This is a genomic window from Paenibacillus durus (assembly GCF_000756615.1).
Taxonomy (GTDB): Bacteria; Bacillota; Bacilli; order Paenibacillales; family Paenibacillaceae; genus Paenibacillus_AQ; species Paenibacillus_AQ durus.
This window is the reverse complement of record NZ_CP009288.1, coordinates 5,704,538-5,762,208: the sequence shown is the minus strand read 5'-3', so window position 1 is coordinate 5,762,208 and position 57,671 is coordinate 5,704,538. Positions and strand designations below refer to the sequence as shown.

54 protein-coding genes and 3 pseudogenes (2 of these 57 running past the window's edge) are annotated in these 57,671 nt (G+C 51.1%); 44 read left to right on the top strand and 13 right to left on the bottom strand.

All coding sequences use genetic code 11. The annotated features are described in order from the left end of the window. The 10 genes from PDUR_RS25440 to PDUR_RS25395 all read left to right on the top strand — a co-directional run. A protein-coding gene (locus PDUR_RS25440) for a hypothetical protein (RefSeq protein ID WP_042208702.1) crosses the window boundary here: on the top strand, positions 1-497 show its 3' portion. The gene continues 169 nt to the left of window position 1, outside the view; 497 of the gene's 666 nt are visible here — the last part of the coding sequence; its start codon lies beyond the left edge, outside the window; its stop codon occupies positions 495-497. 232 nt (positions 498-729) lie between these two features. Further along, positions 730-1,230 (top strand): GNAT family N-acetyltransferase, encoded by a 501-nt coding sequence (locus PDUR_RS25435; protein WP_042208701.1) that lies wholly within the window; start codon positions 730-732, stop codon positions 1,228-1,230. A gap of 168 nt (positions 1,231-1,398) precedes the next feature. Further along, positions 1,399-1,995, top strand: a complete 597-nt coding sequence (locus tag PDUR_RS25430) for an AAA family ATPase (protein WP_233277435.1) — start codon at positions 1,399-1,401, stop codon at positions 1,993-1,995. A gap of 315 nt (positions 1,996-2,310) precedes the next feature. After that, positions 2,311-3,243: a hypothetical protein gene (locus PDUR_RS25425; protein WP_042208700.1), complete on the top strand. Its 933-nt coding sequence runs from the start codon at positions 2,311-2,313 to the stop codon at positions 3,241-3,243. 218 nt (positions 3,244-3,461) lie between these two features. Next, positions 3,462-4,241 (top strand): hypothetical protein, encoded by a 780-nt coding sequence (locus tag PDUR_RS25420; protein WP_042208699.1) that lies wholly within the window; start codon positions 3,462-3,464, stop codon positions 4,239-4,241. Positions 4,242-4,609: 368 nt separating this feature from the next. Beyond that, a complete protein-coding gene (locus tag PDUR_RS25415) occupies positions 4,610-5,455 on the top strand; it encodes a class I SAM-dependent methyltransferase (RefSeq protein WP_052410400.1) in 846 nt (281 codons plus the stop codon). 66 nt (positions 5,456-5,521) lie between these two features. Further along, positions 5,522-6,019 (top strand): YcxB family protein, encoded by a 498-nt coding sequence (locus tag PDUR_RS30385; protein ID WP_042208698.1) that lies wholly within the window; start codon positions 5,522-5,524, stop codon positions 6,017-6,019. Positions 6,020-6,110: 91 nt separating this feature from the next. Next, a complete protein-coding gene (locus PDUR_RS25405; RefSeq protein WP_042208697.1) occupies positions 6,111-6,533 on the top strand; it encodes a macro domain-containing protein in 423 nt (140 codons plus the stop codon). Positions 6,534-6,700: 167 nt separating this feature from the next. Then, positions 6,701-7,423: a hypothetical protein gene (locus PDUR_RS25400; RefSeq protein WP_042208696.1), complete on the top strand. Its 723-nt coding sequence runs from the start codon at positions 6,701-6,703 to the stop codon at positions 7,421-7,423. Positions 7,424-7,564: 141 nt separating this feature from the next. Beyond that, the gene (locus tag PDUR_RS25395) at positions 7,565-8,110 is read left to right on the top strand and encodes a GrpB family protein (RefSeq protein WP_042208695.1); all 546 of its coding nucleotides are present in this window, start codon (positions 7,565-7,567) and stop codon (positions 8,108-8,110) included. A gap of 773 nt (positions 8,111-8,883) precedes the next feature. On the opposite strand, the gene PDUR_RS25385 is transcribed toward PDUR_RS25395, so the two are convergent. The 3 genes from PDUR_RS25385 to PDUR_RS25375 form a co-directional block, all read right to left on the bottom strand. Beyond that, positions 8,884-9,171 carry a hypothetical protein gene (locus PDUR_RS25385; protein ID WP_042208693.1) on the bottom strand — a complete coding sequence of 96 codons (288 nt, stop codon included), beginning with the start codon at positions 9,169-9,171 and terminating at the stop codon, positions 8,884-8,886. Between the two features lie 281 nt (positions 9,172-9,452). Next, positions 9,453-10,304 (bottom strand): 1,4-dihydroxy-6-naphtoate synthase, encoded by an 852-nt coding sequence (locus PDUR_RS25380; protein ID WP_042208692.1) that lies wholly within the window; start codon positions 10,302-10,304, stop codon positions 9,453-9,455. Further along, positions 10,301-11,008, bottom strand: a complete 708-nt coding sequence (locus PDUR_RS25375; RefSeq protein WP_081949676.1) for a futalosine hydrolase — start codon at positions 11,006-11,008, stop codon at positions 10,301-10,303. The genes PDUR_RS25380 and PDUR_RS25375 overlap by 4 nt, the downstream gene beginning before the upstream one ends. A 285-nt stretch (positions 11,009-11,293) precedes the next feature. Between PDUR_RS25375 and PDUR_RS25370 the strand changes: the two genes are divergently transcribed. The 7 genes from PDUR_RS25370 to PDUR_RS25340 all read left to right on the top strand — a co-directional run bounded on the left by PDUR_RS25370 (position 11,294) and on the right by PDUR_RS25340 (position 16,768). Further along, the gene (locus PDUR_RS25370; protein WP_042208691.1) at positions 11,294-11,770 is read left to right on the top strand and encodes a MarR family winged helix-turn-helix transcriptional regulator; all 477 of its coding nucleotides are present in this window, start codon (positions 11,294-11,296) and stop codon (positions 11,768-11,770) included. Positions 11,771-11,855: 85 nt separating this feature from the next. Next, positions 11,856-12,251, top strand: coding sequence for a DoxX family protein (locus PDUR_RS25365; protein WP_025700743.1), 396 nt, complete (start codon positions 11,856-11,858; stop codon positions 12,249-12,251). A gap of 46 nt (positions 12,252-12,297) precedes the next feature. Next, complete coding sequence (locus PDUR_RS25360; RefSeq protein WP_042208690.1) at positions 12,298-13,248, top strand: ring-cleaving dioxygenase; 951 nt, start codon at positions 12,298-12,300, stop codon at positions 13,246-13,248. Continuing rightward, a complete protein-coding gene (locus tag PDUR_RS25355; protein WP_042208689.1) occupies positions 13,245-13,856 on the top strand; it encodes an alpha/beta hydrolase in 612 nt (203 codons plus the stop codon). The genes PDUR_RS25360 and PDUR_RS25355 overlap by 4 nt, the downstream gene beginning before the upstream one ends. Positions 13,857-14,150: 294 nt before the next feature. Then, positions 14,151-14,738, top strand: coding sequence for a TetR/AcrR family transcriptional regulator (locus PDUR_RS25350; protein WP_042208688.1), 588 nt, complete (start codon positions 14,151-14,153; stop codon positions 14,736-14,738). 322 nt (positions 14,739-15,060) lie between these two features. After that, positions 15,061-15,963, top strand: coding sequence for an SDR family oxidoreductase (locus PDUR_RS25345; RefSeq protein WP_042208687.1), 903 nt, complete (start codon positions 15,061-15,063; stop codon positions 15,961-15,963). A gap of 61 nt (positions 15,964-16,024) precedes the next feature. After that, on the top strand, positions 16,025-16,768 hold the full coding sequence (locus PDUR_RS25340; protein ID WP_042208686.1) for an SDR family oxidoreductase: 744 nt from the start codon (positions 16,025-16,027) through the stop codon (positions 16,766-16,768). Between the two features lie 87 nt (positions 16,769-16,855). Here PDUR_RS25340 and PDUR_RS25335 read toward each other — a convergent pair whose 3' ends face one another. Further along, positions 16,856-18,655, bottom strand: a complete 1,800-nt coding sequence (locus PDUR_RS25335; protein WP_042208685.1) for a hypothetical protein — start codon at positions 18,653-18,655, stop codon at positions 16,856-16,858. A gap of 230 nt (positions 18,656-18,885) precedes the next feature. On the opposite strand from PDUR_RS25335, the gene PDUR_RS25330 reads away from it, so the two are divergent. The 3 genes from PDUR_RS25330 to PDUR_RS25320 all read left to right on the top strand — a co-directional run bounded on the left by PDUR_RS25330 (position 18,886) and on the right by PDUR_RS25320 (position 21,465). Continuing rightward, on the top strand, positions 18,886-20,118 hold the full coding sequence (locus tag PDUR_RS25330; RefSeq protein ID WP_042208684.1) for a multidrug effflux MFS transporter: 1,233 nt from the start codon (positions 18,886-18,888) through the stop codon (positions 20,116-20,118). After that, positions 20,108-20,359 (top strand): EamA family transporter, encoded by a 252-nt coding sequence (locus PDUR_RS25325; protein ID WP_042208683.1) that lies wholly within the window; start codon positions 20,108-20,110, stop codon positions 20,357-20,359. The genes PDUR_RS25330 and PDUR_RS25325 overlap by 11 nt, the downstream gene beginning before the upstream one ends. 353 nt (positions 20,360-20,712) lie before the next feature. Next, positions 20,713-21,465, top strand: coding sequence for a hypothetical protein (locus PDUR_RS25320; RefSeq protein ID WP_042208682.1), 753 nt, complete (start codon positions 20,713-20,715; stop codon positions 21,463-21,465). A gap of 322 nt (positions 21,466-21,787) precedes the next feature. Here the strand turns inward: PDUR_RS25320 and PDUR_RS28385 are convergent. Beyond that, positions 21,788-21,946 (bottom strand): annotated as a pseudogene (locus PDUR_RS28385) (transposase); the annotation flags it as partial. A gap of 161 nt (positions 21,947-22,107) precedes the next feature. Here PDUR_RS28385 and PDUR_RS25315 point away from each other — a divergent pair. Continuing rightward, on the top strand, positions 22,108-22,740 hold the full coding sequence (locus PDUR_RS25315; protein ID WP_042208681.1) for a copper amine oxidase N-terminal domain-containing protein: 633 nt from the start codon (positions 22,108-22,110) through the stop codon (positions 22,738-22,740). Between the two features lie 89 nt (positions 22,741-22,829). On the opposite strand, the pseudogene PDUR_RS30380 reads toward PDUR_RS25315, so the two are convergent. Further along, positions 22,830-22,943: pseudogene (locus tag PDUR_RS30380) on the bottom strand (IS630 family transposase); the annotation flags it as partial. 584 nt (positions 22,944-23,527) lie between these two features. On the opposite strand from PDUR_RS30380, the gene PDUR_RS25310 reads away from it, so the two are divergent. From PDUR_RS25310 to PDUR_RS25300, 4 genes are all read left to right on the top strand, one after another. Continuing rightward, positions 23,528-23,809 (top strand): type 1 glutamine amidotransferase family protein, encoded by a 282-nt coding sequence (locus PDUR_RS25310; RefSeq protein ID WP_052410399.1) that lies wholly within the window; start codon positions 23,528-23,530, stop codon positions 23,807-23,809. A 211-nt stretch (positions 23,810-24,020) separates the two neighbouring features. After that, complete coding sequence (locus PDUR_RS30230; protein ID WP_330217230.1) at positions 24,021-24,689, top strand: hypothetical protein; 669 nt, start codon at positions 24,021-24,023, stop codon at positions 24,687-24,689. Next, positions 24,596-26,689: a bifunctional lysylphosphatidylglycerol flippase/synthetase MprF gene (gene mprF, locus PDUR_RS25305; RefSeq protein WP_330217229.1), complete on the top strand. Its 2,094-nt coding sequence runs from the start codon at positions 24,596-24,598 to the stop codon at positions 26,687-26,689. Before PDUR_RS30230 ends, mprF begins: the two co-directional genes overlap by 94 nt. Positions 26,690-26,935: 246 nt before the next feature. Continuing rightward, positions 26,936-27,835, top strand: coding sequence for an FMN-binding protein (locus PDUR_RS25300; RefSeq protein WP_042208680.1), 900 nt, complete (start codon positions 26,936-26,938; stop codon positions 27,833-27,835). A gap of 173 nt (positions 27,836-28,008) precedes the next feature. Here PDUR_RS25300 and PDUR_RS27570 read toward each other — a convergent pair whose 3' ends face one another. Further along, a complete protein-coding gene (locus PDUR_RS27570; RefSeq protein WP_052410398.1) occupies positions 28,009-29,829 on the bottom strand; it encodes an ATP-binding cassette domain-containing protein in 1,821 nt (606 codons plus the stop codon). Beyond that, positions 29,814-30,638 (bottom strand): ATP-binding cassette domain-containing protein, encoded by an 825-nt coding sequence (locus tag PDUR_RS25290; protein WP_042208679.1) that lies wholly within the window; start codon positions 30,636-30,638, stop codon positions 29,814-29,816. The genes PDUR_RS27570 and PDUR_RS25290 overlap by 16 nt, the downstream gene beginning before the upstream one ends. Before the next feature lie 133 nt (positions 30,639-30,771). Here PDUR_RS25290 and PDUR_RS25285 point away from each other — a divergent pair, with 133 nt between their 5' ends. Both PDUR_RS25285 and PDUR_RS25280 read left to right on the top strand, forming a co-directional pair. Beyond that, entirely contained in the window at positions 30,772-31,374 is a 603-nt protein-coding gene (locus PDUR_RS25285) for a biotin transporter BioY (protein ID WP_042208678.1), read from the top strand. A 355-nt stretch (positions 31,375-31,729) separates the two neighbouring features. Beyond that, positions 31,730-32,587: a DUF6544 family protein gene (locus PDUR_RS25280; protein WP_042208677.1), complete on the top strand. Its 858-nt coding sequence runs from the start codon at positions 31,730-31,732 to the stop codon at positions 32,585-32,587. Between the two features lie 149 nt (positions 32,588-32,736). Here PDUR_RS25280 and PDUR_RS25275 read toward each other — a convergent pair whose 3' ends face one another. Then, positions 32,737-34,272 carry an alpha-amylase gene (locus PDUR_RS25275; protein ID WP_042209710.1) on the bottom strand — a complete coding sequence of 512 codons (1,536 nt, stop codon included), beginning with the start codon at positions 34,270-34,272 and terminating at the stop codon, positions 32,737-32,739. A 55-nt stretch (positions 34,273-34,327) separates the two neighbouring features. Beyond that, the gene (locus PDUR_RS25270; protein WP_042208676.1) at positions 34,328-35,185 is read right to left on the bottom strand and encodes a DUF72 domain-containing protein; all 858 of its coding nucleotides are present in this window, start codon (positions 35,183-35,185) and stop codon (positions 34,328-34,330) included. Positions 35,186-35,528: 343 nt separating this feature from the next. On the opposite strand from PDUR_RS25270, the gene PDUR_RS25265 reads away from it, so the two are divergent. From PDUR_RS25265 to PDUR_RS25240, 6 genes are all read left to right on the top strand, one after another. Further along, positions 35,529-36,311 carry an ABC transporter ATP-binding protein gene (locus PDUR_RS25265; RefSeq protein ID WP_025694102.1) on the top strand — a complete coding sequence of 261 codons (783 nt, stop codon included), beginning with the start codon at positions 35,529-35,531 and terminating at the stop codon, positions 36,309-36,311. 3 nt (positions 36,312-36,314) lie between these two features. After that, positions 36,315-37,127: an ABC transporter permease gene (locus PDUR_RS25260; RefSeq protein WP_042208675.1), complete on the top strand. Its 813-nt coding sequence runs from the start codon at positions 36,315-36,317 to the stop codon at positions 37,125-37,127. Further along, positions 37,127-38,044 carry an ABC transporter permease gene (locus PDUR_RS25255; protein WP_052410397.1) on the top strand — a complete coding sequence of 306 codons (918 nt, stop codon included), beginning with the start codon at positions 37,127-37,129 and terminating at the stop codon, positions 38,042-38,044. Before PDUR_RS25260 ends, PDUR_RS25255 begins: the two co-directional genes overlap by 1 nt. Before the next feature lie 153 nt (positions 38,045-38,197). Continuing rightward, positions 38,198-39,292 carry an ABC transporter substrate-binding protein gene (locus PDUR_RS25250; RefSeq protein WP_042208674.1) on the top strand — a complete coding sequence of 365 codons (1,095 nt, stop codon included), beginning with the start codon at positions 38,198-38,200 and terminating at the stop codon, positions 39,290-39,292. 189 nt (positions 39,293-39,481) lie between these two features. Beyond that, positions 39,482-40,945, top strand: coding sequence for a CoA-acylating methylmalonate-semialdehyde dehydrogenase (locus PDUR_RS25245; protein WP_042208673.1), 1,464 nt, complete (start codon positions 39,482-39,484; stop codon positions 40,943-40,945). A gap of 33 nt (positions 40,946-40,978) precedes the next feature. After that, a complete protein-coding gene (locus tag PDUR_RS25240; RefSeq protein WP_042208672.1) occupies positions 40,979-42,346 on the top strand; it encodes an aspartate aminotransferase family protein in 1,368 nt (455 codons plus the stop codon). Here PDUR_RS25240 and PDUR_RS25235 read toward each other — a convergent pair. Continuing rightward, complete coding sequence (locus tag PDUR_RS25235) at positions 42,312-44,003, bottom strand: PucR family transcriptional regulator (RefSeq protein ID WP_042208671.1); 1,692 nt, start codon at positions 44,001-44,003, stop codon at positions 42,312-42,314. The genes PDUR_RS25240 and PDUR_RS25235 overlap by 35 nt on opposite strands. 305 nt (positions 44,004-44,308) lie before the next feature. On the opposite strand from PDUR_RS25235, the gene PDUR_RS25230 reads away from it, so the two are divergent. From PDUR_RS25230 to PDUR_RS25200, 7 genes are all read left to right on the top strand, one after another. Then, on the top strand, positions 44,309-45,700 hold the full coding sequence (locus PDUR_RS25230; protein ID WP_042208670.1) for an NAD(P)-dependent oxidoreductase: 1,392 nt from the start codon (positions 44,309-44,311) through the stop codon (positions 45,698-45,700). Positions 45,701-45,727: 27 nt separating this feature from the next. Next, positions 45,728-47,017 carry an NAD-dependent dihydropyrimidine dehydrogenase subunit PreA gene (preA, locus tag PDUR_RS25225; protein WP_042208669.1) on the top strand — a complete coding sequence of 430 codons (1,290 nt, stop codon included), beginning with the start codon at positions 45,728-45,730 and terminating at the stop codon, positions 47,015-47,017. 2 nt (positions 47,018-47,019) lie between these two features. Beyond that, positions 47,020-48,447: a dihydropyrimidinase gene (gene hydA, locus PDUR_RS25220; RefSeq protein WP_042208668.1), complete on the top strand. Its 1,428-nt coding sequence runs from the start codon at positions 47,020-47,022 to the stop codon at positions 48,445-48,447. Continuing rightward, on the top strand, positions 48,447-48,668 hold the full coding sequence (locus PDUR_RS25215) for a hypothetical protein (RefSeq protein ID WP_042208667.1): 222 nt from the start codon (positions 48,447-48,449) through the stop codon (positions 48,666-48,668). Before hydA ends, PDUR_RS25215 begins: the two co-directional genes overlap by 1 nt. Before the next feature lie 220 nt (positions 48,669-48,888). Further along, positions 48,889-49,698 (top strand): methionine ABC transporter ATP-binding protein, encoded by an 810-nt coding sequence (locus tag PDUR_RS25210; RefSeq protein ID WP_042208666.1) that lies wholly within the window; start codon positions 48,889-48,891, stop codon positions 49,696-49,698. Then, the gene (locus tag PDUR_RS25205; RefSeq protein WP_042208665.1) at positions 49,695-50,363 is read left to right on the top strand and encodes a methionine ABC transporter permease; all 669 of its coding nucleotides are present in this window, start codon (positions 49,695-49,697) and stop codon (positions 50,361-50,363) included. The genes PDUR_RS25210 and PDUR_RS25205 overlap by 4 nt, the downstream gene beginning before the upstream one ends. Before the next feature lie 118 nt (positions 50,364-50,481). Then, on the top strand, positions 50,482-51,336 hold the full coding sequence (locus tag PDUR_RS25200; RefSeq protein ID WP_042208664.1) for a MetQ/NlpA family ABC transporter substrate-binding protein: 855 nt from the start codon (positions 50,482-50,484) through the stop codon (positions 51,334-51,336). Positions 51,337-51,403: 67 nt separating this feature from the next. Here PDUR_RS25200 and PDUR_RS30410 read toward each other — a convergent pair. Next, positions 51,404-52,956 (bottom strand): annotated as a pseudogene (locus PDUR_RS30410) (IS1182 family transposase). A gap of 241 nt (positions 52,957-53,197) precedes the next feature. Between PDUR_RS30410 and PDUR_RS25175 the strand changes: the two are divergent. From PDUR_RS25175 to PDUR_RS25160, 4 genes are read left to right on the top strand one after another with little or no spacing between them, the layout of a single operon-like run. After that, the gene (locus tag PDUR_RS25175) at positions 53,198-53,413 is read left to right on the top strand and encodes a helix-turn-helix transcriptional regulator (protein ID WP_052410396.1); all 216 of its coding nucleotides are present in this window, start codon (positions 53,198-53,200) and stop codon (positions 53,411-53,413) included. Positions 53,414-53,421: 8 nt separating this feature from the next. Further along, the gene (locus PDUR_RS25170; protein WP_036592996.1) at positions 53,422-53,715 is read left to right on the top strand and encodes a hypothetical protein; all 294 of its coding nucleotides are present in this window, start codon (positions 53,422-53,424) and stop codon (positions 53,713-53,715) included. Between the two features lie 27 nt (positions 53,716-53,742). Continuing rightward, complete coding sequence (locus tag PDUR_RS25165; protein WP_233277433.1) at positions 53,743-54,675, top strand: ABC transporter ATP-binding protein; 933 nt, start codon at positions 53,743-53,745, stop codon at positions 54,673-54,675. Next, the gene (locus tag PDUR_RS25160; protein WP_036592997.1) at positions 54,675-55,619 is read left to right on the top strand and encodes an ABC transporter permease; all 945 of its coding nucleotides are present in this window, start codon (positions 54,675-54,677) and stop codon (positions 55,617-55,619) included. Before PDUR_RS25165 ends, PDUR_RS25160 begins: the two co-directional genes overlap by 1 nt. 88 nt (positions 55,620-55,707) lie before the next feature. Here PDUR_RS25160 and PDUR_RS25155 read toward each other — a convergent pair whose 3' ends face one another. Beyond that, positions 55,708-57,671 carry the 3' portion of a type 2 lanthipeptide synthetase LanM family protein gene (locus PDUR_RS25155; protein WP_042208659.1) on the bottom strand. It continues 1,180 nt past the right edge of the window, so 1,964 of the gene's 3,144 nt are visible here — the last part of the coding sequence; its start codon lies beyond the right edge, outside the window; it ends in the stop codon at positions 55,708-55,710.

The window sequence follows — 57,671 nt, the reverse complement described above, 5'->3', positions numbered from 1 at the left end:
TAATCACTGGTTATTTAGACAACAGCAAGAAAGATAGAGCATTAATTATTAACCAGTATGGTGAGATTATTTTAGAACGAGCAAAGTCACCAATGAATGATATTTTATACAGCCCTTCAACTGTTGAGGTTGATGGGTATAAGATCGGATATTTGTTATGTGTAGAATTATTACAAGGATTACTTGGATTAGAACAGCAAGAACATGTGAGAAATTTGTCCTATGTTGCACATCCGATAGGTGTAGGAATGTTTAGTGAAGAACAATATGATGAATGGATTTCTGAAGCTAAGAAAATAGCGATTAAATATAATACGATGATAGTAGGAACAAGTCATGCAGATGGCTCGTTTAGGAACTGCGGTATTTCAATACCAATAGCTTATTGTATTGATAGTACAGGGAACCATATATTCATTTCTAAGAACGATTTAAGAACAAGAATAATTAACCTTGAAACAAAGAAATATGAAGTTATTGAAAGGACTCTTGTTTAGTATCTCGAAGAAGGCGGGGACATCTTATAACACCGTATTCACGCTTCGGGCTAACGCCTTTGGTCTACTCAAGGCATTTCGGAGAAGTGAATCAGCAGACAACCCTGCGCCACCTAACCGCATCGCGGCCGGCCTAACGGCCTTAAGGTGGTGAGGGTTCGTGAATACAACAACGGTATACGTAATTACCGCTTTGGAAATTCAAAAATAGAACAGTGAGGGCGAACTTCGAATGGTGGAATTCCCAAAGATTGAAACGAAAAGATTGTTACTGAGGGAACTGACTTTATTGGATGCTAAATTGGTTCTCCGGCACTTCTCCGATTCAGAAGTAACACGATATATGGATATAGAGGTATGTCAAGATATCAGAGAAGCAGAGGAGATAATACAATTTCATATAGATGATGCAGGGTGCAGATACGGGATTTTTGATAGGACTAATAATGAATTGGTTGGAACGTGTGGGTTCCATTGTTGGGAAAAAGGACAAAATTCAAGAGCAGAAATTGGATTTGATTTATCGTCTAGATATTGGGGACAAGGCTTAATGCAAGAAGCATTAGAAGAAGTTATTAGAATGGGTTTTGATATTATGGATTTAACCTATATTGAAGCAACCGTCGAAAATGAAAATATACGCTCACGAAGATTACTTAACAAAATGAATTTTATAAAACAAGTAGAATTGAAGGATAATCTAGATTATTACATATTAATGAAGCAAGCGTGATTTTTAAGCAACTCAAAGAAGGCGGTAACTACGTATAACACAGCATTCACGCTGCGGGCTAACGCTCTAGGTCTGCGAAAGAGAAATTAGGGAAGCGATTGGCAGGCAGACAACCCTGCGAGGTTAAGTCTGGCGACCCGGCGCTGGCGCCTTAAGCCTCTCGGGTTCGTGAATGCGGAAACGTTAGGTGAAATCATTGCACAATATTATATTGTAAGCTTTTTCAAGGGAGGGATTGACATAAAAATCCGAATCATTGGGGCTTGTGGAAGTGGTAAAACATCTATTGCGAAAGAATTGTCAAAGAGGTATGGAATAAATTACTATGAAACTGACAATCTAGTTTGGGAACGAAATGCCGATAACCGTAAAAACTCGATTGATGTAAGGGATTCAATGCTGAATGAAATACTGGAAGAAGAATCATGGATTATTGAAGGTGTTCATTACAAGTGGGGACAAGACAGCTTTAAGAAAGCAGATCTAATTTTTTTATTAAGACCTAATAAATACCTGAGGGATTTTAGAGTCATAAGGCGATTTGTAAGAACACGACTGGGTTTTGAGCAATGGAACTATAAGCAAACAGTAAAGAACCTATATACAATGATTTTTGAATGGAATCGAAGTTACGATAAGAAAGGCATAAAAGACATTTTAGAATTGACTGACGAATGTTCAAAGAAGCGAGTTATTATAAGGGATGGTAAGGACATATTTAAATACATAGAAGGACATTTTATGGGTGTTTCAGGAAGGCAATGAGTTCCCCTAACACCGTATCCCCGCTGCGGACCCTGAATGGTCCTTGGTCGCCAGAGGATTTTCAAAGAAGTAGATTCAGGCGACACACCCTCACCACCTAACCGCGTCGCGGCTGGTCGGGATCCAGTTTTGCTTTTGGCTCTATACTTCCTTAAGGTTCTCGGGTTCGGGAATACAACAACGTTATCGGAAATCATATGCAACTAACATAAGGAAAAACTTGTAACATTGAAAATATAGAGTATAATTAATGCATATTATTTACAAATCAAAAAATGAATGAAACGTATATTTCATTAAGAACGGAGCGATTTAATGAGTACATCGTTTAACAATTCTTTCTTTAATAAAGTTAGACTAGAGTTTCAAGAGTTTTTAATAATTAAAGAGAAGGGTATTAATGAGCAGACGAAAGAAAGATACTTAAATGATTTTGATTATTACCTAAGCAACTATATTTTAGAAAAGGTAATGATTGATGATTTCTATAACATATTTAATAATTTGAAACTGAGGGATTATTTTAGTAAGCGTAAAGGTTCAACTGCTAGAGCAACAATAACAAACTTAGTCGATTTTTTTTATAATAATTTAAAATTAACTCCAGAACAATATTTAAGTATCAAGAAAGAATTAAGAAAGTATAGCAAAGAAAGTAACGAGAAGATCGATTTTTTAACTAAAACTGATATTAATTTCATTTTTAGTAGTTCCGTCGACTATAGATTTATTGATAGAGACAAAGAAGCTAAAGTGATAGCTCCCGTCATTTGGTCACTGGCTTATCACCAAGTCTTCGAACAAACTCATATTCTTAAATTAAAGATTACAGATCTGAGATTGAATGAGGGCCTAATTAGAAATTTAAGATCTGATGAGGATGGAATAATTTTAAAGTGGATGAATCTAGATGAAAGATGTAAAGAAATACTACAGGAATATCTTAACTATAGAAATAGCCTAAAGATAAAAAGTGATAAGTTACTGATTATAGAAGGCAAAGAAGCTACCAATGGCACAATAAATAAGATGCTTAATATACTTAATGGGAGAGTCGAGAATTGTAATAGAATTTCAACGAATGTGCATGTACAAAAGTTTAACAGATCTAGGATATATCACGCCTTAATTGATACTAACGGACACAGTGCAATTGATTATATTCACTTATTAGGTCTTAAGAAGAATACGCAATTTGATAATGCTCTTAAACAATATTTAACTGATATTAATACAAATAATTTGTAGGTAGGACAAAGATGGCATATGACTTCTGATAGCACATCATTCAATGCTGTCGACAAATGCCTTGGTCTGCCGGCAGTATTTTCGGTGAAGCGATTGACAGACAACCCTTGCGAGACTATGTCCTTGACCAAGACGCTTTAGGGCCTTAAGCCTCTCGGGTTCGTGAATGCAAGAATGTTAGCTGAAATCGCGAAGCTAAATTTAGGGAGGATAAAAAGATGATACAAGATAAAATCCAACGGATTCTTGCCACTTTAAATAAGTTGAAAAGTAACGATGCCGTTATTAAGAATGCAGACATATTAACCTTTATTATTAGTCTTCTTCCTATACCAGGAGTTCAACAAGTCGGTCAAATCGCTAATAAAATAGTTACTAATGAAGATCTTAAAAACAAATTTAATTCAATAAAGATAGATATACTAAACACAAATGAAAGAATAAATATATTAGATAATCAACTAGAAAGAATTGGAATGATTGCAGAAACAGTATCAAACGTGAGTAGGCTTGAATCATTGGTGTCTGAATTTTTAAATAATCTTGAGTCAGATCTGGAGAAAGATTCTGAGTTTATTGTTGATACTTCTAATTGGAGCATACAGGTGCTTATTAAACAAATAGTTGAGGCAAACTTTGTTTCAATATCTGCAAGGGATTTCAGTCAAAACCATTTGAGAGACACACAGATAAAGAGTAGAATGACACATTTATCGGCACACAACCATTCAAGTAATATTATTGATGGTACGGATTTCAAGGGAGATAGTGGTTCGGTTACCATGAATGGTATTAGTCAGTTCGGAAACATTTCAGCTACTGACTCATCTGTTGGCTTTCATGGAAATAGCGGATTAATATTTAGATCACCTGATATTTTAAAGGGAAATTGCCCTAGTTGTAATACCTTAATACAAATAGAGAAACAAAAACTTTTAGGGTATTCCCAAATTCAATGTCCTAATTGCAAGAATATTTATCCTTTTAATATTAATTGATTGACCCTGTTGGTATCACCAGTTAAACAAGAAAAACTACTTTGAAATTAACTCTAAGAGGTCGGGACATTATTTAATACTGTTACGCAGCACCTAGCTGACCCCGAAAACTTGGTCCTTTTCTTAAGTAAGTTCGTTGAGGAGTTGAACTTCAGATAACATCGTATTCATGCTGCTAATCGGAAAGCTTCGCCCTTTGTTAGCACTAACAGGATTCGGGGACAATGAGACAGGCGAAAAATGCTGGACTAACTAATGGGTGAGTAAGTGCATGCCTACGGCCAAAAGCTTCTCGAGTTCGAGATGGTACAACGTTAGGAGAAATTCTATCACAACGATCATATTCTTTTGAAAGAAGGAAATCTTTGATGAAGATAAATAAAATAATCGAACAAACCAAAAAACCTTTATTATTTGAGAAGGGCAGCTCACAGATGTGGGTGGATGAATACATATCACAACAAATGCTCGAAGCTCATTTAGATCCCAATACAGATGCAGCAAGCAGAAAGCCTCATACAATTGATGCATCCGTGAAATGGATCAAAGAATATATTTGTGGTAACGACGCCGGGCAGAAAGTACTTGATTTAGGGTGCGGGCCAGGACTTTATACTAATCGATTGGCTAAGATAGGATTTAATAATGTAACGGGAGTGGACTTTTCAAGCCGTTCTATTGAATATGCAAAAAATCAGGCAGCGGAGTTGAATTTGCATATCAACTATGTTTGTCAGGATTATCTGAAGCTCAATTTTACTGATTACTTTGATGTTGTACTGCTTATATATTGTGATTTTGGAGTTTTTAACGAATACGAACGGAATACATTGTTGCATAAAATCTACAGTAATTTAAAGCCCGGGGGAAAGTTTGTCTTTGATGTTTTTACACCTGGAAAATACAGAAATCATACGGATTCAAGAACATGGAATTCGTATCCAAGCGGCTTTTGGAGACCGACTCCTCACTTGTGTCTGAGCTCTAATTATTGGTATTCGGAAGAAAGAGTTCATTTACACCAAGCCATAGTGCTAGATGATAATACGGATATGCAAATTTATAATATTTGGGATAAGACATATACATTGGATGAGCTTTCTTCTATTCTTAGCTGTATAGGCTTTGAAGAACTTGAATTTTATTCAGACATCACTGGACGAGAATACGAAGAAGAAACAGAAATAATAACAGTAATTGCTAAGAGAAAGTGATGAAAATTCTCCATAGAATATGAAAACAAGAACGCAGCCGAAATAACCGATAAAGGATTGGTAAGTATGAACAGCGTATCTTTTCGATATAGTGATTTTATAAAACCTTCAATGAGATACTACTTTTATAACACTTTGAGATTTAGGCTGATGTATCTTATTGGACTAGTTACCCTTGCTTTCGGTTGTTCAGTCTTATCCGTTTCTTATTCTGAAATTCTCTTATTGATGAGTTTGTTTTTGCTTTTTCTTTTAACTTACGTTTACCTGAATTATTGTTATTTCGCTCCTATGAGAGTAGCGAGAGATAGACGGTATCACAAAATCTATACTTTATCCTTTAGTGAAGAAGGAGTAGAGCTTAAGGCCGATGATTTTAAATCCCAACTGAATTGGCAATATATTAAAAAAGTCTGGGAGACAAAAGATTTGTATTATCTATTTCATGACAAGCGAGCGTTTTGGATCCTGCCAAAAAATAAGTTCATTAGCCAAGAGCAAGAGGAACTCTTCAGGGAAATCGTTTCCAGAAATCATCGAATACAAAAAGGGATAAATAGGTAAAAAAATTATCGCTTTGTATGCTGTCGTGGTTCGTGAATGTCGCAACGTTTTATGAATTCTCTGAAAAAATATTATGATGGAGTGAATTCCTGTGGAATTTGAAGAGATAAAGAAAGATTTATTTACAATGCCAGGGGAATACTATTTAGCCCACTGTATTTCAGCAGATGCTAAGATGGGGGCGGGTATTGCTGTACAATTTCGGAAGAGATTCAAGCTATCTTTACTTCAAGATATGGCAAGTAAAAATGAATTAATTGTAGGTAAATGCTATAAAGTAGACAGAGTGTTTAATCTAATAACCAAGACAAAGTATTGGCAAAAACCAACCTATGAGACATTAACTTTATCATTAAGTTCAATGAAAGAAATTTGTTTGCAAGAATCCATCAACCAAATAGCCATGCCTGAAATTGGTTGTGGCCTAGATAAATTACAATGGGGAAGAGTAAAAGAAATAATAACAAATGAATTTATCAATACATCTGTAAAAATCACAGTTTGTAGATTATAGACAAGAGAGTGAGCAAATAACCGTTATAAAGATGAAGAATCGGGATTGATACCGCCAATACTTGATTAGGTTAGTACAGAGGATGAGGCTGAATATGTGCGTCGCCGTTAAGTGAACATTATTGGCATTATTATAATCATAATGTAATCATGGACTGGAGTATTCCGTTGAAGAGAAGACATAATATACGAGATTTAATTTATGTAAGTAGAAACGATCCAGATAATAAATGCTTTTGCTCATATGGAATTGAGTTCCATGAGTTTATGTCTTGCGTTGATCATAGACCGGACAACCTGATTCTGCTTAAACATAATTTTGTTAATACACAGTGGAATCGACACTCTAGATTTGATTATGTAACATCTCAAGAAATTAATGAATTAATAAATGATCATGTATATAGGTACGGAGATTTTTGTTGGGTTGATTTCAATGAAGAAGAGCTTGATAAATTAACTGCGCTACAAATCGCAGAGTTATTATACTTTGGTCATCTTGGAAGAAGCCTGTCTGATATACCAAAGATAAAGTATGCCTATTACGCACATGATGATGGATGGTATAACAGGCTCTATGTAACAGAAAAGGAAGACTATAAAATTCTCTTAGCTAGAGTCATAGTATCGAAGATACGCAGATTAACGAGAAGATTAGTAGGTAAGATCCCCAGCGATATCTCAACATTAATTTTTGAATCCACAAAGCAAGGCTTGTTTATAGACTTGTCAAAAATAAATAAAAACAGAATTGAAATTAAAATACCTATAACTACAGTTGGACACTACACTAATATGGATAAGGTATACAACCTTAAAGATGAAATAATAGATTATAAGACTTGGTTGGTTTTTTCAAAAAAGAAATGGAAGTTTGTCAAAGAGGATTAAATCCATCTTATAACAAAGCATTCACCTTCAGGCTCCGTCATGGGTCTGCAGTAGAGATTTCAACGAAGCGGTTGTAGGCAGACAATTCTAGGTATGGGGTTAGTAAGATTGAAAGAAATGATGACTCAAAGGAGGCTGATTATGGAAGATCAATGGCGGATAGCCCCATTTGACGCTGAATGGAGGGATCTTTTTCTTGAAATTGGATTAAAGCTAAGGCATTCATTAGGGGGATGGGCCATTCGAATTGATCATGTCGGTTCAACTTCCATTATAGGTATGGATGCAAAGCCCATTATTGACATTCAGATTTCTGTCGAAAACATTGAGGACGAGTCAAGTTACAAATGGTTGATTGAGAAAAATGGATTTGAACTAAGACCAGAGAATCCGGATAGAACTAAAAAGTATTTTCGCGAGGTACCAGGTAATAGAAGGACTCATATTCATGTTAGACAGGCAGGGAGTTATTCAGAGCAATTGACATTGCTTTTTCGAGATTACCTTCGTTATTCCTCAGAGGATCGTCAACGATATATTCAAGAAAAACATCGACTGATGAATCTTTATAAGAACGACCGGCCGAAGTATGTTGAAGGAAAAGGTCCGATTGTATGGGATATTTTGCAGAAAGCCCACATTTGGTCACAAGAAACAGGCTGGAGGCCCGGAAAGACAGATGTGTGAGTGTATATGATTTTTAACGGCAAGGAGGACGGGGAATGGAAGCAGTCAAATTTGTCGATGCGAAAATAAGTAAGTCCATTGCAGAGCTGCTGAGCAAGTGGGATCAAAAAGCATGGGTGCTCTGGGCCGCTGAGGTCCAAGTCTGGGAGGAGTAAGATTTTGAAATATAATAATATCATGTCTACGGCGTTTCATATTTCCTTATTAATATTCGTTGTCTTTATGATGATTAACTCGGATAAAATCTTAAATATATTTTTTTCTGATCAAGGGTCAATCATTTTTTATGTAGTTCTAAATTTATTATATATCGCATTCGGATTTATATTTGGAGTAGATTCGGGCAAAATTCTTGGTAATTTATTGTCATATAGTTTGATATCAATCATTGGAATTGTAATTTGGTTCTTATGTTTATTAAATTACACCAGTTATCATGACTCTCCTAGTTTCCTAGGTCCAGAATTTGTTTGGATTCTTAGCGCGGGGTATAACTTTTCTTCATATTATATTTTCAAGTTAATTAGTAATGAATGGGATAATGAGGGCGTCGTCCTGGTTATTTTACTGCTACTTAATTTCTATCAATCTTTGCTGTTATGGCTGGGGCTTGAAACACGAAAAAGAGTGAAGGCTTGCTTAAAGTAGAGAAGACTAACAGGCGGGATTTCGTAAAAAAAGCCCCGGGCTATAAGGCCCGGAGCTGAAAGTGGATGCAGGAAGAGTGGGGGAAACCAAATGCAGCTGCGGAGCTTGCTGTCAGCGGCGAATCATTAGAAATCCGAAGTAGCAACTTGAATGAAGCCGAAGACCGCTCCGGCGGCGGAAGCGCGAAGTGCGGCAACCAGAAGCAGATTAACTGCGATTGTAAGGCTGTTGAATGCGGGAATCGTATAAGTGATGACAGGCGCGTTTACGCTGTAAAGCACAAGATCGACAGGGAAAGCGGAGTTGTTTTGTACGGTGACAGCGGCATTAATTCCTCCGGTAAGATTCTCGTAAAAAGATTTGCCTACGCCTGCCGGCAGGTTGAAGAATTGCTGCGGTAACAAGATGGCCATCCTGATAACCTCCTTTACCATTTGATAGTATATTCTATGTTGGTAATCTATCGAAGCTACGACGAATGACGTAGAGTAACGTACATTTTGATAGAAAGGGCTTACAAAGGGTATTACGTAGTAATAGTGGTAGTATAAACGGCAGGAAGCCTAGAGGTTCTGAAATGCGTTCATTGGTGCTGCCCTGATGAGGAAACGGCTTGTTCACGCAAAAAATCCCCGGGAACGCTTCAGCAGGAAGCATTCCCGGGGGGACTTGCGGTTTGGCGGCTGCCGTGCAGCTAACGCAGCAGCGCCGAATCGATTGGGGGGACGAGCCCTTCACCCGCCGCCCGGTCCAGCAGAGCCGATATGGCGGCATAGCCGCTCTCGCCCAGATCCATCGTAAAATCATTCACATACAAATCGATATGTGACTTGGCTACCTGGGGAGACAGCTCTTGAGCATGGCTCAGTACATACTCCCGCGAAGCTTCCGGGTTGTCCCAGGCGTGACGGAGAGAGGTGCGAATCCAGCCGCTGACGGCGTCTGTGTCCAGATCGCGGCGGGCGATAATCGCGCCGAGCGGGATAGGAAGTCCCGTATCGCTCTCCCACCAGCTTCCAAGGTCGACCAGCATGTGCAGCCCGTAAGAGGTATAGGTGAAGCGGGCCTCGTGGATGACGAGTCCGGCGTCGATTGCGCCGTCCCGTACGGCAGGCATAATCTCATGAAAAGGCATGACGACGATTTCGCCGATGCCTCCCGGCACCTGCTGCGCCGCCCACAGCCGAAACAGCAGGTAGGCGGTGGAGCGCTCGCTGGGCACGGCGACGCGGCGGCCGGACAGCGCCGACGTGCTGTTGGCGTCCTGCGGACCGCCCTTGGTCAGCAGCAGCGGCCCGCAGCCCCGGCCAAGCGCGCCGCCGCAGGGCAGCAGTTTATACCGGTCCAGCGCCCAAGGCAGGGCGGCATAAGAGATTTTCAGCAGCTCAGGGCCTGTGCCGTCTGCGGCAAGACCGTTCGTAATGTCGATGTCGGCGTAGGTGACATTCAGCTTCGGCGCGCCCGGTACGAGTCCGTGCGCCCAGGCGTGAAAGACAAATGTATCGTTGGGGCAAGGCGAATAAGCAATATTTAGTTCTGCGGTCATTTCAGCACCTCCGATAGGATGGGCCCGGCGGCGGCGAGCGCTTCCAGCGCCTCGCCGATGCGCCAGGCGTCCCGGTCGCGGGGACCGACCGGGTTCGAGATCGCGCGAATCTCCAGCACCGGGAGATTCCGCGCCAGGGCGGCTGCGGCGACCCCGCAGCCTTCCATGGCCTCGGCGGCCGCGCCAGGCACGCGCGCCGCCAGGGCTGCGGCCGTCTCTGCGGAGCCGGTCGCCGCCGAGACCGTGAGCACGGGTCCCGTGCTCACGTCAAGCCCCGCCGCCGCAAGTCCGGCGGCGAGCCTCGCTGCCCGGCCCGTATCGGCCGGGTAATGCGTGCGGCCGAAGCCGAGCTCGGCCGCGCTGCGGAAGCCCTCGGGCGTCTCGGCCCCGAGGTCGGCATGGACGAGCTCGCTGGCAACGACCAGCGAGCCGAGCGCTGCCCTGCCGGGGAAGCCGCCGCCGATCCCGGCGCTGACGACGCAGCCGTAGGAGCCGGCTGCAAGCGCGGCGGCGGTTCCGGCCGCTGCTGCGGCAGGGCCCGCGCCCGCGGCGATGACGGTGAAGCCGTCCGCGCCGCCGAGACCGCGCCGGACGGCCTCGGCCTCGGCCTCCACGGCGGTTACGATCAGAACACCCGGGAGGGCTTGTCCTGGCTTGGATAAATCTTGTTCTCCGGCATAGCCGGGGTCAAAGCGGGAAGTCACCGCGCAGCCCTCCTTAATTATCGGTATTTTGCAAAATTGGATTCCAGACACTCACGGGTACAAGATATACACGAATTGAAGCGTTCCTGCCTATATCTTCTTATCTTTTTTTCGCAAAGAAAAGGATACGCCCTTTTGGAGGTCAGGTCAATTTACGGCCTATATATAAAGCGCCTCAGGTTTATTTTGCAAAGAGTGTTGACAAAATAAAAATAAGGATGTATATTTATCTTAACTTAAAGATAATTATCTTAAAGATACTTGATGAACACGGAGGTGATTGAAATGAGCGGACCGAAAGAGGAGCTGATCGTAGCCGGAGATGTACGGGGCAAGGATGAAGCGGCATCGCTGAAGTTATTCGTGGTTCTGTCCAAAGCCTACCGGAGTCTGATGGACCGGGCGGTCAAGGATATGAAGAGCTACGGGCTGTCATCCGCCGAGTTTATGGTGCTTGAGGTGCTCTATCACAGAACCCGCATTCCGCTGCAGCAGATCGGAGAGAAGATTCTGGTCACCAGCGGAAGCATCACCTATAACATCGACAAGCTGGAGAAGAAGGGGCTGCTGAAGCGCGTTCCCTGCAGTGAGGACCGCCGCGTGACATACGCTGAGATTACCGAAGAGGGCCGGAGGCTGTTCGACGAAATTTTTCCGAAGCATGTAGCGATGATTCACGGAATGATGGCCGGACTGAACACGGAAGAGAAGGAGCAGGCGACCGAATGGTTGAAGCTGCTTGGTAAAGGGGCCGGTTCCTAGCTTAATTGCCGGGAAGCCCCATATATTTTTGCCAAATATCTTAAAGTTAAGAATATTAAACACAAGAGAATGGAGAGAGTTAAAAATGATTAGTGTAGGATTGCTGTTGATTCGTTTGTTTATCGGTGTTGCTTTTATCGGCCATGGAGCGCAGAAGCTGTTCGGTTGGTTCGGAGGCTACGGCCCTAAGGGAACAGGCGGATGGATGGAATCGGTCGGCATTAAGCCGGGTGTGGCGATGGCAGTCCTGGCCGGAATTCTTGAGCTTGGAGGCGGATTATTGTTCGCGGCAGGGCTGTTCACACCGGTTGGGGCCGTGATGCTGATCTTGGCCATGGCCGGAGCGATGAAGGTACATTTATCCAATGGTTTCTGGGCCACTGCAAACGGTTATGAATATCCATTGACGTTGCTTGTTGTAGCGGCGGGTGTCGCGCTGGCGGGTCCTGGCTCTATCTCGCTGGATCATCTGTTGTTCTAATCCGATTGACCTTCTAATTTCTAATACCGAGAGGAGAATAATTATTATGACACTTCAAACTGCAGGGATTCACCATATTACAGCGTTCGTTCAGGACGCTCAGCGGAACGCGGACTTTTATGCAGGCATTCTTGGTTTGCGGCTCGTGAAAAAAACAGTCAATTTCGACGCGCCGGAGGTCTATCACCTGTACTTTGGCAACGAAAGCGGAACTCCGGGCACGATCATCACGTTCTTTCCTTCGCCTATCGGACGTAAGGGAAGAATCGGCAGCGGCATGGTCGGTGTGACGACCTATGCAGTGCCTGCCGGTTCGCTCGGATTCTGGGAAGAACGGCTTCAAGCCTATGACATCCCGTATACCACTGTTCATCGCATCGGGGAGACCTATCTTTCCCTGGCTGATTACGACGGCCTGCGGGTCGAACTGGTGGAGCGGGAAGAAGGGCCTTTGAGCGCTTGGTCGTTCGGAGGAATTCCGGTAGAGCATGCCATTAAGGGGTTTGGCGGAGCCGTGCTGTACAGCATAAATCCGGCGAGCACGGAAGATACGCTGGTCAATACGCTCGGTTTTGAACGAATCGCCGAAGGAGACGGTTATGTGCGCTTTAGAGCGGAGGGGCCGTACGGCAACATTATCGATATCAAGACCGACCCGCTGCCTTTTGGGGCGGGGGGAAGCGGTACGGTGCATCATATCGCATGGCGCGCCAAAGACGACGCGGAGCAACTGGAGTGGAGAGAATTCGTACAGAGCCGGGGCTTTCATGTGACTCCGGTGCAAGACCGGAATTACTTCAACGCCATCTACTTCCGTGAAGAGGGCGGCATCCTGTTCGAGATTGCGACGGATCCTCCAGGCTTTGCGAACGATGAGGAACCGGAACATCTGGGCGAAAAGCTGATGCTCCCAGCATGGTATGAGCCGCACCGGGCGGAGATTGAGAGCAATCTGGCTCCTTTTGAGGTGCGGGAAATTGAGGTGAAGGCGGAATGATTCATATCTTCCGGCAAGGTTCCGATTCCTCGAAGCCGACGCTTGTACTGTTTCACGGGACGGGCGGCAACGAGCATGATATGCTGCCACTCGCCGAGATGCTGTCGCCGGGCTCATCCTTGCTCGGTATCCGGGGCAACGTGCTGGAGAACGGGATGCCCCGTTTCTTCCGGCGTCTGTCGGAAGGTGTATTCGACGAAGCCGACCTGGTCGCTCGGACACATGAGCTGAAAGCCTTTCTGGACGAGGCGGCGGCAAAATACGGCTTCGATCCCGCCCGGCTTACGGCCGTCGGCTATTCCAACGGAGCCAATATCGCGGGCAGTCTGCTGATGCATTACGGAAACCTCTTTTCTTCCGCAGTGCTGCTGCATCCGATGGTTCCGCTGCGGGGACTCACTCCTCAGCCTTTAGGCGGTGTTTCCGTCTTCATCGGGGCAGGCGTTAACGATCCCCTAGTCTCAGTCGCGGAGACTAAGGAGCTTCATGAGATGCTGGCAAGCGCGGGCGCGGACGTGACATTGCACTGGAGCAGCCAGGGACACCGGCTGAGCGCCGCCGAAGCGGAAGCGGCGAAGGACTGGCTGGACGGTCAAAGCTTTAACTGATGCACCGGGCGTTTGCCCGGGCAATTCCGGGATGGTTCTGCGACGCTTTGCTGCAGGGCGGCCCGTTAACATAAAGGAGAACGCAGGATTAGGGGCGAGGGCGCCGGTTCTGCGTTCTTTTTTTTCGTGATAGTGACCCTCATGAGGTATCGTCTGTTTATAATAAATGACAAAATAAAGATATTGATATTTGTATTGATTATTTCTTGTGCTATGATAATAAACAGAAGGGGGGCGGGAGCAATCCAATAATGAGCTAACAGCTAATACATAGGATGGTTGCTCTTCAGTAATATGACCAATGATTTGCCATTAACGAAAGACATGATTTTAGATGCCGCAGAACAGGTGCTGAGGCGTTATGGACCAGATAAAACCTCGGTTATAGATATAGCCAAATTTCTTCAAGTCAGTCACGGAACGCTATATCGGCATTTCGCGAGCAAAGCTGCTTTGCGGGAGGCCGTTACGGAGAGGTGGCTGGACAAAAGCGTTGCCGAGCCTTTGGAGGAGATTGCAGGTACGGCTAAAGGGAGCGCTGCGGAGCAGCTGCTCTTATGGCTGGAGACGCTCATAGGTAAGAAGCGGAAGTATGCGGTGGATGATGCCGAAATGTTTGTCATGTATGGAGCCGTTACGCTGGAAACAGGCAAAATTATTACGCTGCATATCGATCGCTTGATAAAGCAGGTTGCATCGATCATCGAACGCGGCATGCAGACGGGCGAGTTCAAGCCGGGTTCGGCTGATGCTATTGCAAGGGCAGTTTTCCAGGCAACAACTAAATTTCATCATCCTGCCCATGCCCATGAGTGGTCGTCAGAGACGATCGACGATGACTTCGATACGGTATGGCGCTTGCTCCTTTCCGGACTTAAGTAAAATACGCCTTTTAGAAACAGAACGGGTTATTCCGGGTGTTTGTTTCTAAGAGGCGTATTTTTTTCGTTGGTAGAGTATTTGGGCCGCGGACACCGACTTCGAGGAACTTATGGGCGCCCTATTTATCAAGATCAAAACTTGCGGGATTAAAGTTTGTGAAGGGTTGCAGAGATCGCCGCGTGATGAATGACAAAAATATAATTTTGTTAGTTGACATTTGTTTTATGTCATTCTATAATCAAATCATCAAGAACAACAAGAACACGCAAACGAGATTCTGAACGATAGGGCACAGCCCAACCCCCAAAAGGAGATGTTAAACATGACTCAAAGCAAACAAAACGTTGTACTCGTAACAGGCGCAGGCACCGGAATCGGAAATTTATCCGCCCGCTCGCTCGCTGCTTCTGGTCATACGGTATATGCCAGCATGCGTGACGTAGAGGGGCGCAATGCTTCGAAAGCGAAAGCCCTTCATGATTACGCCGCAGTGAATGGGTATAAGCTGAAGGCCGTGGAGCTGGATGTACTGTCGCAGGAATCCGCGGATCGTGCGGTACAGACGATCGTAGAGGAGCAAGGAAGATTGGACGTTGTTATGCATAATGCCGGCCACTTGGTCGTCGGGGTTGTCGAAGCGTTCTCGCCGGAGGAAATAGTCAAGGTGTTCGATACGAATGTCCTTGGTACGCAGAGGGTAAACCGGGCGGCGCTGCCGTACATGCGGGCGCAGCAATCCGGCCTGCTGCTCTGGATCAGCAGCACGACCGTACGCGGCGGCTTCCCGCCGTTCCTTGGACCTTATGTAGCTGCCAAAGCGGCAATGGATTCCCTGGCCCAGACGATGGCTTACGAAGTTGCGAAGTTCGGCATCGAAACATCGTTCGTCGTACCCGGCGCTTTTACGCAAGGGACATCCCATTTTCCAAGCGCGGGCCATCCGCAGGATGAGCAGACCTCCGCAGCCTATGACCGCATTAATTACCTGCTCGACGAGGTAGGGGACCGCTTAAGTGCCTTGACTCCGCCTGACGCAGATCCGCAAGCGGTTGCGGACGAAGTGGCCCGAATCGTCAGCCTGCCGGCTGGCAGCCGTCCGGCACGTTCGGTCATCGATTTCGTGAACGACGGCGCGGCTGAAGTGACCGAGCTGTCCGAGAAGCTGCGCATTGAATTCGTGCATCGCCTTGGTTTGGAGGAGCTGTTGAAACCGGCCGTTTTGTAGTAATCGATTGTTTTCTTGAAGTAAGAAATGAAAAACAATACCACAAAGGATGGGATATACAATGGAAAAGAATCTTGCAGGCAAAGTAGCTTTGGTAACGGGCGCATCGCGCGGAATAGGCCAAAAAATTGCGGAGGAGCTGGCAGCTCACGGGGCGAAGGTTGTCGTTAATTACGCGAGCAGCCCGGCCAAAGCGGAGGACGTGGCAGCTGGAATTAAGCGTAATGGTGGAGAAGCACTAGCGATTCAAGCGGATATCAGCAAGGTGGCGGAGGTCGAGAGCTTGTTCCAGAAGACGCTGGAAGCATACGGGCAGGTGGATATCCTCGTTAACAACGCGGGCATCATGATTACCAAACCGCTTACGAGCATTACGGAAGATGATTTCGACAAGCAGTTCGCGATTAATGTCAAAGGGACTTTCTTCGCCATTCAGCAGGCGGCGCTGCACATGAAGGAGAACGGGCGTATCATTAACTTCTCGACATCGGTGATAGGCCAGATGTTCCCGACCTACAGCACCTATACCGGAACGAAGGGAGCCGTGGAGCAGTTCACCCGTCAATTGGCAAAAGAACTCGGACCGAAAGGGATTACCATTAATGCGGTAGCGCCCGGTCCGGTGAACACGGAGCTCTTTACTGCAGGGAAAACGGAGGAGCAGATCAAGGCGGTGGGTAACTCCAATTCGTTTGGACGTCTAGGAGAGGCAGAAGATATTTCGAATGTAGTGCTGTTTCTAGCCAGCCCGGAATCGCAGTGGGTAACGGGGCAGACCATTCGTGTTAATGGCGGATTTATTTAAGAAAAAATAGCAGCAGCACTCCGGGACATAGAAATAAAGTCTTGGAGTACTGCTGCGTTTTGTTCGTGTAATCGGACAGAAATGCAGCTATACCTGCTCCGGAAGGAGAGCCGCTTCGAGACTTAAAGCATTCGGCTGCCGCGACCGATCAAGCATCACCCTGACAAGCAGGATACACAGGGCGATGTTGATCAGCGCCGAGAAGAACAGCAGGAAGCCGACATGGCCGCCGCGGCTCGTATACCCGTAATAGACGGCATAGGTGTTGAGGAAGATCGTCGCGCTGAAGCCGAAGGCCATCCACAGAAGGCGCTTGTCTTGAAAATAAACGCAGGCGAGCAGCGCCAGTGCCGCCGCCGGGAATAAATAGCGCTCATGCATGCTGGACGAGAAGGTGAACACGCCGGATATCAGCAGCAGGGCTGATAGCGAAGCGAATGCCGCATTGCGGCTGCGCAAGTAATACCAGCCTGACAGAAGCGTGGCGGCGGCGATAAAGATCATGCTCCAGACATGGTAGCTGAAGAACAGGAATATAGATGAAGAATTCTTATAGTTGGCCCCGAGCAGTCCGAACAGATTAAAGGCATTGACTGAAGCGTACGGATACTCGCCCACCGTGCTGCTGTACAACTGATAGAGCCACAGCGGATTTTTACCCGCAGAGAAAGGCAGCGCGATGATAACGGTCGTCACGGCGGCAATCGCCGCCGCTTTCAGCCATGGCCCGGGCTTGCCTGTCCGGAGAAGCGCGAACAGCAGTACCGGCGAATAAATAATGCCCTGCGGTTTCATCAGAATCGAGAGCGTGAGGAAAAAGGCCCCCCAGCCAAGCTTCCGCCGGGTCACCGCAAGAACGGCCGCGACTACGATCATCGTGAAAAAGGAATCGACTTGTCCCCAGAAGGTGGCGTTGATCAGCACCGCCGGGTTGAACATGTAGAATCCGGCAATCAGGAGCGCTGTCTCAAATGGGAGGCGGCGGCTGGCCGCCTTATACAACAACCAGGCGGTAACCGCATCCGCGATTATGGAGGGCAGCTTGATCAGCGTCAGGAAAAAGGATTCGATTTGCGGCAGCGTGACGATTTTGCCGGTAGCGTACAGGATGTATATGTATAGCGGCGGGTAATCGCTGGAGCTGTTCTCGTAAAAGGAGCCAAGGCCGTGTGCCGCCTCCTGCGCCCAGGTCGTAAAAAAGCGGATGTCGCCCCGGTACCCGGAAATCCAGGGGGCGGCGGCAAGCTTCAAGAATAGGCCCACGGCAAGCAGCAGGCCAATGAGTAGCCCTCTGCGGCTCTCGTTAATGCGCAGCCTGCCCGCCTTCGCGTAGTAGAAGGCCGCCCCCAGCAGCCCGGCGAACAGCGCCGCGTAGACGGCCAGCGCCAATCCGTACTGGCCGTCGCTGCCGAATCCGCCGGGGTTCATCCCGGAAGGGCGTGTGAATCCGGAGCCGGAACCGCTGCCGTCCGCTGCATTCTGCGGATCGCCCGGCACTTCGCTCTGTTGGCCGCCGTTTTGTCCTTGGGCGGAGCTGTCCTTGCCGCCGCTTGCCGCGTTCTGTGAACCGCCTTCTGCTGTGCTCTGCGGCCAGCCGTCGAAATCGCCTGCCGCACTGGAATCACCTGCGCTGGCCGCGCTCCGCAGACCGCCCTCCCATCTGCTCTGCTGCCCAGCGGCTTGCGATCCGTTCCGGTTCCCAGGGAACACGCCTCGCTCTCCGCTGCGGAAGGAGGCTCCTTCGCCGCCGCGTTGCTGCATGCCGGCACCGGTATCGGGGGCGCTGCCGCCGCTTACTTTTGCCAAGGAATATATGCTAATGCCCAGCGATATCAGCAGCGCCAAGGCCAGGGCGGCGATCCATTTATGGTTTTTAATCAGGCTCACGGGCTATTCTCCTCTCATTCTTGTCATGAAATACAGCCATTATAAAAGCCCGAGCTTAAGATACCCTGAATATGGATTTCAAATCGTGGAGAACCGTGAGACGAACCAGCGGCAGGCCGGGAAAAATACATTCTCAAACTTTGGATTGAACTTTTCGGCTAGTCTCGGGTAGTATGAAGAAATACATAAACGGCCTTACTTGGTTGTAATAGAAAGGTAGAAAAACGGATATGAACACGAAAGCAAGTGGAATTAATCCAGCCACCGTCCGGTCTTCCCGGAGGCTAAGGCTTCAGCTGGCTGTTATTCTGGGCGCGGTCGCCACCATCGGGCCGCTGTCAATCGACATGTATTTGCCCGCGCTTCCGGAGCTTGGAAGATCGTTTGAAACTTCGCCCGCGCTCGCACAGCTCAGTCTAAGCTGTTTTTTGATCGGACTGGCGCTTGGGCAGCTGTTCTCCGGGCCGCTGAGCGATGTATACGGACGCCGCCGCCCGCTGATGATCGGGATGGCCGTATATGCCCTTTCCTCGCTGCTCTGCGCATTCAGCCCTTCCATCGGCTTCTTGGTGGCCATGCGTCTGATCCAGGGACTGTCCGGTTCGGTCGGAGTCGTCATATCCCGGGCCGCCGTCCGTGATCTCTACTCAGGTTCCGAACTGACCCGGTTCTTCGCGCTGCTGATGGTCGTTAACGGCCTGGGGCCGATCGCGGCGCCGGTAATCGGCGGACAGCTGCTGCGGTTTACGACATGGCAGGGCGTTTTTTTCGTGCTGTTCGGAGCGGGCGTGATTTTTTGCCTGACCATCTGGCTTCGCCTGCCGGAGACCCTTCCGCTGGACCGCCGCTCTAAGGGAGGGCTTAAGGAAACGCTGACGACCTTCGGGAAGCTGCTGCGCAATCCAAAATTTATGGGTTATGTCCTGTCGCAAAGCTTTGTCTTTGGGGCGATGTTCGCCTATATTTCGGGTTCGTCCTTCGTTCTGCAAAATATTTTCGGCGTATCTCCGCAAATATACAGCGTGATCTTCGCCGTGAACGGCCTCGGCATCATCATCACCGGACAAATCGCCGGCAAGCTGTCGGGACGGATTGGAGAAACGAGGCTGCTAGTATGGGGGCTTCTTCAGTGCTTATTGGGCGGGCTGCTCCTTATGTACTCGATTGTAACGGCCAGCGGGCTTCCGCTGCTGCTGATTGCATTATTCGCTATCGTCTCAAGTGTGGGGGTCGTGGGGACGACCACTTTTTCGCTGGCGATGCAGGATCAGGGAGAGAATGCGGGCAGCGCCTCCGCCATGCTTGGATTGCTTCCGCTGCTGACAGGCGGGCTTGTGTCTCCGCTTGTAGGCATGGGAGGCGGGGAGAACGCGCTGCCGATGGGGACGGTAATTGCTGCTGCAAGCATATGCGCGGTGCTGTCCTACGGCCTGCTGGCGAGAAGAAAGGGACGTGCCGGATGAAGGCCTGCTTTATTTCCAGCTGATCGCAAGTGTCGGCGCAGTCAGAACGGTGAGCGTAACCTTTCTCGTCCCGGTGTTCGGGATGCTGTGGGGAGTCATTTTTCTGCATGAATCGGTCTATTTAAATACGGTGGCCGGGCTAGGGATCATTCTGCTGAGCATCATGCTGATCGGGGCCGGTCAAGGAAGGCCGTTGAACAAAAGGGAACTTAAACCGGCATTGCCCGAAATGCTCAAGTAAACCTGCGGAGTTGACAGGGAGCTGAAGCTCGATGAAACGCGTTTAGCCGCGGCATGCTGCCGAGGCTATTTCTAAAGCCGATCTTTCCACTCGAATTATATGTAATGGCTAATCCTTCACTGAAATTACCAGCATCTCCATTACCCCTCGGAGTTTTTCACAGCCGCCAGCCCTTCGGAGAAGTCGCCCCGGCAGGGTTCGGACCATATGTTTCTCCATTCTATTTTTTACCGATAAGTTGCATATTTTTATAGAATAAAAAACAATTTTTAAACTTATTTCTTGAGGTTATTGCATACTATCAGTATAATAATTACTATTTAAGGGAGGAATTTTCAATAAATAGAAAAATAATGATGCTATCTTCGTTACTGTCCCTTAACTTGCTTTTAGCATGTAGTAACCAGTCAAGCGGGGCAGGTGATAAACCTGCCTCTGAATCATCCGCAGCAACAGTAACGTCCTTTTCTCCAAAGTCTACGGTTGCTCCTGCTGAAAAAGACGCGGGTATAGCTAGCCAGTTTCCGAAATCGATTCTTTCCGATTCTATTTCTTTAGACTCTGTTAGTGAAACGCTTTCTACCCGAGCAGAAGCAGATCTTGAAGATGGAAAGATATTAATGATTTCTGGAAACAGGGAAGAGCGTGGACATCTCATTGCTTCAAGTGTTCTGGGAGCTGAGGGCGATCAGACATTTCAAAGCAATTATAAAATTGTCTATCGGCAGGGTAATAATGATAACGTTCTTTTAGAGTTACCTGCCTTTTTGTATGTACAGCCAACTGATGAAATATTACCTTTTGATAAAGTGAGCTTTAAAGAAGCAGATATTTATTTATTAACCCCGCAATATCGTACTGGGCATGGTCTTGAAGCATATGTTTTTGCAGTAAATATACAAAATAGGGATGTATTTCCTATAGAGATACGGAAAGGAGAAAAAACATCTAACACGCTCTTATATACTGAACTAGAGAAAAAGCCCTTTAATCAAAACGAACAATTAGTCGTGTATCCTCCAATAGGAGCTGGTACGCCTGAAAAGGATGCTAAGGAAATACATTATAAATTAGATCTCGGCAAGAAGCAATTTATTGCAGAATGAACCTCCCCTGCTTACAATTCGTTTAGAAATAGGAGTTTCTTACCAGCGCCTACCGTTACTTTTGATAAGCACATAGGTTGGCTATCTGGCAAAAAGATATTTATGGCAGACCGCCTGTACAGACTGGGAATGCAGAGGAAACTGATTTTTGAGCGCCGCTTGAAGTTCGGTTTTTCCGATCCATTTTCCATCGTACTGTAGGGCATAGTCTTTGGCTACCGATAAACACTGATTCCAAACTTCCGCTGATATGCGGTTGCACGCAAATAGCCGTTTTCCAAATCCGTTTTAGAGGTGTGAAACAGTGTTTTGACACATCGGATCATCTGGTTTTCGCCTCCTTCCCTTGATTCTCGATGTACGCCTTCAGTACGTCCAAAGGTGCACCACCCACAGTAGTTAAGCAGAAGCTTTGCGACCAAAAATATTCTTTCCACAGCTTCGTTTTGATCTAGGGAAAGTCTTTTTTGATGAGGTGAGAACAGTAGTTTTCACTACTAGGGGAAGCTCCTTTTACATTTGGCTGAAATTAATAAAGATTAGTCAAGCCACAAATCCCTTTTTACAAATAATTGATTTTATAGAAACATATAAGTGTAATTTACGTCTATTCTAAAAAAGAAAACTTTGAAGGAGATTTACATGAAAAGTCCAATGAAAGTAGGATTAGCAGGATTGGTTTTGACTGTTGTATTTAGTGCTGGAGCTTACGCAGCGACTGCAGTTCCAAAAATATTTGTTAACAGTAATCAAGTCAAAACCAGTACACAGCCTAAAATCATTGATGGATCTGTTTATGTTCCAATACGGGCAATCTCTGAAGGGCTTGGAGTTGATATCCAATGGGATAATAAGAGCAAGACCGTTTACGTAGAGTCTGATCCAAACTTTAAGCTGGAAGATAGTAGTGTCCAATATGTTTCGGAGCGGAATTTGGCTTACAAGTGGATCATGGCCTATGACGAGAGAAATCACCAAGGGGTGCTTGATCTAGTTACCTCCAATTTCACGACTGATATCTACAATGAAAGTTTTCCTACCGGCACTTACAATATGGGGAGCATTGTTGATATAAAAGCTGTCGCGCGCGAAACCAACGGCCTTACCGTGAGAATTGTTCAACGTGTGACTGCAGAAGATGATTATAAAGTTAAAGTGGAAAAATGGAATTTTACTTTTGAGGAAGGTAAAATTAAGTCGGTGAAGGCCGTACCAAACTCCGCTAAATATTTGGATCGTTATACAGTGTTTCCAGGAGCAAGTTTTGGGATATAATAAGGGTTGCCCTGCAACCTCTTACTGTTCCAGTTTTACCTGCATCAGCTCGGTCGCTACTCGGATTTCTCGGCCTTCGAAATTCTCGTTAATGCCTCCATCGAAGGAATCCGTTGACCCAGACACTGCCAAGTCATGACACTGAATTCAATTTCGGACACGTTCAGCCAACTGCCATGTTTAGGCGTGTAGTGAACCTCCATGAATTACCGGACGCTTGACGCGACCTCAGACAGTACCGCGATGATAAGGCGGCAGCGGACAGTGGATGTCCGGTATAACCGAATATCTTTTGAACCGAGAACACCTTCTAAGTGTTCTTTTTTGTTGCCGCGTGCCCAGATAAGCACGCACTTTCTAGCCGGTGAAAGTCCGGTCGCGGGAGGGGTCAAGCCCCCGAGTAGCTTGCGGGCCGCACGGGGCTATAATCAATTGGCGTTTTGGATAACTCGACCCTCTTTACAGATGAAGCCGCAAACCCTGGACCCGAAATGTGAATTGCAGTACATAGAACCAATAAAGTCAAAGCCCGCTTTTTTACCATAATCAATGCTCCTTCCTTATCGGTACTTCCCCTCACCTATCTCCATTTTTATTACAGTAACAGGAAAAATTATGAAAATAAAGGAATGTACCGGATTTCTATGCTTGAAAATCCGCTGAACTATCAGATCACCGAGCAGGTGAGGGTGTCTGTTTCTCAACGGAGGCGGCTATGATACACTTGGAAAAGCCTGAATTAACCATATAATGCCTGTGATTATATCGCGGCGAGCGGGGGAAATCTGTGAAAAAAACGGCGGTATTATTGTATCCGCAATTTAGCGAGTATGAACTGACTGTCGCATTGTCCATTCTTATGCAAGGAAAGAAATATACGGTCGGAATGACCGAGGAAAATCGGAAGAAGACGGGGGTTTTTGAACCGGAGAATTATTCCGAGGAGCCTGTGGTCCGGGACGGAAATCTGATCACCGCAAGGGGAAGAGAATTTATCCAATTCGGCACAGTCCTCGGACAGGCGCTGAACCTTTCTTTTGACAGGCAATGGTATAAGGGGCGCGCTTAAGATGATATAAAAAGACCGGGACAATATTTCGACATGATTTCTTTGCCATTAGTTGCATAAGGGGCTTGTTCGGAGTAGGATTTTTAAAGTGATTTCAGGGATGTGGGAGCGGCTGTCGTCTAACGGTATAGCACTTACTCATCACAAACCGCGTATTCCGGCCCGAATAGGACGAAAAACGCTATTTATGCAACTAAAGGCAGGTAGAGATATGCATGCACATAAACCAAGACTTGAACAATTAAAATTGGTAAGGCTGCTGGTGTCCATTTATCGCATCAAGGCGGTACGGGCGCTGTTTCCGGTATTGATTATCGCGCTGGTGTATTGGGAAGGGCAGCATGAATTGAAAGGAATCCGGCTTGCCAAGACGCTTCATGAACTAAGGCTAATTCCGGCGCAGGGTGTTATGCAGATGATGGCGACGGCGCTGGCGGCGGTTGCGGCGATGAGCGCTTACGATTTTCTGATCCGGGCCCACTATCGGATGAAAATCGGGGTTTGGAGCACCTTCCGCTATTCGTGGATTGCCAATACCTTTAATAATTTGATCGGATTTGCCGGTCTGGCTGGAGTCGGCCTACGAACGCTGCTCTATAAAAAAAGCGGAGTACCCGCAGCCGTCCTGACACCGGCGATCGTTTTTTTGTCCCCGCTGATGATTACGGGCCTGTCGCTGCTGTCCTGGGCCAGCCTGTTCGGCATTCTGCCGGCGGAGGGGCTGCTGCGCGAGCGGCGGAGGGGCTGCTGCGCGAGCACCGCTGGCTTGTATTCGCCCTCTGGGGTATGGCGCTGTATCTGCCTTTCTTTATCATGCTGCAGCGCTCCACTCTGTTCGCCAAATGGATCAACCGGGGAGAAGGAAAGACGCCGTGGATGACGGTATGCGCCTCAGTGGGCTCCTCGCTGCTGGAATGGCTAAGCGCTGGAATTACCTTTTCGGTAATTGCGGAGCATATTTTGGGCGGCGTCCATTTTCAGCCGATGATGAGCCTGTATGTGATCGCGGCGATTGCGGGTATACTCAGCATGGCTCCCGGAGGGATCGGCGCATTCGATCTGATCGCGCTGCTGGGAATTCAGCAGATGGGATATTCCAGCGAACGGGCGATGGCTGTGCTTGTCATTTTCCGGCTGTTCTATTTTGTCATTCCATGGCTGGTCGGGCTTGTGTTGGCTGCGCTCGAAATCGGACAGCAGGGCATACGGCTGCTGCGCAGCTCGGCATTGGAAACGCCCCTTAATACCTGGCAGAGAATTTGGACTTGGCCTGGACAGTATCCCTTTCTCAGCGATCTTGGCGTGTGGGCGCTTGGCAAGCTTGTGCTTGCCGCCGGACTCCTTCTGCTGTTGTCGGCGGCTACGCCCGAGCTGCTGTACCGGCTGCGCTTTATGGAGGAGCTGTTGTCGCTTCCGATCATGCGGGTATCCCATCATTTAGCCGTGGTCATCGGTTTTATGCTGGTGCTGCTGTCCCGGGGCATCTCGCTGCGCATCCGCAGAGCCTATATCTGGTCAAGCATCACGCTGGCTCTTGGCGCCGTGTTCGCCTTCACCAAGGGGTTTGATTACGAAGAAGCGCTCTTTCTGCTGTTTGTAGCCTTTCTTCTGTGGATTTCAAGAGCGCGTTTCTACCGGGTCAGTGCGCCGATTTCGCGGCAAAGCCTGCTGTGGTGGCTGCTGCTGACTTCCGGTATCGCTCTGAGCTACTACCTGCTGGCAAGCTACTCGCACCGCGGTTTCCTAAAGTATCTGCGGCCCGGCGTGGAGCCCGATTGGCTGCGGCACTATGGTAACTTCGCCTATACGGCTGTGGGCGGGCTGGTGATTGCCTGGCTGCTGCTCTCCATAATTGTGGCGCTTCGGCCCAACCGCCGTGCGGAGGCATTGACCGCGCCGCCGGATATGGACCGGCTTCGGCGTTATCTGAAGTCGGAATCCGGGAACGCGCTGACCCATATGCTCTTCACGGGCGACAAGAGCTTCTACTGGGCGCAGGGCGGCAAGGTCATGCTTCCGTTCGCCAGAGTGCGGGACAAGGTTGTCGTGCTTGGCGACCCGCTTGGACCCAAGAAACTTATGAACGACGCAATCAGCGAATTTCGGACCGAGGCCGACAGGTACGGACTTTCCGTTGTCTTCTACCAAGCGACGCCTGACTACTTGCCGATTTACCATGAGCAGGGCTACCATTTCTTTAAGCTCGGCGAGGAGGCGCTGGTTCCGCTGGAGAAGTTCACCTTAAGCGGCAAGGGGAACAGCGATTTGCGAAGCGTTAGCAACCGGTTTGTCCGCGAAGGCTGCAAGTTCGAGATGGCGGAGCCTCCGTTTGCGGCGGAGCTGCTGAAAGAACTTCGTTCGATTTCGGAGGAATGGCTGAGAGGCCGGGCGGAAAAAGGGTTTTCGCTCGGGTGGTTTGATGAATCCTATCTGCAGCTTGCACCGATTGCCCTCCTTCGGAATGCCGGGGGCGCTGTTATCGCCTTCGCCTCGCTTGCTCCGGGCTATGATGGCGGAGTTACCATTTCAATCGACCTGATGCGCCACCGCCTGAAAAGTCCGAACGGAACGATGGATTTCCTGTTTATTTCCATGCTGGAATGGGCCAAGGCTCAGGGATACGAGAGGTATAATCTTGGCAACGCGCCTCTGTCCAGCGTAGGGCGGAATGCGGGCGCTCTTCGCGAAGAGAAAATGGCCCATGTCGTGTTCAAGCACGGAGGACATTGGTATGGATTCTTGGGCCTGCGCCGCTATAAAGAAAAATTTTCGCCGGAATGGGAACCCCGCTACTTGGCTTATCCCGTCTCCCTGTCGCTCCCTGTTCTGACGCTGGATTTGGTTAGGCTTGTATCCCGTCAGCCAAAACGGCGGAAGTAGTATAAGGCTGTCCCGGAAGCCGCTGAGAGCGACCCGGAGACAGCTTTTTGTTTAACGGACGCCGCCTTTAAAGGGCGGTACAGCCGTTCTTCTTGCATGAAATAATAATCATGAGTTTGCAATTATGGCTTCATTTCGAACGGAACCTACTGCTTTTTTAGCTGAAATATGCAAAAAAATACACGATAAGGCCCCTGAATGTTAAAATTAGGATGTGAAAAAAATAACATAACTGGGGGTTATGGAATGAAAAACACAAAGAACTTATCTCTGCTTCTTCTGATGCTGACGCTTATCCTGATAGCCTGCGGCAATTCGAATAACAACTCGGCTGCGACAGCAAGCCCGAGCAGCGAACCGACGGCAGCGGCGACCAGTACGGCAGAATCTTCCGCATCGCCCGCTGCGGGTACTTTTAAAGATGGAGTCTACAAAGCCGAGTATGACCGCAGCGATGTGAGAAACTGGAAGGCTTATGTGGAAGTGACTGTGACCGGAGGCAAAGTCGAGAAGGTATACTATGATTACATCAACGAAGCAGGCGAGCTCAGAAGCAAGAACGAAGCCTATATCAAAGGATTCTCGGAAGCCAATAAATTCACGCCCCGCGAAGCCTTCGACAAGCTGGGTCAAGAGCTGGTAACCTCTCAGGACGCTGCCAAGGTCGATGCGGTTTCCGGCGCGACGCATTCGTCCAGAAACTTCAATGAGCTTGCCGCCGCCGCTCTCGTCAAAGCGGAAGCCGGAGACACGGCGGCGGCGATCGTTCCGCTGTATGAGGACGGCACGTACAAAGCAGCCGCCGACGCCTTCGACGCCCACGGCTGGAAGCCGCAGATCGATCTGGAGATTAAGGACCACAAGATCGCAAGCGTACAGTTCGACTATGTGAACGAAGCCGGACAGCTGAAGACGGAAGACGCCGGATACAAGACTGCGATGGAAGCCAAGAACAAGACCTATCCGGCAAAATATACGGAAGAGTTGGAGAAGCAGCTTGTAGAGAAGCAGTCGATCGGTTCCGTGGACGCGGTCAGCGGCGCGACGACCTCCTCCAATAACTTCAAGGCGCTTGTGGAATACACGCTGGATGATCTGGCGGAAGTCGGCGATACGAAGCCGGCCGCAATTAAGATTCAAGAATAAGGAATTATTATAAAACGCCAATAAGCCTGCCGTGGCCCTCATGGGCTCTGACAGGCTTATTTATGCGGTATATCAGCGTAGGCTTAAAGTTAGGACGGGGAGTTGACGATTCCAAAGGGTGAACCGCCGTCCTCTTAGAAAATTGCCGGCCTCAGAGCATCAGGAGCCTCGGACTAGCTCGAAGCCCACCACAGCAGCGCCGCCGCGAGCACGGCGAGAAGCAGCGCCGCCGTATCCCGCCGCCGCCAAGACAGAACAAGCCAGGGCGTTCGCGGCTTCGACGGGTCATAACCCCGTGCTTCGATGGCGGTGGCCAGCTCGTCGCCCATGCCGATCACTTGGAGGAGCAGAGGGACGGCCATCAACGAAATCTGCTTTGGCGTCCAGCGCCCCGGCCCCCGCTTTCGGTTTCCCCGGGAGGCGAGCGCCAGCTGCAGCGATGAAATTTTCCCCAGAACCCACGGTACGAACTGCAAAGTGACGGAGACGGCGAGCGACCAATTCCGCGTTCTGACGCCCAGTTTGCCCAGCGGCTTGATGGCCCACTCCAGCCCTTCGCGCAGCGGCGCTCCCGATGTCGTCTCCGTGAACAGGAAGCCGAGCGAAATGAGCAGCCCTAGCCGGAGAACGGAAAAACCGCCTATTAAGGCGCCCTCGGCGGAGAACTGGAAGGGAATCCCCGCATCCGTGCCGCGCCAAGAAAAGGCGGAGAGAAGCCACAGGAACAGAAACATCGGCAGGAACGGGCGATAGTACCAGGCTATCCGTCTCCGGGGAATGCTCGCAGCGGCCATCAGTCCGCCGATCATCAGCGCGGCAAGCGCCAGCGGCAAGGCTCCCTTTATTTGAAGAATCACCAGTGACCACAATATCATCGCCAGCCACTTTACACGGGGGTCGAGCATCTGCAAGACCGATCGGGCCGGGAGCTTCAAGGCGGCTGCATCTGCCGCAGGGCTGGCGCCTGGATCGGCGGCGGCCTCGTCCGCCGGAGACGGCGCCGCGCTGCCTTCGCCTGGAACGCGGCGCCTTCCGCTCCTTGCCGAGCGGCCGTCTTCCGCCGGCGGCATGGCCTCTGCCGGCGGTCCGCCGCCCGCCGGCAAGTGCCCGCCTTCTGCGGACAAGGCAAGGCTGTCCTTGTCCGCAGAAGGCCTTTCCCCGGCGCCGGAAGCAGCACCGGCGCCGCTCCCGCGGTACACCAGGCTGCGCTTGTCCAGCCTGGCCAGCAGTTCCCCGGCGCTGGCGGGCAGGGCGTCCAGCCTGCCTTGGCGCATAAGCATCCGGCCGATCCGGATGTAGGCCGGAGGCTCCAGGCCCGCGTCTTCGAGCACGCGGGCCTCGGTCCATAAGCCGTGGGCCGGACCGCTGTAGCGCAAGGCCCCGTGCGACAGGACCGCGACCTGATCCGCCAAGGGGAAGAAGCTGTCCAGGTCATGGGTGGCGATTACAATGGTATAGCCGCCCTGCTTCAATTCCGTGACGGTATCCAGCAGCGCGCGGGCGGCGGGCGGATCAAGCCCGGCCGTCGGCTCGTCCAGCAGCAGCAGCCTTGGCAGGGGGGCGATGGCGCCCGCGATGCAGACCCGCCGCTTCTCGCCGCCGCTCAGCAGGAACGGCGACCGCTGGCCGTATAGTTTGGGATCGAGTCCAGCCTGCTCCATCGCCCGGGCTGCCGCCTCGCTTCGCCGGGGCTCTGGAACATCACGCTGCTCCAGACCGTACTCGACATCCTTTCTGACGCTTCCTGCGAAGAGCTGGCTCTCCGGCTGCTGGAAGACGATGGAGACGGAGGCGGCAGAGCTATCCGGCGGATAGTCAATACTGCCCGAAGAAGGCTTCGCGAGTCCGGACAGCAGCCGCAGCAGCGTGGATTTTCCGCTGCCCGTTACTCCGCACAGGACCGTAATGCTGCCCTCCGGAATCAGCAGATCGATATTGCTTAGGGCGGGCGATTGGCCGTAGAGATAGGACACCCCGGTTAACTGTACCGGCATAGCGCTTCCTCCAGTTCCTGCTCCGTAAGCGGCAGAAGCTCTGCCGGCCAGCCGTTATCCTGCATCATCCGGCCGATGCCGATGACGGGGGGATCTTCCCAGCGAAGCGCGGCAGGCAGCCCGGAGCGGTAAAAGAGCGTGCGCGGATCGCCGTCGTATACCAGCCGCCCCTGATCCATAACGGCCACGCGTTCCCCGGCGGCCAGTTCCTCCATCCGCTGCGTGACCCACAGCACGGTTACTCCCCGCCGCCACAGCTCCCGGCTGAAGGCGAAAATCTCTTTGCGCGAGACCGGGTCCAGCATCGAGGTCGCCTCGTCAAAAATAATCATCTCCGCCTCCAGCGCCAGGCAGCAGGCGATGGCCAGGCGCTGCCGCTCTCCGCCTGACAGGTCCGATACGGGAACGGCGGCTTTATGCCCGAGGCCTGTCCGCCGGAGCGCACGCAGCGTCCGCGCCTTCATATCATCCCGGGGAATCCCCCGGTTCTCCAGGCCGAAGGCGACATCTTCCTCCGGCGTTGAGCCGATGGTCTGGGCTTCCGGGCTCTGGAAGACGAGCTGGATGCTCTGCTTGACGGCGCTGCGGTTTGTGGCAGACCGCAAGTCCAGCCCGGCCGCCGTCAGACTGCCGCCGGATGGGACGAGCAGCCCGTTGAAGGTCCGGACAAGGCTGGATTTGCCGCTGCCATTGGCGCCCGTCAGCGCGACCCACTCCCCTTTTTCGATATGTATATGAATATCCTGAAGCACCGTCAGGCTCTGCTGGCCGTCTTGCAGTGACAGGGTCAAATGCTTGGCATGAATCATATTTGCGCTCGCTTTCGAAGAAAGTGTCTCACACTTGCGTTATCGATTATAACAAATTAACGGATTAACGGATTGATGTATTTGACGTGAGATGTTATATTAACATAAAAAAATGGAGAGGAACAATCAACTCATGAACAGATGGTCCTTGCGCGGACTTATTTTCAGCGCGCTCTTTGCAGGTGTGATGATCGCGTTAAGCTCGATGAAAGTATCGCTTCCGTTCTCAACGGTGCCGATTACGCTCCAGACGCTGGCTGTTATGCTGGCCGGTTCCGTGCTGGGCGCCAGATATGGTACGCTCGCTGTCCTGATCGTTATTGGCCTTTGCGCCGCCGGATTTCCCGTAATGGCGGGAAGAGGAGGAATGTCCGTCCTGGTTGGCCCGACCGCCGGTTACATTTTCGCCTGGCCGTTTGCGGCTTTTCTGATCGGATGGTCCGCAGAGCGCATGTCGCAGGGCAAATTCACCTTCGGCAAGCTGCTCGGGGCGAACTTCCTGTTCGGCTCCCTGCTTGTCTACCCGACCGGTGTAGCCTGGCTGGCTCACTCCATTCCCAGCTTGGACACGCTGTCCAAAGCGCTGACTGCGGGCATGCTGCCGTTCCTGCCGGGAGACTTCCTCAAGGCCGCTTTATGCGCTTCGGTTGTCACCGGTGTATGGAGAGTCTATCCGATCGAACGGATTGTAGGCAAAAGAAGCCCGGATTGGGTTGGCGAGAAAGCGTCCGAATAGAAGCTTGGCCTAAAGCGTCAAACAAGTATACAACGCACTTATAATAAATAGCCCCGCTGTCCGCATGCATCCTGTGCGGATAGCGGGGCTTGCTGTTTTTCGCACGCATTTTGCCTCGGGTAAACGGGTTAACGACCCGAACAGGATTCGATATTTCTGCATTGACAACCGAACTCATAACGTAGTAATTTAACGTTGAACGGCGTTCAACTATTGAACGATGTTCAACGAAAAGGGGCGAAAAAAGCGGAGATGAATGAAAAGCAGAGAGCGGGAGAAACCGCTCGGTCTGATTCTTCATGCGGCCGGTGGGATTTTTGCATAATTGAAAGTAATTTAAGGAAGGAACGTGGATATGCCTGGATGGTTACGGATCACGTTAGTGGTTCTCGCAACTCTTGTTATCGTGATTGCTATCGTTACGGCGATTGCCACCCGAATGTTCAATCAAAATGCAGTGAAGCAAGTGAATCAGCTGTTCAGCGATTGCCCGAAATCAAACAATGAGATCATTCGAAAAGAAGATTTGGCGGGTCTGCCCCTCCCCGTTCAGAAATGGCTGGAACGCTCCCATATTATCGGGAAAGAAAAAATTGCCTCCGTTCGTCTAAAACAACGAGGGCTAATGCGAACGAAAAAAGGCGGACCATGGATGCGGGCTCAGGCGGTGCAGTATTTCAGAGCGGACGAACCGGGGTTTGTGTGGCAAGCCGATGTCCAAATGGCCCCTCTGCTCCATCTGTCCGGATTGGATAATTACCAGGAAGGCAAAGGCAAGATGAGCATCAAGCTTCTGTCCTTATTTCCGGTCGTAAATGCGAAGGGTCCTGAAATGGATGTCAGTACGCTGCTGCGATATCTCGCTGAGATGCCCTGGTTTCCGACGGCAGCATTAAATTCATACATCAAATGGGAGCCAATCAATGACACTTCCGCACGAGCGACTATGAGCTACAGAGGGATAAGCGCCTCCGGGGTGTTCGCTTTCAGTGAACAGGGCGATCTGATTAGCTTTACTGCCAAAAGGTACAAGGAAGTAAACGGGAAGTATGTATTAAGCGACTGGGGAGGTGTCAATAAAGAGTTCAAAGAGTTTAACGGAATTCGAATCCCTTCAAAGTCAGATATCATTTGGATTGAGAAAACCGGGAATTTTAACTGGTATCAGTGCGAGATTACGGATATCGAGTACAATATACCGGAATTATTTTAAGGGAGCCCAAAATGGAACCATTGGCAACCTTCTCATTCTCCTTGCTTTTGTTATTCCGATAGACCGCATAAACCTCAATTCCGCGTAATATCGATAAAAAAGAGCTCCTTCACTACACCCTCACTACCGGAGCTCTTCACATTTAATTTTTAGTTCTCGCTGGTCTCCGCTTCCTCTCTGTTATCCGCCTCAAGGATATTTTCTAAGGCGCTTACGTCCCCGGCCGGCTGCTCCACCGGCAGCGCCCATACGGACACGCCGCCGCCGTTTACCGGAAAGACGGCCCATCCGTCTTTGCCGATCACTACCGTATCTTCCCGGCTTAGCGTCAGATCGGTCCAGGTCTCCCCGGCGCGCTTCGTTCCGACGAACATGCGCTTCTCGCCGTCGTCTCCGCCCGATACGACGACCGCGCAGCCCGAGCCCGGAATTTCATCCACGCCCTGTCGAACCCAGCCGATTGTATTCGGGTGGTCGAAGTAATCGTTCTGCTCCCCGTAGGCTTTGTGGTAGCGGGCGGACAGCAGCCGGTCGATCGCTTCGCGTTTGCCGTCAATCGGCGACGGTCCGCCGATGCCGTAATAGTCGCCGTAGAATACTACCGGATAGCCGTCCAGCCTTAGCAGGATCAGCGCATATGCGCTGGGCTTGAACCAGTCGCCGACCCAGGACTCCAGCGATTCATGGGGCTGGGAATCATGGTTGTCGACAAAAGTGACGGCATTGGTGGGATGCGTCTGCACCAGCGTGTCATGGAAAATAGTCGTCAGATCGAAGTTCCTGCCCCCGAGCGAGGCGGCCTGAAATTTGTAGTGGAGCGCCACATCGAACAGGTCGATCTGATAATCGACCGTATCCAGAAACTGGCGGCAGGCCTCAAGATCCGGGTTCCAGAATTCGCCGACAATATAGAAGTCTTCCCCGCGTTTGCGGGTCATTTCCGCCGCAAATTCCCTGATGAAATCATAGTTGATATGCTTGATCGCATCCAGGCGGTAGCCGCCGCACTGAAGCGTATCGACGAGCCATTTTCCCCATTCCAGCATTTCGGAGCGGACGACAGGATGGCAATAATCTATATTGGCGAACATCAGATAATCGTAGTTTCCGAACTCGTGGTCTACATTGCGGTTCCAGTCCTTATTCTCGCCGATGATCTTGAAGATGCCTGTCCGCCCTTTTTTGGCGTCATAGTCCGTACCATTGAAATGCTCGAAATTCCATTTAAACGAAGAATATTCGTTGCCGCGTCCCGGGAAATTAAATTTCGTCCAGCCTTCGATTTCGAACGGTCCCGATATGACCTTCAGGCGGTTGCCTGGATCAACCTCGACGACCCGGAACACCTCTGTTTCATCCGCGCCAGCCTTATGGTTCATGACCAGATCAACATAGACCGTAATGCCGTGCCGCAGACATTCCGCAGTCGCATCGATCAGTTCCTGCTTCGTGCCGTACTTCGTCCGGACGGTGCCCTTTTGATCGAATTCCCCAAGGTCGTACAGATCGTATGCTCCGTATCCGGTGTCTTCGGCGGATTGGCCCTTCGTCACCGGAGGAATCCAGACAGAGTCGATTCCGGCCGCTTTCAGCTCCGGCGCCAGCCTTGCCAGACGCTTCCAGTGTTCGCCGTCGGCGGCCACATGCCATTCAAAAAACTGCATCATCGTATGATTACGTTTCATCATGATCGGCCTCCTGAATGTTTTATCCGGCAAAGACGTAATTAATATATGCAAATCATGATGGATGGTCGAACAGATCAAGCTGCAGCGGTGTTAGTCCGCTATCGTCTCCTCCAAGCAGAGCCTGAAGCTCTTTGGCATTAGGCGTGGCATCGCCCGCCGAATTGTTGTTGAAGACCACATACACATTCTTCGAGTCCTTCTCCAATTCTTTCAGCCGATCCTGCCATTCGGTCAGTTCTTCCGTGCTGTAGCGGTACAGATACCGCAGCTTACGCCACTCGGGATTGCTGCTTTGCTGCCAGCCTTTGGCGTTTCGTCCATGCATTCGCACGTAGGTCGCTTCCGGCGAAGTTGCCACGGATACGATCGGAATGGAGCCGATTCCGGCCTGAGGCTCGTCAACCACCGTGTGAATCCAGCCTTCTTTTTTCATAAAAGCCAGCGTCCGTTCCCGGTATTCTGGGCTGTACCAGGTGGAGTTGCGGAATTCGAGCGCGCAGGGCACATCCAGCATCCTTTCTTTCGTCTCCCGCAGCACATCCACGTTTTCCTTGGTGCAATTAAACCACGGCGGGAACTGGAAGAGCGTCATCGTCAGCTTGCCCGCCGCAATGACGGGCTCTATGGAAGTATGAAACGCCTGGAACATGTCTTCGGCGGTATCGAAGTAATTCTTGTTGCCCCGCAGATGTCCGGTCATTCCCTGATAGGCTTTGACAATGAACCCGAAATCGTCAGGCGTCTGGCTCACCCATTTGACGTAATTTCTAACCGGCTGAACGGCATAGAAGGAGCTGTCGATCTCCACGATGGAAAAATGTGCGCTGTAAGCGGACAAACGGTCTGCGGGCTTCATTTTTCCATACAGTTCATCATGATCGCCAAATCCCGTCAAACCGATCTTGATCACAAGGCTCTCCTCCTATTCTTAACACAAATGGATGCGGGTAGTACCCGGATACCTTCTATTTAAACTGAATACAGCAGGTGAAAAACAAAAAGAGGGGGCTAAAGCCCGGCTGCGGGCTTGGTCAGCCTCGAAAAAGTGAAATCGTGTCACTCAAACTGACGTGCTGGACAAAATGACGGAAATTCCCCAAAGCTATTTTACTTTTTGTCTAGTGTGAGGGGGAAGAGCACAGTGTAACATGTTAGTTAAAGCTACATGGACGATGTAATTTTGCCGTAAATATTAATATGGTGTTAACTTACATGCCATTTATACAAATAATTCGGGAATGGGGGGAATATCGATGTCACTTATTGCGGCAAAGGTTCCTGAAATTGAATTGGAAAATGTGGAGATGCGCTATCAGACAGATACGGCGGAAGTTCTGGCGCTGCATCAGGTGAGCCTGGATATTGCCAAGGGAGAATTCGTCTCGCTGCTTGGTCCGTCCGGCTGCGGCAAGACGACGCTGCTTCGGCTGATGGCCGATTTGATCGAGCCGACGGGAGGCCGGGTAACGGTAGCGGGCAAGAGCGCCAAAGAGGCGCGGCTCGCCCAGAAATACGGCATCGTCTTTCAAAGCCCCGTGCTGTACGACTGGCGTAAGGTGAAGGACAACATCACGCTGCCGCTGGAGCTGATGGGCGTCAAGAAAGCCCGCCGCGATGAGAAAGCGCTGGAGCTGCTGGAGCTTGTCGGCCTGAAGGGCTTCGCCGACAAATATCCTTGGCAGCTGAGCGGAGGGATGCAGCAGCGGGTGGCCATTGCCCGGGCGCTGTCGATGGAACCGGAAATCCTGCTTATGGATGAGCCGTTCTCTGCCCTAGACGAGTTTACGCGCGAGCGTCTGAACGAAGAGCTGTTATCCGTATGGAGCAAGGTGGGCAATACGGTTGTATTCGTTACTCACAGCATTCCCGAATCCATCTTCCTGTCTGACCGGGTCTTCGTGCTGTCTCCCCATCCGGGCCGCCTGTCGGCGGTGGTTGATATTCCTCTGCCGCGTCCGCGGACGGCCGAGATGAGAAACAGTCCGGAATTTTTTGATCTGATCGCAGGCATTCGCGACAGCTTCGAGGGAGTGTAATTTATGAAAGGAAACAGCATGCTGGCCAAAGGGCGGTTTCTGCCTCTGCTTGTCTGGGTCGCAGGGCTGCTGATTGTCTGGGAGGCCCTGTCGTGGGTGCTGCTGAACGTCGTGCATACGCCGCTGGCCCAATCGAAGCTGCCCTATGTGCATGAACTGGTTGCGACGCTCTTTCAATACGCAGGCGCACTGCTGAAAGAGGGAGCCGCGACCTTCGGGAACGCCGCCATCGGCTTCCTGCTCGGCGCCGCCGCGGGGGTGCTGCTCGCGGTGCTGATGAGCGTGTCGAAGACGATCGAGCAGCTTACCTTCCCCTACGCAGTCGCTTCGCAGATGATTCCGATTCTGGGCCTTGCCCCGATCATCTACGGCATCGTCCGCGACGAGCAGATCTCGCGGATCATTATCTCGGGTTATATTACGTTCTTTCCTGTGTCGCTCAATATGCTGCGGGGACTGCGAAGTGTCAATCTCTCGGCTCTGGAGCTGATGCATTCTTACGCGGCCAAACCTTGGGCCGTCTACTGGAAGCTCCGGCTTCCCGCCGCTCTTCCCGGCCTGTTCAGCGGGCTGAAGATCGCCGCTCCGCTTGCGGTTACCGGAGCGATTCTCGTCGAACTGATGGGCGCACAGCATGGGATCGGCGTCATTATGCTGCGCAATCTGTATTACGGTCCTTCTCATACTTACATGTTCTGGTCGACCATTGTGGTCGGTGCGTTACTCGGCATGGCAAGCTATGGGCTCATGAGCCTGATCGAGCGGCTCGTCGCTCCGTGGCAGCCTGAATTCCGTCCGAAAGGGGGCAGCCGCTGATGGAAGGCAACACAGTTGGTGAAGCGGCGTTAGTTTCTTCTCGCAGCCAAGAGGATGGAAGCCGCCCGAAGGCCGCTATGACGGCCCAACCGGGTCCGCCGCCATCGGCGGCCCCCGCGCAGAACGGCAGGCCGCGCCGCCGTGCGCGGAAAGCTGCAATCTTTCGCGTCATTCTTCCTGTGCTCGCGGGCGTCCTGTTTCTGGCGCTGTGGGAGCTGCAGGTTATCCATAAGATATTTGATTTGAAGAAATACCAGCTTCCGCTGCCGTCGGCGATTGCGAAGGCGATGGGCGATAATATGAGCCTGCTGCTGTCTTATACGGGGTATACGCTCACTGAAGCGGTGCTGGGTATGCTTGTCGGCTCAGCGCTTGGTTTCATCATTGCCCTGGCCGCGACGGCCTGGCCGCGCTGGGGCGGCGGCAGCCTGACGCTGGTCGCCGCGCTGAACGCCGTTCCCATCGTGGCGCTCGCGCCGATCATGAACCTGTGGTTCGGCGATGGGTTAGGCTCCCGTATCGCCATTGTAACGGCGACGACGATGGCTGCGATGGCGATCAACGCCTACAAAGGAATGGCGGCGATCGATCCGCTGGCGCTGGATCTGATGCATTCTTACGCCGCTCCCAAATCGGCGGTGCTGCGCCACCTGCGGATCAAGAACAGCCTGCCCTATGTATTCACCGCGCTGAAAATCAACGCGACGGCAAGCATGATCGGGGCGATTGTCGGCGAATTCTTTTTCTCTTCGAGAGGGCTCGGTTATCTGCTGTCCAACTCCATTAAGGTTGCCAAAATGCCGCTTGGCTGGTCATGCATTGTGCTTGCGGCGATTGCCGGCGTCATTTTTTACCTGGTGGTGGAAAGGCTGGAGAAAGTGTTCATCCGCTGGCATCCTTCACGGCGGGCTTCATAAGCAAAGGAATTAACGGTACAACCGGCCGTTAGACTTACCCCTGAGGAATCAGGCCCGGCCGTTTGCATACAGCGCATCATGATGGCAGCCATACTGTTCCAGGAGTCGTTTTCTTAAATTTATTCAAAATTTTCAGCGGGGGGAATTAGATTGATGAGCGTAAAAAACAGAAAATTTCGCGGTGTGCTGTTAATGGCGGTAATGGCGCTATTGCTGTCGGTTCTTGCAGGTTGCGGGGGTAATAATAGTTCTTCGGGAAGTGAGCCGTCTGCTTCCGCAGGAAGCTCGGCTGCTCCGGCAGCAAGCACAGCGCCTGCTGCGGACCCGGTTCCGGTCAAGCTGCAGCTGAAATGGGTGCCGCAGGCTCAATTTGCCGGGTATTACGTCGCGCTCAGCAAAGGCTACTACAAGGACGAAGGTCTGGACGTTCAAATCCTGCCCGGCGGACCGGATATCGTGCCTGAGCAGCAGGTTGCGGGCGGATCGGCCGACATCGGCGTCGATTGGGTAGCGAGTTTGCTGACAAGCCAAGAGCAGGAAATGCCGCTGGTGCAAATCGCCCAGATTTACCAAAAGAGCGGTCTCGTACTGGTCTCCAAGAAATCGGCGAATATCAACAGTCCGGCTGATCTGAAAGGCAAACGGGTCGGCAACTGGATGGGCGGCAACGAGTTCGAGCTGCTAGCGCTGTTCGACAAATACAAGCTCGATTCGAACAAAGATATCAAATTTACGAAACAAGGCTTTACCATGGACCAATTCCTGGGCGGCGAGCTGGACGCGGCTTCCGCGATGACGTACAACGAATACCAGGTTGTGCTTGAGTCGGGCGTCAAAGCCGAAGATCTGAATGTCATCGACATGAACGACGAGGGCGTTGCCATGCTGGAAGACAATCTGTTCGCCAACAAGGAATGGCTGGCAGCCAATAAAGAGACGGCGGCGAAATTCGTCCGCGCTTCGCTTAAAGGCTGGAAGGATGCCATCGCCGATCCGGCGGCGGCAGTGGATATTGTGATGGAACAGGCGGAAGCCGGCAGCACGACGAAAGAACATCAGCTGAAAATGATGGAGGAAGTCGCAAAATTGATTCAGCCAGAAGGCTTCGACATCTCCAAGCTGGGCTACACAGACGAAGCCGCATTCAAGCAAACCGCAGATATCGCCTTTAAGTTTGGTGTAATCAAGAAAGAGGCCAATCTGTCCGAGGCGTACACGAACGAAATTATGGACATGGCTTCTAAATAATGTAATCCACAGGATGAGCCCTATTAGCTTGATCCTGGAGCCTCCGCGAAATTCCTGGCAGCCCGCTTAACCTATGCGGATCTGATTTTGCGGAGGCGGTTTTTTTCAAAGCCGTCATGTCAATGGATATCGCTGAAGCGCCAAGCTCCGATTGTCGGAAGTATTTTTACAGGAAAAGAGGTGCCTTGCATGTCTCTGCTGGTCAGACAGACTGAGAAAGTGAGAAATTTTATCAACGGGCAATGGGTGGAGTCGTCCTCCGGGCGGGAGGAAGAAGTATTCAATCCCGCAACGGAGGAAGTGATCGCTTATGTGCCGCTGTCCAGTCGTGAGGAGCTGGATGCTGCGGTTGCTGCGGCAAAGGCAGCGTTTTACAGCTGGAAAAAGGTTGCTGTGCCCCGCCGGGCCCGTTACTTCTTCGAATACCAGCAGCTGCTGCTGAAGCATGCGGAAGAGCTTGCTGAACTGATTACGCTGGAGAATGGCAAGAGCCTCGAAGAAGCGCGCGGAGAAGTTCAGCGCGGCATCGAATGCGTCGAATTTGCCGCAGGCGCTCCTACCCTGATGATGGGCAGCCAGCTGCCGGACATTGCCACGGGCATCGAGTCGGGTATGTACCGCTATCCGCTCGGAGTTGTGGGCGGGATTGCGCCATTCAATTTCCCGATGATGGTGCCGTGCTGGATGTTCCCGCTGGCGATTGCTTGCGGCAATACGTTCGTGCTGAAGCCGTCAGAGCGGACGCCGCTGCTTGTGGGCCGTCTGGCTGAGCTGTTCGCGGAAGCGGGGTTCCCGCCCGGTGTGCTGAATGTCGTTCACGGGGCGCATGAGGTCGTTAACGGCATGCTGGAGCATGAGGATATCAAGGCGATATCCTTCGTCGGCTCCCAGCCGGTTGCGGAATACGTCTACAAGAACGGAAGCGCGCATGGCAAGAGGGTTCAGGCGCTGGCCGGAGCGAAGAACCACTCGATCGTTCTGCCTGATGCCGACATGGATAATGCGGTTAAGAACATCACATCGGCCGCCTTCGGCTCCGCCGGCGAGCGCTGCATGGCCTGCTCGGTCGTAGTTGCTCATGAAGAGATCGCCGACGAGCTGGTAGCTCGCCTGACAGCTGCCGCCGATAATCTCAAAATCGGCAGCGGCCTGGATGCCGGGGTGTTCCTGGGGCCGGTTATCCGGAAGTCCAACAAGGAAAGGACCGTATCGTACATTGAAACCGGGGAGAGGGAGAAAGCCACGCTTGTCCGTGACGGCAGGAAAGACGCCGCTGCCGAAGGAGCGGGTTACTTTGTCGGCCCGACGATATTCGATCATGTGAAGCCGGGGATGACGATTTGGCGGGACGAGATTTTTGCTCCGGTGCTGGCCGTCATTCGTGTGAAGGATCTGGCAGAGGCGATTTCCGTCACCAATCAGTCGCCGTTCGCTAACGGCGCTTGCATCTATACCGATAGCGCCAAGGCAATCCGCGAATTCCGCGAAGAGATCGACGCAGGCATGCTGGGAGTCAATTTGGGCGTACCTGCACCAATGGCTTTCTTCCCATTCTCGGGCTACAAGAAATCGTTCTACGGGGACCTGCATGCGAACGGACGCGACGGCGTAGAGTTCTATACACGCAAGAAAATGATCACAGCCCGTTACTAAAGACTCGCGGGCCATGGAGAGGGGATAAGCGCAATGCTCAAAACGGGGATGGAGAGCGAACTTGCAATCAGCAAAGACCGGAAGTATCTGTGGCATCACATTTCGCCTTACAGCGAAGCCAATCCGCCGATGATCGCCGCGTCCGCCAGCGGTTCCTGGGTTACCGATATCGACGGAAAGAAATATCTGGACGGCATGTCGGGCCTGTGGTGCGTCAATGTGGGCTACGGGCGCAAGGAACTGGCTGAAGCTGCATATAATCAACTGCTCAGCCTGCCTTATTTTCCGCTGACGCAGAGCCATATGCCGGCCATTCTGCTGGCGGAGAAGCTGAACGAATGGCTGGGAGATGAATATGTGATCTTCTTCTCCAACAGCGGGTCGGAAGCGAATGAGGCCGCCTTTAAAATGGTGCGCCAGTATCACCAGCAGACCGGACAGCATTACCGGCACAAGTTCATTGCCCGTTACCGGGGCTATCACGGCAATTCCTTCGGCGCCCTGTCCGCGACAGGCCAGGCTCAGCGCAAATACAAATACGAACCGCTCAGCGGGGGCTTCCTGCATGTGGCCCCGCCCGACAGCTACCGCCGTCCCGCCGGGCAGTCGGTAGAGGAATTCAACCTCTTGATGGCTCAGCAGATCGAGGACACCATTGTCTGGGAGGGCGCTGAGACGGTCGGGGCGGTCATCATGGAGCCGGTGATTACCGGCGGCGGTGTCATTGTGCCGCATCAGGTCTATATGGACCGCGTGCAGGAAATTTGCAAGAAGCACGGCGTGCTGCTCATTATCGACGAAGTCATCTGCGGCTTCGGCCGGTCGGGGCGTAAATTCGGGCACCATAACTTCGGCGTGAAGCCGGATATTGTGACGATGGCCAAAGGGCTGACCAGCGCCTATCTTCCGCTGTCGGCGACCGCCGTCCGCAAAGAAATTTACGAAGTCTTTAAGGATAACAGCGACGACTACGGCTACTTCCGCCATATCAATACGTTCGGCGGCAATCCGGCCGCCTGCGCCCTGGGGCTGCGCAATCTGGAAATCATGGAGCAGGAGAACCTCGTCGAACGCGGCGACCTGCTGGGCCAGCGGCTGAGCGCCGGACTGTCCGGGCTACTCGGGCACAAGCTGGTCGGCGACGTCCGCAGCTTCGGCCTGATCACCGGCGTCGAGCTTGTGGCGGATAAGACGACCAAGGAGCCGGCTCCGCTGGATACCGTAAAAGGCATCATCGCCGATTGCAAGGCCAAGGGTCTCATTATCGGCAAGAACGGCGATACGGTAGCGGGCTACAACAATGTACTAACCTTTGCCCCTCCGCTTGCCTCGACCGACGAGGACATCCAGTTCATCCTGGACACGTTCACAGAGGTACTGAACGGGAACTGGGCAAAGTAAGCTTTTCCGGATACAGGAACTGATAGGCCCGCAGGGCGACCTGGATCGATATGCGGTTCTCCGGCGACATAAAGTCCTCGCCGAGCAGCTCGGTAATTTTATCCAGACGGTAATACAGTGATTGTCTGACGATGAACAGCTTCCGTGCCGCAATCTGCTTGGACCCGTCGTGATCCAGATAGACCCGCAGCGTCAGCAGCAGCTCGCTGCCCTTCTGCTGGTCATGATCGATCAGCGGACCAAGATAGGTGCGGATAAAGTTCTGCAGCGTCTTGCCGTCGTTCAGGCTCAGCAGCAGCTGGAAGACGCCAAGCTCTTCGTAGAACAGGGTCGGCTTCTGGTGGCAGGGGTAGAGCGACAGCGCCTGCACCGCTTCCCGGTAGCCGGCTGGAGCATTTTTAAGCTGAGTATGCGATTTGCCCACGCCGATGACGAGCTGAAGATCCTTCAGCTTCTCGTCGGAGCGGATATTCTGCAGGGCCTCCAGCGCCTGCTGCAGCCGGGTCCGCCCGGGCACCTTGGACTGAATGTCCAGCGCAATGACGGTAAGACGGTTGTTCTTAAGCGTAATGAGCGGCCGGAGCGAATATTTCTCAAAAATGGAACGCAGGACAAGTGAAAGGTGAAACGTAATCGACTCCCATTCATTTTCCGAGCTGTTCCATTTTACATTTCGGGGATTTTCGATCTCGATCAGGCATACGCGATAAGCAAGCTCGTTGACAACGCCGAAATCCGGTCCGATCAGGCTCTTAAGCCGGTTCTCATCGTCAATGCGCCCGTTGATCAATTCGTCGACCCACAAATTTTCGGAAAAAAGCTTACGCTCCTCCATGTAGCGTGTGCGCAGCAGCTCCTGGGCGATGGACAGCGAGGCGGAGTCGAGCAGCAGACAGTCGAACTCCTGCGGTTTATGGGGGCATACCATCAGAATGTATGCCCATGTCTGGTCCAGAGCGCCGACTGGCTTGAGCGCGACCGTCTTGCCTCCGAATTCGCGGAAGCTGGGAGTGGCGTCCGGTTGATGGACTCCTTCCATTTCTTCATAAAAAGCCGAGAAGAAGCGCAGCAGAGGCTCCTGCTCCTCCGGCGGCAGCGAGGGGAAGAACTGCGGCTTGCCTTGAAGCTGCATGTATAGAATTTGCGTGCGCGTGCTTCTGGACAGCAGCTGCAGCACCTTTACCGTTCCCTGTGAGGTCAGCGTCAGCCGGTGGAATTCGCGGGAAATGCTCTCCAGTTCTCCAAGCATGCGGTGATGGCGGTTAATAATAAGCGAATGCAAATCGAGCGTAATATCGACGAACCGAACCGTGCGGTTGAAGACGATAAGGGGAAAATCATGCTGATCCGCCAGGGAGACCAGCTCTTCAGGCACGGCGCTGAAATAAGTCCCTAGCTCGATGCACAGGCAAGCGGCGTTCTTGTGGATCAGATATTCCAGAAACTCAAGAGAAGTAGGGAGATCGGCACTCATCCCGATGCCTGTTGTGAGTATCATTTCCTGCCCGTGAATCAAGCTCTCGAAGCTTGCGCTTTCCAGCACGTGAACCCAGCGGATCGCCCGGTCAAGACCCGAGCTTCCTCCGACGACTTTGGCGTCGGCAAACAGCGGTCTTTTTAACGCTTCCCGAATCGTAAACACAAGTTCCCAGTCCATACTCATCCTCCTCGTCTTGGCAGATGCCGTATATTTTTCTTATATCGAAGTCCATTCGGAGCCTAGTTCTCTCACGTAAAAAATACAGTTTTGAAATTAGACATTATGTCTAATGTAACGAAAAAATGAATTGACTATAGTGTGAATATAAATGTTAGAATAACTAACCTAAGTAGGCAGAGATAAGCTTGATTAAAAGGGATACAGCTTATTTTACTATATAAATCTGTCAAAGTAAGTAGAATTATTAGGCAAAAATCGTAATTGCGTTACATTATGTAACATACATCTGGGAGGGATAACTGATGGAACATGCTTCACCGTTAACCGCATTTTCACCTGACATGTTCATGCGAAATTTCGCTGAGGCCGAACCGGGGCTTACCCGCAAGGGGGCGGCCGAAGAATCCAACCGCTGTCTATACTGCTACGACGCTCCTTGTATCAAGGCTTGCCCGACGGGCATTAACATTCCCTCCTTCATTAAGCGTATTGCCACGGACAACCTGCGGGGCGCCGCGCATACGATTATGGAGTCCAACCCGGTAGGCGCAAGCTGCTCCCGCGTCTGCCCGACCGAAGAACTATGCGAAGGAGCCTGCGTCCTGAACGACGCTTCCGAGCCGATCCAGATCGGCCTGCTCCAGCGCTATGCAACGGATTGGGCAATGAATAATGACGTGAAGCTGTTCAAGGCCGGTGCTCCGAGCGGGAAAAAAGTTGCCGTAATCGGCGGCGGCCCGGCCGGATTGTCGGCTGCCAGAGAGCTGGCCCGTGAAGGTTTCTCCGTCGTGATCTACGAAGCGAGGGAACTGGCCGGAGGACTGGACACACATGGCATCGTATCCTTCCGTTTGCCGCAGTCCGTCTCCCTGTGGGAAGTGGAGCAGGTCGAGAAGCTTGGCGTGGACATCCGCACAGGCGTAAAGGTAGGGACGGATGTAACGGTGGATGAGCTGAAGGCGGAATACGACGCCATCGTGCTGGCCGCCGGTATGGGCTACGTCCCCGGGCTCGGCATCCCGGGCGAGGAACTGGAAGGCGTGTATGACGCGATCAAGCTGGTGGAATCGACGAAGACGGGCGTGTCGGATGTGCAGCTGCTGGGACAACGCGTGGCCATTATCGGCGCGGGCAACACGGCGATCGACGCCGCAACCTGCTCTGTGCGGCTCGGAGCTGCCAATGTGAAGATGGTCTACCGCCGCACCCGCGAGGAGATGACAGCCTACGACTTCGAGTTCGAATTCGCCAAGCAGGAAGGCGTCGAGTTCAACTGGCTGACGCTGCCGAGGCGCATTATCGGCGACGAACTCGGCAAGGTGACCGGCCTGGAATGTGTAACGATGAAGCTGAGCGGCGAGGCCGGCAGCGACGGCAGACTTAAGCCGGTGCCGGTGGAAGGCTCCGAATTCATTATGCCGGTGGAAGCTGTCGTGCTGGCCATCGGGCAGAAGCGTCATACCGGCCTGATCGAGCATCTCGGCCTGGAGCATGAATGGGGCGTCGTAAAGATCGACGAGGAGACCCACCAGACCTCCGATCCGCAAATTTATGCGGCGGGCGACATCGTCTTCGGCTTCGGCAAAGGCGAAGCGATGGTCGTATCCGCGGCCCAGCAGGGCAAAATCGCCGCTCACGCGATTGTCAAGCAATTCACGCCGCAGCAGGACAGCGTTGTCGGCTCTGCGGTATAACCATATTTTTCAGGGAGGGAATTATCAATGGCAGATTTGAGCATTAATCTCGCAGGAATCAAGTCGCCCAATCCGTTCTGGCTGGCCTCCGCGCCGCCAACCAATACAGGCTATCAAGTGCAGCGCGCTTTTGAAGCGGGATGGGGCGGCGCCGTATGGAAGACGCTCGGCGATCCGATCATCAACACGTCCGCGCGCTTTGCCGCCGTCAATTTCAACGGCCAGCGCGTGGCAGGCTTCAACAATATCGAGCTGATTACGGACCGTCCGCTTGATGTCAACCTGAAGGAAATTTACGAGACCAAGAAGCGCTTCCCGAATCACGCCGTGGTCGCCTCCCTGATGGTGGAACCTAAACAGGAGAAGTGGCATGAAATCGTCAAAAGAGTCGAGGATGTCGGCGTAGATGGTCTGGAGCTGAACTTCGGCTGTCCGCACGGAATGGCGGAGCGCGGCATGGGCGCCGCATCCGGGCAGCAGCCCGATCTGGTAGAAGCGCAGACGTATTGGGTAAAAGAAGTAGCAAAGACGCCTGTTATCGTTAAGCTGACTCCCAACATTACCGACATCACGGTTACAGCCCGTCATGCCGTCAAGGGAGGCGCCGACGCGATCAGCCTGATCAATACGATCAACAGTCTCGCGGGAGTGGACATTCATACCTGGAACACCATTCCCCATATCGGCGGCAAGGGCGCCCACGGCGGCTACTGCGGCCCGGCTGTCAAACCCATTGCGCTCAACATGGTTGCCGAATGCGCCCGCCACCCGGAGGTGACCGTTCCGATCTCCGGCATCGGAGGAATTTCCACCTGGCAGGACGTCGTCGAATTTATGCTGATGGGCTCCACCGCTATTCAGGTGTGTACGGCGGCTATGCATCACGGCTTCCGGATCGTGGAGGAAATGATTGACGGTCTGAATAACTATTTAGATGAGAAGGGTCTCGCATCCGTGACCGAACTGACCGGCAAATCGGTGTCCAAATACTCGAACTGGGGCGACCTCAACCTCAACTACAAAGTGGTGGCCCGGATCAACGAGGAGAACTGCATCAACTGCAACAAATGCCATATTGCCTGCGAGGACACTTCACATCAATGTATCGATATGCTGACTAATGCAGAAGGTAAAGCAATTCTTAAGGTGCGCGAGGAAGACTGCGTCGGCTGCAATCTGTGCTCGATCGTCTGCCCGGCGGAAGGGGCTATTGACATGGTGGAAATCGACAGCGGCCTTCCGCCGATGACCTGGAATGAGCGCCAGAGCGTCGTCGGCAATCTAAGCGGTTCTTATTCCAAAGCGGAGGTGTTTTGAGAATGAAGAAGCTCATCAAGAACGGCACGATTGTAACGGCGGCGGACACGTTTACCGGAGATGTCGCCATCGAGAACGGAATTATCACGGAAATCGGCCTTAACCTGAAGGCGGACGGCGCCGAGATCATCGACGCTTCCGGCTGCTATGTCTTCCCGGGAGGCGTCGACCCGCATACGCATCTGGATATGCCGTTTGGCGGAACCGTAACCGCCGACGACTTCGAGACGGGCACCATTGCCGCCGCCTATGGCGGAACGACGACAGTGATCGACTTCTGCCTGACGAGCAAGGGGCTGCCTCTCCAGCAGGCGGTGAACACCTGGCATGAGAAATCGCAGGACAAAGCCGTCATCGACTACAGCTTCCACCTTATGGTGTCCGAACTGAACGACAAGGTGCTTGCCGAGCTGCCGCAAATTATTGAGAACGAAGGGATCACCTCCCTTAAAGTGTTCATGGCTTACAAAAATGTGCTCCAGGCCGACGACGGCACACTCTTCAAGACGCTCCAGGCCGCCAAACAAGAAGGCGCACTCGTTATGGTCCACGCCGAGAACGGCGATGTCATCGACTATCTCGTGAGCACAGCGCTGGCCGAGGGCAATACCGATCCGATCTATCATGCGCTGACCCGGCCTCCGGAGCTTGAAGGCGAGGCCACGGGCCGGGCCGCCTATCTGACCGAGCTGACCGATTCGCAGCTGTATGTGGTGCATGTGACCTGCGCCGAAGCGGCGTGGAAGATCGAGGAGGCCCGCAAGAAGGGGCTGCGCGTCTATGGCGAGACCTGCCCGCAGTATCTTGTGCTTGACCAGACGGCACTTGAGAAGCCGAACTTTGAAGGAGCCAAATACGTATGGTCCCCGCCGCTGCGCGAGCAGTGGAACCAGGATGTGCTGTGGAAATCCTTGTGGAACGGCAGTCTGCAGACCATCGGCTCCGACCAGTGCTCCTTTAACTTCAAGGGCCAGAAGGAGCTGGGCCTTGGCGATTTCTCGAAAATACCGAACGGCGGACCGACGATCGAAGACCGGTTTACGATTTTGTACTCCGAGGGTGTGGAAAAAGGCCGCATCTCGCTGAATAAATTCGTGGATATAATCGCCACCTCCAGCGCCAAGCTGTTTGGATTGTTCCCGCAAAAAGGGACGATTGCGATAGGAAGCGATGCCGACATTGTCATTTTCGACCCTGCCGTGAAGCGGACTCTTTCCGCCGAAACCCATCATATGAATGTCGATTACAACGCGTTTGAGGGCTTCGAGGTCAAGGGGGAACCGGTATCCGTCCTCAGCCGCGGCGAGTTCGTGATCCGCAACAAGCAGTTCGTTGGCAAGCCGGGCGCCGGCAAGTATCTGCACCGTAAACGGTTCGGAGCCGCTCCGGTACTTCCGGCCAAAACCGAGGTTAGCGGAGGTGTGGTTTAATGTCCGCATACGATGATTTTGCCAAAGAGAAGCAGGAGATCGACGATTTGCTGCTTCAGGGCTATGCCGTTACCGGCATGCTGGAAACCCTGGATGGAGCCAAAGTGAAATTTGACCAAGGGGAGCCGGGGAGCGAGAGCGTAGAGCTGCTTCTTCTGACGGCGGACGCCCGGAAATATGTAACGACGCTTGTTTTTGCAGGTTTGCAGAAGGCGCAGTAGCCGTTTCGCCAAATTAAGGAAGCGTACGCCGGGAGCTCGGCGTACGCTTTTTTAGATTGACATCACTTAACGATTATTCTATATTATTAATTAACAATTAATCGCATTGAATTAATAGGAATTATTGATTGACCAGATCACTGGAAATCAAGCCGGAAACGCCGTTAGGCGTATTAGGGCTTGATTTTTTTTATTCCTTGGAAAGAAGGTCGGTTCAAGCATGATCACCGTCACGAATCTGAACAAGAGCTACCGGACGCGCAGCGGGACGGTTTCGGCGCTTTCGGATATTAATCTGCATATCGAAAAGGGCGAAATATTCGGCATTATCGGCTTCAGCGGCGCCGGCAAATCTTCGCTCATCCGCTGTCTGAACCGGCTCGAGGAGCCGGATTCGGGCAGTATTCAAATTGGCGAGACGGTCATTACCGATCTGAAGGAGCGCGAACTGCGGCTGGCCCGCCGTAAAATCGGGATGATTTTTCAACAGTTTAATCTGTTTGATTCCAAAACGGTCTTTGGAAACGTCGCTTTTCCGCTAAAGGCCGCGGGTTACAAGAAGCCCGACATCGAGCGGCGGGTGGGCGAAATTCTCGACCTGGTCGAGCTCGGCGGCAAGGCAGGAAGCTATCCTTCCGAGCTGAGCGGCGGACAGAAGCAGAGGGTAGGCATAGCAAGGGCGCTCGCCGGTGAACCGGATGTGCTGCTGTCAGATGAAGCGACATCGGCGCTTGATCCACAGACGACCCATTCCATCCTGGAGCTGCTGGCGGATATTAACCGCAGGTTGGGCCTTACGGTTGTGCTGATCACGCATGAGATGGATGTTCTGCGCCATATTTGCGGCAATGCCGCCGTGATTGAGGCGGGCCGCATCGTTGAGAACGCTCCGGTCCGGCAGCTGTTCCATAACCCGCAAAGCGATACGGCCAAGCGGTTCGCCGGAATTTTCGACTTCTACAACAATACCGGGAATAGCGGACAGCTCGATGTTCCGGCGCAGGCGGAAAGAGAGGCCGTGCTGCGATGAGAGAAGATGTAGTCGATTTGCTGTGGGAAGGGTTGCGGCAGACGCTGTACATGGTGGCATGGTCGTCAGTCTTTGCGCTGCTCCTGGGCACGCTGCTCGGGATTACACTGGTAGTTACGGATAAGGGAGGGATTCTTGCCGCTCCCGGAGTGAACAAGGTGATCAGCACCGCAATTAACGGAGTACGTTCCATTCCGTTCATTATCCTGATTGTGCTGCTGCTGCCTTTATCCCGGCTGATTGTAGGTACTACGCTCGGTCCGACGGCGGCGATCGTCTCTTTATCTATCGGCGCGGCTCCGTTTCTCGGGCGAATCATCGAGAATGCCCTTCGTGAAGTGGGAGACGGCAAGATCGAAGCAGCCAAATCGGTAGGCGCTGGGCCGTTCACCATAATCCTGCAGGTGCTTATACCTGAGGCCTTGCCCGCTCTGGTCCGGGGAATGACGATTGCCGTTATCTCCATCACCGAATTCACGGCGGTAGCAGGAGCCATCGGAGCGGGAGGACTGGGGAGCCTGGCTATCCGCTTCGGATATCAGCGGTTTCGCACCGATATTTTGCTTGGAACGGTCCTTCTGATCATTCTGATCGTCCAGATTCTGCAATGGTTCGGCGACTATATCGCCCGTTCCATTGACCGGCGGCGCTTTAAGAACGGGTAGAGCGACTACACGCCGCCGGGACTAAGGTTCCGCGTTTAGACGAGGCGCTTAGAGCTTTGATGATACACCGGTTGTACATTCTTTTTACATACATTTTTCAGAGAAAGCAGGGATTGGGATGGCGAGAAAAAGAAGCTTATGGTTTGCGGCGGTCATTGTGGCGACAGGAATCTTGGCTGGCTGCGGATCGCAGAACGGAAACGGGGAGGCGGCGGCTCCGCAGACCAGCGCGGCTGCAAGCGAAGCGCCCAAGGAAGTGACAATCAAGGTCGGGGCGTCGGCTGTGCCGCATGCCGAGATTTTGGAATTCATCAAACCGAAGCTGAAGGAAGAAGGAGTTAATCTGGAAGTTGTTACGCTGGATGATGACGGACAGCTCAATCCTGCGCTGCAGGAGAAGCAGATCGACGCGAACTACTTCCAGCACGTCCCTTATCTGGATTCCGTCAAAGGGGAGAAGGGCTATGATTTCGTAGTTACGGCTAAAGTGCATGTCGAACCGATCGGCTTCTACTCCGAGAAGCTGAAGAGCAAGGACGAAATCCCGCACGGCGCGAAAATCGGCATTCCGAACAATCCCTCCAACGAATACCGGGCGCTTGTGCTGCTTCAGCAGCAGGGGCTGATCAAGCTGAAGGATGGTCTGACAACTTACGAGGCGACCCCCAAAGATATCGTGGATAACCCGCATAATCTGGAGTTCGTCGAAGCGGATGCCGCCACACTGCCGCGTTCGCTGCCTGATCTGGACGGAGCAATTATTAATACCAACCTCGTCCTTGATGCGAAAATCGATCCCAAGACCGCGCTGTTCCGCGAAGATGCGAATTCGCCTTACGCCAATGTAGTAGTGGTACGCAAAGGGGACGAGAACCGCGAGGAAATCAAGAAGCTGGATGCGGCGCTGACCAGTCCGGATGTCAAAAAATTTATCGAGGATAAATATGGCGTTGCTGTCGTTCCGGCCTTCTAGATATCGCCAATGAAACTTTAGTACAATCCATTTTTGAGGCTGTCCTAAAAGCAGGTGTCTACAAACTTTACGGCTCCTCACATAAAAAAACAGCAAACCGGCCGGTCAAGGGGTTCATCCTTGGCCGGCCGGTTTCATTTTGGTCTACCGCATGTTTCCTCAGCAAATTATGGGCTTGCGAAAGCCGCCTGACCTCCAGGCTTACTTTCGCAAGCCCTCGAAGAAGGAACCGCCGGAATCCCCGGTTGTTCTTCATTTACCCAAATACTCTTTCCACTTCCGCCATTCGCCGGGCGGAAAGAGCCCGGCCTTCCTCACTCCGCAGCTTCTCCCGCGCCTGCTCCTTGTACCGCAGGTACGCCATGCTCACTCGAATTTCCTGGTTGCCTTTCGCCTAGGTACAGCCACTCTTTAGGGACAACCTTCACAGTTTTCACTCCGGTATACTCGCAGCTTCACTTCATAACCGCTGTCTAACTTGCTCCGGCTTTCCCGCACAAAATCCAGCTTTCGCCCATTTCGGCAAATCCACTGGTCGTTCTATTCTTCATATGTCCAGTTCTCCAACTTCCCGGGATCGGTTTTCCAGGACTTGTTCGTTTCCCGGTGGAACGTATTGTATTTACCAGCGCTTCGCAATTTTCCTCTTCGAGATAGGCGTAATTCTCCTCTCCGCCGTAGCCCGCATCAGCAACGACGGTTTTCGGCAGTTGGCCCAGCCTCTTCTGCAGTTGCTTCAAGTGTGGAATCAGGCAGCGGGTATCGGTCGGTCGCTGGTGCACGCTGTAGCCCACAATGAACTGGCTTTCCGTTCCCGCCTGTACATTGTATCCTGGCTTCAACTGACCGTTCTTCATGTGGTCTTCCTTCATCCGCATAAACGTGGCGTCCGGGTCGGTTTTGCTGTAGCTGTTTCGCTCTTGCCGCTCGTAGCGCTACATGCGCGGCAGGTAATCCCGCTTCAGCAAGCGGACTGCTTTCTTTAGCGGCTTATCCTAGGGCCTGTTCCGACGCTTCGTTGCTTAGTGAAGCGGATTCCCCCAAGCTCCGCCAAATCTGCACCTTCATGGGCTAGATTTTCTTGCTGTTCCTGCTCTTCAATCGTCTGGAACAGTACCCGCACCTTTTCCTGCAGCTTCATTTTGTACCGAACCACCACTTTGCGCCAGACAAACGTATACCGATTCGCATTCGCCTCGATCTTGGTGCCGTCCACAAAATAGTAATCCACTTTGACGTAGCCGCCTTGGATTATGAGTTCCAGCAGGGCGGTAAACAGGGACTCCAGCACGTCTTTCATCCGCTTGCTGCGGAACCGGTTAATGGTGCGGAAGTCCGGGTGCTGGCATCCGGCCAGCCACATGAACGGGATGGTTTCCCGCACAGCCTTGGTGATTTGACGGGAAGAGTAGATCCGCTGATGTAGGCGTAGAGGATGATTTTGGTGAGCATTTTGGGGTGGTAGCTGTGCCTTCCGGCGCCCGGATGAGCAGCCGCAAAGATCTTATCGCAGGTGCGGTTCACCATGTCGTTTACGACACGAACGAAGTGGTTTGGAGGAAAGTCCTCCTCCAGGTCCATTGGCAGATGAAGTTGATCCATGCTATCGTGAATGTACAAAAGAAGCCCTCCTTTGGAATGGTTACTCGACACTTCCATTTTACTAAGGAACGGCTTCTTTTTGTTTTACAAAATGGAAACAAGGGCGATCCCAAAAGTCATTTAGGATGACTTTTGGGACAGCCTCTTCTTTTTTGTTTTCAGCAATTACACTAATGGAAGAAATGTAAAGTCATCTTTACATTTGATAAAATTGGTAGTATGATACAAAAAAACATTATTTTTTTAAGGAATGGTAAATATGGGAGACGGTGATTCGTATCTTAAACACCACATTCTTGAACTGCGAACGGAGAGGGGCTGGACTCAACAGCAACTGGCGGATGCCTTGCAAGTCAGCCGTCAGACGGTGATCTCCATCGAAAGGAACAAGTATATGCCGTCTTTGAAACTGGCTTTTCGCATCGCGGAGGTTTTCCAAAAGAGTATATATGAGGTGTTCGATTATGAAAGGTAGGAAAGTATATGAACTCTCTCACATTGATGAATTCGATCTTTGCGGTATTGGGATTCCTGGCATTCGTTAGTATTATGATTCTCAGCATTGCCGGAGTCAGGGATGAGCGCGGTCTTTATATTTTCAACAAGTTTTTTAAGTATATGTTTTTTCTCCTGAGTGCAAGCTTCTCGCTTGTCATTCTGATTAGTTCTTGGGTGGACATGGGTTACGAATTGTACAGAAATATGGTCACACTGTTATTTTCGTTGTCTTTTGTGATTGGCTTCTTCATTTGGATCGGTCTGTGGAAACGCAATTAATTGACAGGAGCGGACGGTTGTTCGCGGTTGGGAGGAATCAAATTGGACTTTTTATCAATAAACCAAGTCTCTAAAAGAATCGGTGGCAAGAATATTATCAAGAATGTTAGTTTATCGGTTCCCAAAGGGAAAATATTCGGACTACTTGGGCCGAACGGGGCTGGGAAAACAACCTTGATCAAGATGATGGTGGGCATAATGAAGATGTCTTCAGGCGATATTCGTATCGGTGGCAGCTCCATTCAATCCGAATTCAAGGATGCAATCCGGAAGGTAGGCGCAGTGATTGAGAACCCCTCTTTTTATGGGGAGATGACAGGGTTTCAGAATTTGCGTTATATCTCGGCCTTTCATATGAAACCAAACAAGGTGAATATTGAACGCCAGCTTGAAGCTTTTGGACTAAGCGATAGCGCGAACAAGAGAGTCAAGAAATATTCGCTTGGAATGAAGCAGCGTCTCGGTCTCGCCGTTTCGCTGCTGCATAATCCCGACCTGGTTATTTTGGATGAACCAACCAATGGCATGGACCCTCAGGGAATCATTGATTTAAGACGAATCCTACGGGGACTTGCCGAAAAGCACGAGAAGACGGTTTTCCTCTCAAGTCATTTGCTTTCCGAGGTAGAGTTATTATGCGATTATTACGGCGTGATGAACGATGGAGAACTGTTGGAAATTAAAGAGAATGGAAGAGCGGCAAATGAATTTCGGTATACTCTTTCGTTTGATTCCACGTGCATAAAGCGAGCAATGCAGCTGCTCACAGAGGCTGGATATCAGGTGAAGCGTAATGAAGCGGCGTATGAATTAAGTTTTGTACTGCCTGAAGAGAAAATAATGATCGTGATCAACATGCTGAATCATCATCAGATCGAAGTATTGAATATGAAGCAGGCCAGATGGACACTGGAAGAAGATTTCATAGCATTACTGAACGCAAATAAGGGGGCAAGCTAATGCGACTATTGGGTAATGAACTGTACCGGTTCTATAAAAATCGCAACACATGGCTTATTACATTGCTACTGTTTTTCATCACCGTGGCTTATACTCTCTTGGTTAGCTTTAGCAGGCCGAACACTCTCGCGGACAGCGGGAACTGGAGATCCGGCGTTGAGAATCAGATTCAAGAGGATAAGAAACAGATGGCAGCCTTGTCGCCGTCCATGCCCATGCACCGATTTCTGTCCGAACAGCTTGTCGTGAACCAGTACCGGCTTGACCATGATCTTCCGCCTACTTCTAAATATGACGCATTGACACTGATTAATGAATTAAGACCGGTGACTACGTTGATTACGCTGGTAGCGATTGTTCTTGCCGCCAATGCGATAGCGGCCGAGCACGCTAAGGGAACCATCAAATTTGTCATTACTTCGCCGATACGTAGAGGGACTTATCTGCTACTGAAATATGCCTCAGTTGTAATAAATATTCTGCTACTGTTCATGGCATTTATGATGCTGGCTTCATTGTTGGGCTATGTGTGGTTGGGTACAGGCGGAAGCAATTATTATTTGGCCTATCAAAATGGGGCGATCGTGAAGATGTCGATGATGACCTACCTATGCCTGAAATATTTAGCGACCCTTGCCAATATTGTCATGGTGGCTACTCTGGCCTTTGCCGTATCGGTATTATTTAGAAACGCGATACTTGCGGTAGGTGTCTCCTTGCTGTTGTATTTCACCGGAACAACGATGACGCAATTTTTTGCCATGAAATTTGGCTGGATCAAGTACCTGATTTTTGCGAATTACGACCTATCCGCTTATTTGGACGGCAGGCCGGTAGTTGAGAGTATGACCCTTTCCTTTTCGCTAACGATGATGGCTGTCTACTTTGTAGCCTTTCTGAGCATTTCCTATGTGACCTTTACCAGAAGGGATATTACGACTTAAGACCGGTAGATTTACGGTGAAAAACGCGAAGCGGGCATCATAAGGCTGATGGGCGCTTCGCGTTAAGCTTCACTTATACACAAGGACATTAAGATCTGACTGGCGGGGACAGATGAAGAATTTGCGGCAGGTTACCGGGCAGGGCTTGCTGAAGCAACCCAAAGCCCACGCCGCTCCATCCGAGCATCAAGCCGACCGCCTCCACTCCGCGGGATACGCCTCCGGTCATGTCATGCTTGTTGTAGTATTCGAATAGCCGTCCGGACAGGTCGGATGTAACGGCCTGTATATCGGAGGATTGGCTGGAAAAATTGCTTAGAATTTCGAGCTGCCCGAAGTCTCCGTGGCAGAAGGAACGGTTATTGTCCAGACCCAGCTTGATTGTGGTCTCAAGTCCGGCATCAATCTCAGATTCTAGATCATTGTCGTGATAGCCGCTTTCCTGCAAGATATGACGGGAGAGCAGTATACCGGGAGCGCCGTGGCACCAGGCAACGGAAAGCTGATCCCTTCCAATGGATTTCCAGTTCTTCTCCTTGGAAACGTACATACTTCTCTCAAATAACAGGCCCTCATGAATCGTGCGTTTGATAGAACCGGCATCCATCACTTTATTGAACTTAGCGAGTGCCGCTAGAATACCTGATGAGCCATGTGCAAAGCCGGTATAGAACTTCTGGTGATACGGATCGCGCCAGGCGATACCGGTGGACATGGCCGTGGCGTTGCGCTGCAAATGCTGCACACATCTCTCGGCCAGCACAAGTAGTTCCTTCTCTTGCTGCTGCTCATATAGGGATAAGAACACCATTAATGCTCCCGCCGATCCGCTGGTGACATCGAATTGTTCGTCCTTTTCGATCAGCTCTTCAAGCAGCGGTAGAAATTGCAGCACGGCTTGGAACCATTCGGGACGATGCAGATTGACCGAGGCATGCTGAAGGAAATAGAGGTAGCTTGAAATTCCCGTAAATCCGCCTACTTCCATATAAGGAGTCCAGTCCATATCCTGCTTTTGCAGCTCGTTTAACGAATCTATAACTGTATTGACACACCGTATGGTTACTTCCTGGAAAACGTTATGTTCAGGGAAAATTTTCCCTAAATAACTAAGATAAAAACCGATTCCGGCCACTCCGTTGTAAAAGTCTAGGTTAACAGGCGATATAGTCCAGGATACTTCATCGATGCCTTTAATCATCGTGCTAATCCAGCTTATATCTTCACTACCTTCGGCGGTAATGCGCTGATCCAATACGTATTCGCCCACCCGTTTGGAGCAGTTCAGAATATCGGTGACGGTTACCGCTTCAAGCGAAATATTCCCAGTCTCTTTACTTAAGATCAGCGTGTCCTTGTGATGCTTAGCGTTAAAGGAGGCCAATATAGACATCCGAATGACATGTAGCTGTTCGCCCAGATCAGTGTCCGATAAGGAATCAATTTTTTCCCTAACCCGGGTCAGGGCTGCCTTCTCAAAATATTCGGCGACAAACGTTTGGTTCGCTGCTTCCAAATGTGTGGTGGCGGGCGATGAGAGGAAATAGGGAATATCTCCATTCAAAAGATCGAGCAACTCGCTTCTCGCGACATCATAGTTCGTGTCTTCATTAATGAATTTCTCCAGCCTGCACAAGAATACTTCCCGGTCAACGGCATCCCGAAGGAAATCTGGATGGTAGCTTCGTTGCAGTAGCTGGGCATAGACGGCTGTTGGCCGAATAATCGTCCGTACAGGACATGTCTCAAAAATCGTCAAGAGAGCAAGGTAAGATGCTTTGTTCGTTTGAATGAGTTGGTATACCTGCCTGAATCCATCCACAATGAAATTCAAATATTCCAAAATTTCGACAGGCTCGCCGTTAAGCTTCGGTACATTCTGCGCCTCTTGAATCTGGAAGGAGTCTTTGGCCAGGTGCATGTCATCACGAAAAGATTGTTTGATCTGATAAGCCTTGAACGGCGCTTCCTGAGCCTCCTTGCCGCTAAGACCGCTTAGGTCCAATACTCGGTTGCTGTCTTTTTTTTCATAATAGGAATTGAACGGAAGAA

Excerpts from the sequence above, each read along its gene's own strand:
- PDUR_RS25435 (WP_042208701.1), top strand. The coding sequence starts at position 730 with ATGGTGGAATTCCCAAAGATTGAAACGAAAAGATTGTTACTGAGGGAA.
- PDUR_RS27570 (WP_052410398.1), bottom strand. The coding sequence starts at position 29,829 with ATGCCGGTACAGTTAACCGGGGTGTCCTATCTCTACGGCCAATCGCCC.
- PDUR_RS25255 (WP_052410397.1), top strand. The coding sequence starts at position 37,127 with ATGGAAGGCAACACAGTTGGTGAAGCGGCGTTAGTTTCTTCTCGCAGC.
- PDUR_RS30230 (WP_330217230.1), top strand. The coding sequence starts at position 24,021 with ATGCATGCACATAAACCAAGACTTGAACAATTAAAATTGGTAAGGCTG.
- PDUR_RS25330 (WP_042208684.1), top strand. The coding sequence starts at position 18,886 with ATGAACACGAAAGCAAGTGGAATTAATCCAGCCACCGTCCGGTCTTCC.
- PDUR_RS25300 (WP_042208680.1), top strand. The coding sequence starts at position 26,936 with ATGAAAAACACAAAGAACTTATCTCTGCTTCTTCTGATGCTGACGCTT.
- PDUR_RS25230 (WP_042208670.1), top strand. The coding sequence starts at position 44,309 with ATGGAACATGCTTCACCGTTAACCGCATTTTCACCTGACATGTTCATG.
- PDUR_RS25315 (WP_042208681.1), top strand. The coding sequence starts at position 22,108 with ATGAAAAGTCCAATGAAAGTAGGATTAGCAGGATTGGTTTTGACTGTT.
- mprF (WP_330217229.1), top strand. The coding sequence starts at position 24,596 with ATGGCGCTGTATCTGCCTTTCTTTATCATGCTGCAGCGCTCCACTCTG.
- PDUR_RS25395 (WP_042208695.1), top strand. The coding sequence starts at position 7,565 with ATGGAAGATCAATGGCGGATAGCCCCATTTGACGCTGAATGGAGGGAT.
- PDUR_RS25210 (WP_042208666.1), top strand. The coding sequence starts at position 48,889 with ATGATCACCGTCACGAATCTGAACAAGAGCTACCGGACGCGCAGCGGG.
- PDUR_RS25345 (WP_042208687.1), top strand. The coding sequence starts at position 15,061 with ATGACTCAAAGCAAACAAAACGTTGTACTCGTAACAGGCGCAGGCACC.
- PDUR_RS25275 (WP_042209710.1), bottom strand. The coding sequence starts at position 34,272 with ATGAAACGTAATCATACGATGATGCAGTTTTTTGAATGGCATGTGGCC.
- PDUR_RS25370 (WP_042208691.1), top strand. The coding sequence starts at position 11,294 with ATGAGCGGACCGAAAGAGGAGCTGATCGTAGCCGGAGATGTACGGGGC.
- PDUR_RS25350 (WP_042208688.1), top strand. The coding sequence starts at position 14,151 with ATGACCAATGATTTGCCATTAACGAAAGACATGATTTTAGATGCCGCA.
- PDUR_RS25170 (WP_036592996.1), top strand. The coding sequence starts at position 53,422 with ATGAACTCTCTCACATTGATGAATTCGATCTTTGCGGTATTGGGATTC.
- PDUR_RS25160 (WP_036592997.1), top strand. The coding sequence starts at position 54,675 with ATGCGACTATTGGGTAATGAACTGTACCGGTTCTATAAAAATCGCAAC.
- PDUR_RS25360 (WP_042208690.1), top strand. The coding sequence starts at position 12,298 with ATGACACTTCAAACTGCAGGGATTCACCATATTACAGCGTTCGTTCAG.
- PDUR_RS25175 (WP_052410396.1), top strand. The coding sequence starts at position 53,198 with ATGGGAGACGGTGATTCGTATCTTAAACACCACATTCTTGAACTGCGA.
- PDUR_RS25200 (WP_042208664.1), top strand. The coding sequence starts at position 50,482 with ATGGCGAGAAAAAGAAGCTTATGGTTTGCGGCGGTCATTGTGGCGACA.
- PDUR_RS25235 (WP_042208671.1), bottom strand. The coding sequence starts at position 44,003 with ATGGACTGGGAACTTGTGTTTACGATTCGGGAAGCGTTAAAAAGACCG.
- PDUR_RS25215 (WP_042208667.1), top strand. The coding sequence starts at position 48,447 with ATGTCCGCATACGATGATTTTGCCAAAGAGAAGCAGGAGATCGACGAT.
- PDUR_RS25425 (WP_042208700.1), top strand. The coding sequence starts at position 2,311 with ATGAGTACATCGTTTAACAATTCTTTCTTTAATAAAGTTAGACTAGAG.
- PDUR_RS25290 (WP_042208679.1), bottom strand. The coding sequence starts at position 30,638 with ATGATTCATGCCAAGCATTTGACCCTGTCACTGCAAGACGGCCAGCAG.
- PDUR_RS25355 (WP_042208689.1), top strand. The coding sequence starts at position 13,245 with ATGATTCATATCTTCCGGCAAGGTTCCGATTCCTCGAAGCCGACGCTT.
- PDUR_RS25250 (WP_042208674.1), top strand. The coding sequence starts at position 38,198 with ATGAGCGTAAAAAACAGAAAATTTCGCGGTGTGCTGTTAATGGCGGTA.
- preA (WP_042208669.1), top strand. The coding sequence starts at position 45,728 with ATGGCAGATTTGAGCATTAATCTCGCAGGAATCAAGTCGCCCAATCCG.
- PDUR_RS25245 (WP_042208673.1), top strand. The coding sequence starts at position 39,482 with ATGTCTCTGCTGGTCAGACAGACTGAGAAAGTGAGAAATTTTATCAAC.
- PDUR_RS30385 (WP_042208698.1), top strand. The coding sequence starts at position 5,522 with ATGAACAGCGTATCTTTTCGATATAGTGATTTTATAAAACCTTCAATG.
- hydA (WP_042208668.1), top strand. The coding sequence starts at position 47,020 with ATGAAGAAGCTCATCAAGAACGGCACGATTGTAACGGCGGCGGACACG.
- PDUR_RS25380 (WP_042208692.1), bottom strand. The coding sequence starts at position 10,304 with ATGACCGCAGAACTAAATATTGCTTATTCGCCTTGCCCCAACGATACA.
- PDUR_RS25320 (WP_042208682.1), top strand. The coding sequence starts at position 20,713 with ATGATGCTATCTTCGTTACTGTCCCTTAACTTGCTTTTAGCATGTAGT.
- PDUR_RS25285 (WP_042208678.1), top strand. The coding sequence starts at position 30,772 with ATGAACAGATGGTCCTTGCGCGGACTTATTTTCAGCGCGCTCTTTGCA.
- PDUR_RS25365 (WP_025700743.1), top strand. The coding sequence starts at position 11,856 with ATGATTAGTGTAGGATTGCTGTTGATTCGTTTGTTTATCGGTGTTGCT.
- PDUR_RS25340 (WP_042208686.1), top strand. The coding sequence starts at position 16,025 with ATGGAAAAGAATCTTGCAGGCAAAGTAGCTTTGGTAACGGGCGCATCG.
- PDUR_RS25415 (WP_052410400.1), top strand. The coding sequence starts at position 4,610 with ATGAAGATAAATAAAATAATCGAACAAACCAAAAAACCTTTATTATTT.
- PDUR_RS25260 (WP_042208675.1), top strand. The coding sequence starts at position 36,315 with ATGAAAGGAAACAGCATGCTGGCCAAAGGGCGGTTTCTGCCTCTGCTT.
- PDUR_RS25385 (WP_042208693.1), bottom strand. The coding sequence starts at position 9,171 with ATGGCCATCTTGTTACCGCAGCAATTCTTCAACCTGCCGGCAGGCGTA.
- PDUR_RS25420 (WP_042208699.1), top strand. The coding sequence starts at position 3,462 with ATGATACAAGATAAAATCCAACGGATTCTTGCCACTTTAAATAAGTTG.
- PDUR_RS25280 (WP_042208677.1), top strand. The coding sequence starts at position 31,730 with ATGCCTGGATGGTTACGGATCACGTTAGTGGTTCTCGCAACTCTTGTT.
- PDUR_RS25265 (WP_025694102.1), top strand. The coding sequence starts at position 35,529 with ATGTCACTTATTGCGGCAAAGGTTCCTGAAATTGAATTGGAAAATGTG.
- PDUR_RS25205 (WP_042208665.1), top strand. The coding sequence starts at position 49,695 with ATGAGAGAAGATGTAGTCGATTTGCTGTGGGAAGGGTTGCGGCAGACG.
- PDUR_RS25240 (WP_042208672.1), top strand. The coding sequence starts at position 40,979 with ATGCTCAAAACGGGGATGGAGAGCGAACTTGCAATCAGCAAAGACCGG.